The 55,089-nt window shown below is 72.1% G+C and carries 52 protein-coding genes, 1 tRNA gene and 2 pseudogenes (2 of these 55 running past the window's edge); 28 read left to right on the forward strand and 27 right to left on the reverse strand.

Annotation, left to right across the window (positions count from 1 at the left end):
- The 3 genes in view from ACWAUO_RS01085 to ACWAUO_RS01095 are tightly spaced (at most 4 nt apart) and all read left to right on the forward strand, a layout consistent with a single transcriptional unit that may run on beyond the window.
- Positions 1-844 carry the 3' portion of an AAA family ATPase gene (locus ACWAUO_RS01085; protein WP_460773273.1) on the forward strand. The gene continues 122 nt to the left of window position 1, outside the view, so only the last 844 of its 966 coding nucleotides appear in the window; its start codon lies beyond the left edge, outside the window; its stop codon occupies positions 842-844.
- 4 nt (positions 845-848) lie between these two features.
- A complete protein-coding gene (locus ACWAUO_RS01090) occupies positions 849-2,090 on the forward strand; it encodes a DUF58 domain-containing protein (protein WP_460772344.1) in 1,242 nt (413 codons plus the stop codon).
- The gene (locus ACWAUO_RS01095; RefSeq protein ID WP_460772346.1) at positions 2,077-4,302 is read left to right on the forward strand and encodes a transglutaminase family protein; all 2,226 of its coding nucleotides are present in this window, start codon (positions 2,077-2,079) and stop codon (positions 4,300-4,302) included. The genes ACWAUO_RS01090 and ACWAUO_RS01095 overlap by 14 nt, the downstream gene beginning before the upstream one ends.
- A gap of 31 nt (positions 4,303-4,333) precedes the next feature.
- Here ACWAUO_RS01095 and ACWAUO_RS01100 read toward each other — a convergent pair.
- From ACWAUO_RS01100 to ACWAUO_RS01120, 5 genes are all read right to left on the reverse strand, one after another.
- Positions 4,334-4,425: transfer RNA gene (locus ACWAUO_RS01100), tRNA-Ser, on the reverse strand.
- 47 nt (positions 4,426-4,472) lie between these two features.
- Positions 4,473-4,817, reverse strand: coding sequence for a DUF2200 domain-containing protein (locus ACWAUO_RS01105; RefSeq protein WP_460772347.1), 345 nt, complete (start codon positions 4,815-4,817; stop codon positions 4,473-4,475).
- Positions 4,818-4,857: 40 nt separating this feature from the next.
- Positions 4,858-5,502: a DUF6518 family protein gene (locus ACWAUO_RS01110; protein ID WP_460772349.1), complete on the reverse strand. Its 645-nt coding sequence runs from the start codon at positions 5,500-5,502 to the stop codon at positions 4,858-4,860.
- 79 nt (positions 5,503-5,581) lie between these two features.
- On the reverse strand, positions 5,582-7,285 hold the full coding sequence (locus ACWAUO_RS01115; protein ID WP_460772351.1) for an ABC1 kinase family protein: 1,704 nt from the start codon (positions 7,283-7,285) through the stop codon (positions 5,582-5,584).
- Positions 7,282-7,863, reverse strand: coding sequence for a PadR family transcriptional regulator (locus ACWAUO_RS01120; RefSeq protein WP_460772353.1), 582 nt, complete (start codon positions 7,861-7,863; stop codon positions 7,282-7,284). The genes ACWAUO_RS01115 and ACWAUO_RS01120 overlap by 4 nt, the downstream gene beginning before the upstream one ends.
- A gap of 173 nt (positions 7,864-8,036) precedes the next feature.
- Between ACWAUO_RS01120 and ACWAUO_RS01125 the strand changes: the two are divergent.
- A pseudogene (locus ACWAUO_RS01125) lies at positions 8,037-9,003 on the forward strand (SulP family inorganic anion transporter).
- Between the two features lie 25 nt (positions 9,004-9,028).
- Positions 9,029-10,225: a cation:proton antiporter gene (locus tag ACWAUO_RS01130; protein WP_460772355.1), complete on the forward strand. Its 1,197-nt coding sequence runs from the start codon at positions 9,029-9,031 to the stop codon at positions 10,223-10,225.
- A gap of 137 nt (positions 10,226-10,362) precedes the next feature.
- Here the strand turns inward: ACWAUO_RS01130 and gnd are convergent, their stop codons facing one another.
- The 3 genes from gnd to ACWAUO_RS01145 form a co-directional block, all read right to left on the reverse strand.
- Positions 10,363-11,418 (reverse strand): phosphogluconate dehydrogenase (NAD(+)-dependent, decarboxylating), encoded by a 1,056-nt coding sequence (gnd, locus tag ACWAUO_RS01135; protein ID WP_460772356.1) that lies wholly within the window; start codon positions 11,416-11,418, stop codon positions 10,363-10,365.
- Positions 11,419-11,490: 72 nt separating this feature from the next.
- Positions 11,491-11,751, reverse strand: coding sequence for a DUF6458 family protein (locus ACWAUO_RS01140; protein WP_460772358.1), 261 nt, complete (start codon positions 11,749-11,751; stop codon positions 11,491-11,493).
- A gap of 107 nt (positions 11,752-11,858) precedes the next feature.
- Entirely contained in the window at positions 11,859-12,776 is a 918-nt protein-coding gene (locus ACWAUO_RS01145; protein WP_460772360.1) for a diacylglycerol/lipid kinase family protein, read from the reverse strand.
- 81 nt (positions 12,777-12,857) lie between these two features.
- On the opposite strand from ACWAUO_RS01145, the gene ACWAUO_RS01150 reads away from it, so the two are divergent.
- On the forward strand, positions 12,858-13,466 hold the full coding sequence (locus tag ACWAUO_RS01150; protein WP_460772362.1) for a helix-turn-helix transcriptional regulator: 609 nt from the start codon (positions 12,858-12,860) through the stop codon (positions 13,464-13,466).
- A 6-nt stretch (positions 13,467-13,472) separates the two neighbouring features.
- On the opposite strand, the gene fdhD is transcribed toward ACWAUO_RS01150, so the two are convergent.
- Together fdhD and moaA are read right to left on the reverse strand one after the other, a co-directional pair.
- The gene (fdhD, locus tag ACWAUO_RS01155) at positions 13,473-14,324 is read right to left on the reverse strand and encodes a formate dehydrogenase accessory sulfurtransferase FdhD (protein ID WP_460772363.1); all 852 of its coding nucleotides are present in this window, start codon (positions 14,322-14,324) and stop codon (positions 13,473-13,475) included.
- Position 14,325: 1 nt separating this feature from the next.
- Positions 14,326-15,369, reverse strand: a complete 1,044-nt coding sequence (gene moaA, locus ACWAUO_RS01160) for a GTP 3',8-cyclase MoaA (protein WP_460773274.1) — start codon at positions 15,367-15,369, stop codon at positions 14,326-14,328.
- A gap of 212 nt (positions 15,370-15,581) precedes the next feature.
- Here moaA and ACWAUO_RS01165 point away from each other — a divergent pair, with 212 nt between their 5' ends.
- From ACWAUO_RS01165 to cydC, 4 genes are read left to right on the forward strand one after another with little or no spacing between them, the layout of a single operon-like run.
- Positions 15,582-17,027: a cytochrome ubiquinol oxidase subunit I gene (locus tag ACWAUO_RS01165; RefSeq protein WP_460772365.1), complete on the forward strand. Its 1,446-nt coding sequence runs from the start codon at positions 15,582-15,584 to the stop codon at positions 17,025-17,027.
- Between the two features lie 9 nt (positions 17,028-17,036).
- Positions 17,037-18,068, forward strand: coding sequence for a cytochrome d ubiquinol oxidase subunit II (cydB, locus tag ACWAUO_RS01170; RefSeq protein ID WP_460772367.1), 1,032 nt, complete (start codon positions 17,037-17,039; stop codon positions 18,066-18,068).
- Positions 18,069-18,125: 57 nt separating this feature from the next.
- Entirely contained in the window at positions 18,126-19,814 is a 1,689-nt protein-coding gene (gene cydD / locus ACWAUO_RS01175; RefSeq protein ID WP_460772368.1) for a thiol reductant ABC exporter subunit CydD, read from the forward strand.
- Positions 19,811-21,487 carry a thiol reductant ABC exporter subunit CydC gene (gene cydC / locus ACWAUO_RS01180; RefSeq protein ID WP_460772370.1) on the forward strand — a complete coding sequence of 559 codons (1,677 nt, stop codon included), beginning with the start codon at positions 19,811-19,813 and terminating at the stop codon, positions 21,485-21,487. Before cydD ends, cydC begins: the two co-directional genes overlap by 4 nt.
- A 401-nt stretch (positions 21,488-21,888) precedes the next feature.
- On the opposite strand, the gene ACWAUO_RS01185 is transcribed toward cydC, so the two are convergent.
- The 4 genes from ACWAUO_RS01185 to ACWAUO_RS01200 are packed head-to-tail and all read right to left on the reverse strand — an operon-like array spanning position 21,889 to position 24,980.
- Positions 21,889-23,013 (reverse strand): ABC transporter ATP-binding protein, encoded by a 1,125-nt coding sequence (locus tag ACWAUO_RS01185; RefSeq protein WP_460772371.1) that lies wholly within the window; start codon positions 23,011-23,013, stop codon positions 21,889-21,891.
- The gene (locus ACWAUO_RS01190) at positions 23,010-23,753 is read right to left on the reverse strand and encodes an ABC transporter permease (protein WP_460773276.1); all 744 of its coding nucleotides are present in this window, start codon (positions 23,751-23,753) and stop codon (positions 23,010-23,012) included. Before ACWAUO_RS01190 ends, ACWAUO_RS01185 begins: the two co-directional genes overlap by 4 nt.
- A 50-nt stretch (positions 23,754-23,803) precedes the next feature.
- Complete coding sequence (gene modA / locus ACWAUO_RS01195) at positions 23,804-24,565, reverse strand: molybdate ABC transporter substrate-binding protein (protein WP_460772372.1); 762 nt, start codon at positions 24,563-24,565, stop codon at positions 23,804-23,806.
- A 1-nt stretch (position 24,566) separates the two neighbouring features.
- Complete coding sequence (locus ACWAUO_RS01200; RefSeq protein ID WP_460772374.1) at positions 24,567-24,980, reverse strand: TOBE domain-containing protein; 414 nt, start codon at positions 24,978-24,980, stop codon at positions 24,567-24,569.
- A gap of 387 nt (positions 24,981-25,367) precedes the next feature.
- On the opposite strand from ACWAUO_RS01200, the gene ACWAUO_RS01205 reads away from it, so the two are divergent.
- The 8 genes from ACWAUO_RS01205 (at position 25,368) to ACWAUO_RS01240 (ending at position 31,807) form a co-directional block, all read left to right on the forward strand.
- Positions 25,368-26,522 carry a ThiF family adenylyltransferase gene (locus ACWAUO_RS01205; RefSeq protein ID WP_460772376.1) on the forward strand — a complete coding sequence of 385 codons (1,155 nt, stop codon included), beginning with the start codon at positions 25,368-25,370 and terminating at the stop codon, positions 26,520-26,522.
- The gene (locus ACWAUO_RS01210) at positions 26,519-27,757 is read left to right on the forward strand and encodes a molybdopterin molybdotransferase MoeA (RefSeq protein ID WP_460772379.1); all 1,239 of its coding nucleotides are present in this window, start codon (positions 26,519-26,521) and stop codon (positions 27,755-27,757) included. The genes ACWAUO_RS01205 and ACWAUO_RS01210 overlap by 4 nt, the downstream gene beginning before the upstream one ends.
- Entirely contained in the window at positions 27,754-28,230 is a 477-nt protein-coding gene (gene moaC, locus ACWAUO_RS01215; RefSeq protein WP_460772380.1) for a cyclic pyranopterin monophosphate synthase MoaC, read from the forward strand. Before ACWAUO_RS01210 ends, moaC begins: the two co-directional genes overlap by 4 nt.
- A gap of 114 nt (positions 28,231-28,344) precedes the next feature.
- A complete protein-coding gene (gene mobA, locus ACWAUO_RS01220; RefSeq protein ID WP_460772382.1) occupies positions 28,345-28,953 on the forward strand; it encodes a molybdenum cofactor guanylyltransferase in 609 nt (202 codons plus the stop codon).
- Positions 28,950-29,213, forward strand: a complete 264-nt coding sequence (locus tag ACWAUO_RS01225; protein ID WP_460772383.1) for a DUF6457 domain-containing protein — start codon at positions 28,950-28,952, stop codon at positions 29,211-29,213. Before mobA ends, ACWAUO_RS01225 begins: the two co-directional genes overlap by 4 nt.
- Positions 29,213-29,446: a MoaD/ThiS family protein gene (locus ACWAUO_RS01230; RefSeq protein WP_460772385.1), complete on the forward strand. Its 234-nt coding sequence runs from the start codon at positions 29,213-29,215 to the stop codon at positions 29,444-29,446. The genes ACWAUO_RS01225 and ACWAUO_RS01230 overlap by 1 nt, the downstream gene beginning before the upstream one ends.
- Positions 29,447-29,728: 282 nt before the next feature.
- Positions 29,729-30,811, forward strand: a complete 1,083-nt coding sequence (locus tag ACWAUO_RS01235) for an IS110 family RNA-guided transposase (RefSeq protein ID WP_460772386.1) — start codon at positions 29,729-29,731, stop codon at positions 30,809-30,811.
- Between the two features lie 489 nt (positions 30,812-31,300).
- Entirely contained in the window at positions 31,301-31,807 is a 507-nt protein-coding gene (locus ACWAUO_RS01240) for a Glu/Leu/Phe/Val dehydrogenase (RefSeq protein WP_460772388.1), read from the forward strand.
- A 60-nt stretch (positions 31,808-31,867) separates the two neighbouring features.
- On the opposite strand, the gene ACWAUO_RS01245 is transcribed toward ACWAUO_RS01240, so the two are convergent.
- The 4 genes from ACWAUO_RS01245 to ACWAUO_RS01260 are packed head-to-tail and all read right to left on the reverse strand — an operon-like array spanning position 31,868 to position 34,803.
- Entirely contained in the window at positions 31,868-32,083 is a 216-nt protein-coding gene (locus ACWAUO_RS01245) for a ferredoxin (RefSeq protein WP_121057339.1), read from the reverse strand.
- Positions 32,080-33,276 carry an NADH-ubiquinone oxidoreductase-F iron-sulfur binding region domain-containing protein gene (locus ACWAUO_RS01250; RefSeq protein WP_121057337.1) on the reverse strand — a complete coding sequence of 399 codons (1,197 nt, stop codon included), beginning with the start codon at positions 33,274-33,276 and terminating at the stop codon, positions 32,080-32,082. The genes ACWAUO_RS01245 and ACWAUO_RS01250 overlap by 4 nt, the downstream gene beginning before the upstream one ends.
- Positions 33,273-33,872 carry a ferric reductase-like transmembrane domain-containing protein gene (locus tag ACWAUO_RS01255; protein ID WP_121057336.1) on the reverse strand — a complete coding sequence of 200 codons (600 nt, stop codon included), beginning with the start codon at positions 33,870-33,872 and terminating at the stop codon, positions 33,273-33,275. Before ACWAUO_RS01255 ends, ACWAUO_RS01250 begins: the two co-directional genes overlap by 4 nt.
- On the reverse strand, positions 33,865-34,803 hold the full coding sequence (locus tag ACWAUO_RS01260; RefSeq protein WP_121057334.1) for an FAD:protein FMN transferase: 939 nt from the start codon (positions 34,801-34,803) through the stop codon (positions 33,865-33,867). The genes ACWAUO_RS01255 and ACWAUO_RS01260 overlap by 8 nt, the downstream gene beginning before the upstream one ends.
- Before the next feature lie 33 nt (positions 34,804-34,836).
- Here ACWAUO_RS01260 and ACWAUO_RS01265 point away from each other — a divergent pair, with 33 nt between their 5' ends.
- Positions 34,837-35,166: a hypothetical protein gene (locus ACWAUO_RS01265; protein ID WP_121057331.1), complete on the forward strand. Its 330-nt coding sequence runs from the start codon at positions 34,837-34,839 to the stop codon at positions 35,164-35,166.
- 98 nt (positions 35,167-35,264) lie between these two features.
- On the opposite strand, the gene ACWAUO_RS01270 is transcribed toward ACWAUO_RS01265, so the two are convergent.
- Positions 35,265-36,722 (reverse strand): sensor histidine kinase, encoded by a 1,458-nt coding sequence (locus tag ACWAUO_RS01270; protein WP_121057330.1) that lies wholly within the window; start codon positions 36,720-36,722, stop codon positions 35,265-35,267.
- Positions 36,719-37,453, reverse strand: a complete 735-nt coding sequence (locus ACWAUO_RS01275) for a response regulator transcription factor (protein WP_460772391.1) — start codon at positions 37,451-37,453, stop codon at positions 36,719-36,721. Before ACWAUO_RS01275 ends, ACWAUO_RS01270 begins: the two co-directional genes overlap by 4 nt.
- Positions 37,454-37,772: 319 nt before the next feature.
- Here ACWAUO_RS01275 and ACWAUO_RS01280 point away from each other — a divergent pair, with 319 nt between their 5' ends.
- The 7 genes and pseudogenes from ACWAUO_RS01280 to ACWAUO_RS01310 all read left to right on the forward strand — a co-directional run.
- Positions 37,773-38,741, forward strand: a complete 969-nt coding sequence (locus ACWAUO_RS01280) for a phosphodiester glycosidase family protein (protein WP_121057320.1) — start codon at positions 37,773-37,775, stop codon at positions 38,739-38,741.
- Positions 38,742-38,746: 5 nt separating this feature from the next.
- Positions 38,747-39,898 carry a glycosyltransferase gene (locus ACWAUO_RS01285; RefSeq protein WP_460772392.1) on the forward strand — a complete coding sequence of 384 codons (1,152 nt, stop codon included), beginning with the start codon at positions 38,747-38,749 and terminating at the stop codon, positions 39,896-39,898.
- Complete coding sequence (locus tag ACWAUO_RS01290; protein ID WP_460772394.1) at positions 39,895-40,584, forward strand: DUF4956 domain-containing protein; 690 nt, start codon at positions 39,895-39,897, stop codon at positions 40,582-40,584. The genes ACWAUO_RS01285 and ACWAUO_RS01290 overlap by 4 nt, the downstream gene beginning before the upstream one ends.
- Positions 40,581-41,462, forward strand: coding sequence for a polyphosphate polymerase domain-containing protein (locus ACWAUO_RS01295; protein WP_460772395.1), 882 nt, complete (start codon positions 40,581-40,583; stop codon positions 41,460-41,462). Before ACWAUO_RS01290 ends, ACWAUO_RS01295 begins: the two co-directional genes overlap by 4 nt.
- Complete coding sequence (locus ACWAUO_RS01300; protein ID WP_460772397.1) at positions 41,444-43,186, forward strand: carbohydrate-binding domain-containing protein; 1,743 nt, start codon at positions 41,444-41,446, stop codon at positions 43,184-43,186. The genes ACWAUO_RS01295 and ACWAUO_RS01300 overlap by 19 nt, the downstream gene beginning before the upstream one ends.
- A 302-nt stretch (positions 43,187-43,488) precedes the next feature.
- Positions 43,489-44,760, forward strand: a complete 1,272-nt coding sequence (locus ACWAUO_RS01305) for a DUF3500 domain-containing protein (RefSeq protein ID WP_121057311.1) — start codon at positions 43,489-43,491, stop codon at positions 44,758-44,760.
- A 155-nt stretch (positions 44,761-44,915) separates the two neighbouring features.
- A pseudogene (locus tag ACWAUO_RS01310) lies at positions 44,916-45,804 on the forward strand (IS5 family transposase); the annotation flags it as partial.
- Between the two features lie 2 nt (positions 45,805-45,806).
- On the opposite strand, the gene ACWAUO_RS01315 reads toward ACWAUO_RS01310, so the two are convergent.
- The 4 genes from ACWAUO_RS01315 to ACWAUO_RS01330 all read right to left on the reverse strand — a co-directional run bounded on the left by ACWAUO_RS01315 (position 45,807) and on the right by ACWAUO_RS01330 (position 50,685).
- On the reverse strand, positions 45,807-46,232 hold the full coding sequence (locus ACWAUO_RS01315; RefSeq protein ID WP_460772398.1) for a molybdenum cofactor biosynthesis protein MoaE: 426 nt from the start codon (positions 46,230-46,232) through the stop codon (positions 45,807-45,809).
- Positions 46,229-46,705 carry a MogA/MoaB family molybdenum cofactor biosynthesis protein gene (locus ACWAUO_RS01320; protein WP_460772400.1) on the reverse strand — a complete coding sequence of 159 codons (477 nt, stop codon included), beginning with the start codon at positions 46,703-46,705 and terminating at the stop codon, positions 46,229-46,231. The genes ACWAUO_RS01315 and ACWAUO_RS01320 overlap by 4 nt, the downstream gene beginning before the upstream one ends.
- A 9-nt stretch (positions 46,706-46,714) precedes the next feature.
- On the reverse strand, positions 46,715-48,271 hold the full coding sequence (locus ACWAUO_RS01325; protein ID WP_460772401.1) for an SDR family oxidoreductase: 1,557 nt from the start codon (positions 48,269-48,271) through the stop codon (positions 46,715-46,717).
- An 89-nt stretch (positions 48,272-48,360) separates the two neighbouring features.
- Positions 48,361-50,685: an FdhF/YdeP family oxidoreductase gene (locus ACWAUO_RS01330; RefSeq protein WP_460772403.1), complete on the reverse strand. Its 2,325-nt coding sequence runs from the start codon at positions 50,683-50,685 to the stop codon at positions 48,361-48,363.
- Positions 50,686-50,792: 107 nt separating this feature from the next.
- On the opposite strand from ACWAUO_RS01330, the gene ACWAUO_RS01335 reads away from it, so the two are divergent.
- Positions 50,793-52,322, forward strand: a complete 1,530-nt coding sequence (locus tag ACWAUO_RS01335; protein WP_460772404.1) for an MFS transporter — start codon at positions 50,793-50,795, stop codon at positions 52,320-52,322.
- Here ACWAUO_RS01335 and ACWAUO_RS01340 read toward each other — a convergent pair.
- Both ACWAUO_RS01340 and ACWAUO_RS01345 read right to left on the reverse strand, forming a co-directional pair.
- Complete coding sequence (locus ACWAUO_RS01340; RefSeq protein ID WP_460772405.1) at positions 52,246-52,896, reverse strand: phosphatase PAP2 family protein; 651 nt, start codon at positions 52,894-52,896, stop codon at positions 52,246-52,248. The two genes, ACWAUO_RS01335 and ACWAUO_RS01340, sit on opposite strands and share 77 nt — an antisense overlap.
- A gap of 35 nt (positions 52,897-52,931) precedes the next feature.
- On the reverse strand, positions 52,932-54,269 hold the full coding sequence (locus ACWAUO_RS01345; protein WP_460772407.1) for a multidrug effflux MFS transporter: 1,338 nt from the start codon (positions 54,267-54,269) through the stop codon (positions 52,932-52,934).
- Positions 54,270-54,366: 97 nt separating this feature from the next.
- Here ACWAUO_RS01345 and ACWAUO_RS01350 point away from each other — a divergent pair, with 97 nt between their 5' ends.
- On the forward strand, positions 54,367-54,795 hold the full coding sequence (locus tag ACWAUO_RS01350) for a hypothetical protein (protein ID WP_460772409.1): 429 nt from the start codon (positions 54,367-54,369) through the stop codon (positions 54,793-54,795).
- On the opposite strand, the gene ACWAUO_RS01355 is transcribed toward ACWAUO_RS01350, so the two are convergent.
- Positions 54,747-55,089, reverse strand: the 3' end of a protein-coding gene (locus ACWAUO_RS01355; RefSeq protein WP_460772411.1) for an HAD-IC family P-type ATPase. The gene runs 2,096 nt beyond the window's last position; only the last 343 of its 2,439 coding nucleotides appear in the window; the start codon falls outside the window, past its right edge — the gene reads right to left on this strand; it ends in the stop codon at positions 54,747-54,749. The genes ACWAUO_RS01350 and ACWAUO_RS01355 overlap by 49 nt on opposite strands.

Consider the following 55,089-nt stretch of genomic DNA (forward strand, 5'->3'; position numbering starts at 1 on the left):
GCTCATCGAGGACGTCCCCGGCGTCGGCAAGACGATGCTCGCCCGGGCCCTGGCCGCCTCGGTCGCGGCGACCGTGCGCCGCATCCAGTTCACCCCGGACCTGCTGCCCGGCGACGTCACGGGCGTCTCGGTGTTCGACCCGGTCGCGCGGGAGTTCGAGTTCAAGCCCGGCGCGGTGTTCGCGCAGATCGTCATCGCCGACGAGATCAACCGGTCCTCCCCGAAGACGCAGTCGGCGCTGCTGGAGGCGATGGAGGAGCACCAGGTCACGGTCGACGGGCAGTCCCACCGCCTGCCGGAGCCGTTCCTCGTGGTGGCGACGCAGAACCCGCTCGACATGGAGGGCACGTACGCGCTGCCGGAGGCGCAGCGCGACCGCTTCATGATGCGGATCTCGATGGGCTACCCGGATGCGTCGGCGGAGGTCGCGATGCTGCGGCAGCGGGAGCGCGAGAATCCGCTGGGCCGGCTCGAACCGGTGGTGGACTCCGCCGGGGTCCGGGAGCTCATCACCTGGGCGCGCGCCATCCACGTCTCCCCCGCCGTGGAGGAGTACGCGGTCTCGCTCGCGCAGGCGACCCGCGCCCACCCCGACCTGCGGCTGGGCGCGAGCCCCCGCGCCACGCTGCAGCTCGTGCGTGCCGCGAAGGTGCAGGCCGCCCTCGACGGCCGGGCGTTCGTCATCCCGGACGACATCGCCGCGCTCGTCGTGCCGGTGTTCGCGCACCGCCTGCTGCCCTCGCGCACCGGCTCCGTCCGCGGCGCGGACCCCGCCCGGCACATCGCGGGCCTCCTCGAGCACATCGTGGCGACGACCCGGGTGCCGCTCGCACCGCAGGGCTGAGCCGATGCGACGCTGGTGGCCGCTGACGGTGCGCGGCACCGGTGCGGTCGTCTTCGCCCTGGGCTGCTTCATCGCCGCCGGGCGGCTCGGGGTCGTCGAACTGCAGTGGTTCGGCGTGCTCCTGCTCGCCCTCGTCGCGGGATGCCTGGTGTGGGTGTCGGCGGCGCGGCGGCGCGGTGAGGTGGTCCGGGTGGTGGCCCCGGAGACGCCGCACGTCGGCGACGACGTCTCGGTCCGCCTGCGGGTGCGCGTCGTGTCGGCCGCCGGCTCCCCCGCCGGCACCTGGCGCGACGAGACGCCCGCGGCCTTCGAGGGCGCCGCATCCGGCCCGTTCCCCGCCATCGGCGGCGGCTGGGCGGGTGGCGAGCGGATCGTGGCCGTGGAGTACCGGTTGCGTGCCGGCGGGCGGGGCGTGCACCACCTCGGCCCGTTCCGGCTGCGCCTCACCGATCCGTTCGGCATCGCCCGACGTCTGGCCGAGTGGGGCGATGCGTCCCGCGTCGTGGTGGCGCCGTGTCCCGTGGAGCTCGAACCGATCGGTGCCGTTCCCGGCCGGTCGGGCGGCGCCCATCCGACGCCGAGCAACCGCTACGGCCAGGGCTTCGACGACCTCGTCGCACGGCCCTGGGTGCCCGGCGACTCGATGCGCCGCATCCATTGGCGGGCGAGTGCGCACCGCGATGAGCTCATGGTGCGGCAGGAGGAGCGGGAGGCATCCCCCGACGCGCGGGTGGTGCTGGACCGCGGTGTCGAACGCTACGCGCCCGCCGCCTCCGGGACGCCCGGGTCGGACCCCGCGTTCGAGGCCGCGGTCGTGGCCGCCGTCTCCGCGGTCACCCGGCTCTCCCGGGACGGCTTCTCGGTGGAACTCGTCGACGACGCCGGCACGCACCTGTGCCTGCCCGTGCCCGCCGGCGACGAATCGGCGCTCGCGGCGATGGGCGTCGCGGTCGCGGATCTCCGCGCGCGCCCCGCGGGTCCCCTCACCGCGCAGGCGTCCGGCCTGACGGGCGAGGTGCGCGGGCCGGTCGTGATCGTGACCGGGCGCCTGGATGCCGTGGGCGCCGCCGCACTGTCCGCCGGTGCGTCGCACTCGACCCTGCCGGTGCTGCTCGGGATCGATGCCGGGCAGTCGGCGCTGGACGCCGCCGAAGGCTGGTGCGCACGGGCGGTCGCGGGCGCGGACGCCGTCGCCGCCGGCTGGCGCGACGCGATCGCCGTGGGGGTGGACCGTGCCCCGCGCTGACCGGCGCCTCTCCCCCGCTGCGGCACGCCTGCCCGCCGCGGCGGCGGTCTGGGTCGCGGTCGCCGCGGCGGTGCTGCCGTCGCTCCGGGCGATCCAACCGGGCACGTGGCTGCCCGCCACCCTCGTGCTGACCGCCGGCGTCCTCGCCGCCGCGACCGCGGCACGGGCGCTCCGCTGCCCCGCGCCGATCGCCCCGCTCGCCGGCGTGCTCGTGTGGGCGGGCGCCCTGACCGCGGTGTTCCTGCGCGGCACCGCGATCCTCGGCGTGGTGCCCACGGCGGACACGGTCGGCGCGGCCGCCGTGCTCGTCGGGCAGGGGACGGAGGAGCTCGCGACCGGTGTGGCGCCGCTTCCCGCGACGGTCCCCGTCGCCTTCCTCTACGTCGCCGCGGCCGGCGCGCTCGCGGTCGTGCTGGACTACGTCGTCATCGCGACGCGTCTGCCGCTCCTCGCGTCGGTGGCGGTGGTCGCGGTGGGCCTCGCCCCGTCGGTCGCCGTGCCGGCGGCCTTCGACGGCGCCCAGATGGTGCTGCTGGCGGTCGCCGTCCTCCTGCTCCTGTGGACCGAGGAGCGCGCGCGTCGCGGCCGCGACCGACGACTGCGCGGCGGCTCCGCGGCCGGGGCGCTCGCGGTGGCGGCCGGCGCCATGGTCGTGGCGTTCGTCGCGACACCGCTCCTGCCGAGCCCGGTGCCGCAGGCGGGTGTGGGCGGGGGCGGGTCGGTCGGCATCGACGCGTCGCTGCGCCTCGGCGAAGACCTCCGCCGCCCCGAACCGACCGAGGTGCTCACGGTGCGCTCGACCGCCGGCGCCCCGCAGTACCTGCGCGCCGCGACCCTCTCCGGCTTCGACGGCCGGCGGTGGCGGGCCGACAGCACGGCCGTGACCCCGCTCGAGGACGGCTTCGGGCCGCTCGAGACCTCGGACGACGTCGGGGTCACCGAGGTGACGACCGACATCCGCGTCTCGCGGCTGCGGTCGGAGTACCTGCCGGTGCCGTTCGCGGCGACCTCGGTCGAGGGGGTCGATGGCACCTGGGGCATGCAGCAGCTGAACCGCACGGTCGTGGCCCTCGAGGGCACCACCGTCGGGCAGGAGTACCGGGTGCAGAGCCTTCGCGCGGAACCGTCGCTCGAGCGGATCCGCGCCGCATCCGCCCGCGACGCGGACGTGCCGTCGCGGTACTTCGGCGTCCCGGACGAGACGCCCCAGGTCGTCGTCGACACCGCGCTCGCCGTCACGGCGGGGACCGAGTCCGACTACGACGCGGCCGCCGCGCTGCAGCGGTGGTTCCGCTCGAGCGAGTTCTCCTACTCCCTCACGGCGCCGGTCGCGGACGACTTCGACGGCGCGGGTGTGGAGGCGGTCGCCGAGTTCCTGGAGGTGAAGGAGGGCTACTGCATCCACTACGCGTCGGCCTTCACGCTCATGGTGCGCGCGCTCGGGATGCCGGCGCGGATCGTCGTGGGCTACCTCCCCGGGATCGCGACGGGCGAGGTGGTCGACGGCCAGTCGGTCTACCTCGTCACGAGCGATCTGCTGCACGCGTGGCCGGAGGTGTACTTCGACGGGATCGGCTGGGTCGGATTCGAGCCGACGAACAGCCTGGGCAGCCCGCCGAGGTTCACGTCCGCCGGCACCGCGTCCGGCGACGGGTCGGCCGTGACGCCCGAGCAGCAGGCGCCGATGCCGACCGCGACGCCCGGGCAGGACCGCGACCGCGGCGACGTCCCGGATGCCGCGCCCACGGCCGCGGAGGCCGAGCGCACCGCTCGGGGATGGCTCACCGCGGGCGCGGTGGCGCTCGCGGTCCTGCTGGTGCTGGCGAGTCCGGCCGCGATCGCCGCCGTCCGGCGCCGGCGCCTGCTGCGGGCGGGCGGGGCGGCCGACGCGTGGCTGTTCGTGCAGGAGACGGCGATCGACCTCGCCATCCCGGTCCCGGGGAGCGACTCCCCTCGGCGCTTCGCCGAGCGGCTGCGCCGCGCCGGTGCCGACCCCGCCGCGGTCGACCTGCTGGTGCACGCGGTCGAGCATGCGGCGTACGCGCCGGACGACGCCTCCGACCGTGGGCTGTCGGCCGCGGCGGCGACGGTCCGCTCGAGCCTGCTCGCAGCCGCCGAGGGCCGACGGCGGGTGCGGTCGGTGTTCGTGCCGCGCTCGCTCGTGCTGCGCCCGCCCGCGGCGGCCGGTGTCGGCACCCCGGAACGGCGATGAGCGCCGCCCCGAGGGGGCGACGCTCATCGTGTGGCGGAAGTGACAGGATTTGAACCTGCGAGACGAGTTACCCCGCCTACATGGATTCCAGCCATGCTCCTTAGGCCGCTCGGACACACTTCCGCGGATGAGTCTATCACCGGGGCGGGACCGGTTCCGGCCACCCCGGTTCAGGCGCTGCGGAGCACCTTCCCCATCGCCTTGCCGCGGGCCAGCTCGTCCACGAGCTTGTCCAGATAGCGGAGCTTCTGCATGAGCGGGTCCTCGATGTCCTCGACCCGGATGCCGCAGACCACACCGGTGATGCGGTCGGCGGCCGGGTTCAGCCGGGCGGCGGCGAAGAACTCCTCGAACGTGGTGCCCTGCTCGATGTGGGCACGCAACTCCTCGTCGTCGAAGCCGGTGAGCCAGCGGATGACCTCGTCGAGCTCGTCCTTGGTGCGGCCCTTGCGCTCGACCTTGGTGACGTACATCGGGTAGACCGATGCGAACGGGGTCCGGAAGATGCGGTGCACCCGGCCAGCGTAGGCCGGGGGCGCCGCTTCCGACAGTCCGTCAGAGCGCGCCCAGGGCGAGGTACGCGGCGGGGAACGCGAACGTGATCGCGACGGTCCCGACGATCGCGACGGCCTGCGCCACGAGTCCCCGCAGGCGCAGCCCCACCATCACGACGAGGAGGGCGACGCCGGCCGCCGCGGCGAGCCACCAGTAGACGGGGCTCGTGGTGTCGGCGACGACGGTCAGCCCGTACAGCGCCTCCCCGCACAGCAGCCCGGCGAGCACCGCGGTCGCGAGGGCGGCCCGCAGCCGCCGGGTCCGCACCCACGCCACGGCCACCCCCACCACGGGGCCGGCGATGAGCCCCACGAGCACGAAGAACGTGGGGTCGTACCCGAAGCCGCGCGCCCCCGACGCGACCGCGTACCCGGCCGTGAGGAGCGCGAACCCCGCGGCGCCCGCGATCGCCGAGAGCCACGCCGGCAGGCGGGCGGCGGACAGGAGCGCCCCGAGCACGACCGTCCAGCCGCTCACCGAGTTCGCGATCGACACGAGCTGCGCCGGCAGCAGCCACTGACCGTACGAGGTGAGCGCCCCCAGCATGAACGAGAGCACGATCACCCCGGTGAGCCGCGCGACGACACCGGTCGCCTCGCGGGCACGGACGGATGCGGGGAGACCGGGGGCGCTGAGTGCCGTCATGTCCCCGACGCTACGGACCACGGCCCCGGCGGGGCATCCGCCGCGGGTCGCATCCGCATCCGCCGGAGGGATGATCCGGTCAGCGCCGGCGGCCGACGCCCGCGAACAGGGCGTGCAGGAGCGGCAGCGCGGACAGCGCCATGAGCACGGCACCGCCGACCGGGTCCTGCAGCCGCAGCAGGATGCCGCCGATGAGGAGCGCGGCGAACAGCAGCGCCGACAGGATGCGGCGGGCGAGCCCCTCGAGCCGCGACACCCGCCGCTCGAGGCCGCCGAGGTCGACCCGCACCCGGCCCTCCTCGATGCTGGTGATCACCGTGTCGATGCGCCGCGGCAGCCGCGCGGTGACCGCCATGGTCTCGGCCGCCTGTGCGGCGGCGTCGCGCAGCATCCCGCCCTGTTCGTCGCGGAGGAGGTCGGCGGCGAACGGCTCCACGGCGTCCCACACGTTGAACCCCGGGTCGAGGGAGCTGCACACGCCGGACACGAGCGACATGGACCGGATGATGAGCAGGAAATCCTCGGGCAGCTGGAACGGCAGCTCCCGCACGACGTCGCGGAACTGTGCGGCGAAGTCGCGGAACTCCCGCGGGTCGACATCGCGCAGCTCGGCGAACCCCATGCCGCCGAACCGGCCGAACAGTTCGGTCATCGCGACCTCGAGGCGGCGGGTGTCGGCGCCGGGGAGCAGCACCCCGAGATCCTCGATCGCGGCGACCACGCCCGCACCGTCGCGCGCGGCTGCGGCGATCACGACGCGCCGCAGTCCCCGTCGCAGTTCGGGACCCGCCTCGCCCATCATCCCGAAGTCGACGAACGTGAGGCGCCACGCGGGACCCGCACGCCCGTCCGCGACCGGTGTGACGAAGAGGTTGCCCGGGTGCGGGTCGGCGTGGAAGAAGCCGTGCCGGAAGAGCTGGCGGAACATCACGTCCGCGAACGTCGATGCGACCTCGGCCGGGTCGATCCCCGCGGCGCGGAGACCGGCGACGTCGGTGATCTTCAGGGCGGTGACGTCGGCGAGGGTCAGCACGCGGCGGGTCGTCCGCTCCCACACGACGGCGGGCACCCCGACCCGCGGGTCGTCGGCGGCATCGGCCGCGAACCGCTCCGCCGCGCCCGCCTCGTGCAGGTAGTCGATCTCCTCGAGGCTCGTCCTCGCGAACTCGGCCACCAGCGCCGGGGCGTCGACGCGGTCGGCGACGATGCGGATGCGGCGGAGCCACCCGGCGATCCGGCGCAGCGCCGCGAGGTCGACGGCGACGACCTCCTGGATGCCGGGTCGCTGCACCTTGACCACGACGCCGTCGAACCCGACGTCGGCGGCGATGTCGGGGTGCAGCCGGGCCCGGTGCGCCTGGCCGAGCGACGCGGCCGCGACCGGCACCGGGTCGAGCGCGGCGTAGGCGCGGTCGAGCGGCATCCCGAGGGCCTCCTCGAGGGCGTCGCGGACGGCGGGGAACGGCACCGGCGGCACCTCGTCCTGGAGGCCCTCCAGTTCGCGGGTGATCTCGGGCGGCAGCACGTCGAGCCGGGACGAGAGGAACTGCCCGACCTTGATCATGAGTCCGCCGAGCGACACGGCGAGCGCGTGGAAGCGGACCGCGAGGCGCCGCAGCCGTGCCTCGCGTCCGCGTTCGGCGATGCGGGCGAGCCCGAATCGGGGCAGCACGAGCTCGAACCACCACGTCCGGACGAGCACGGCCGCGGCGAACCGCAGGATGCGGCGGTAGCGCGCCCCGCCGACGGTGCCGGCCACGGGCGCCCCGTCCGTCGCGGTCACCGCTGCGCGAGGATGCCGTAGAGCTTCCGGCGCGCCTCGTCGAGCACCTCGACCGCCTCCTGCACCTGCGCGGCGTCACCCGTGCGGGCCACCTGCGCGGCGACCTGCGCGAGCTCCATGCCGGCCTTGGGCAGCGCCGTCATGCGGCCGCTGTCGCGCACCCCGCTGTGCTCCCACGGGGCGGGCTTGTCGGCGGCCTGCTCGGCCTCGACCCGGCCGGCCTCGGTAAGCGAGTAGGTCTTGCGGCCGTTCGCCTCCTCCGCGGTGACGAGCCCCTCGTCGGTGAGCAGCTGCAGGGTCGGGTAGACCGAGCCCGCGCTCGGCTTCCACACCCCCTCGGAGCGCTCCGCGATCTCGGTGATGATCTGGTAGCCGTGCATGGGCCGTTCGGCGAGCAGCGTCAGCACCGCCGCGCGCACGTCGCCGCGACCCATCCGGGGCCCGACGCGCTTGTCGACGGAGGCACGAAGCTGCTCCATCGCCTCGAAGACGCTGGACGCGGCGTTGCCGAGCCCTGCACCCAGATCACCGAACCCCTGACCTGCACCGAACATCCCACCGGGGAAGGAACCGTTCATGTCGACCTCCTGATCGTGAGCGATAGTGAACGATATGTCGTTCACGTGTCCGAGGGAAGGGGTGGACGGGGAACGCGGAGCGACCGGGCGGGAGAGTGCACGACGGCCGTCCGGCCGTTCCCGCGATGCCGGCGCCCGTGCCGCCGCGGAGTCCCGCCGCATCCAGGAGCCGCATGTCCCCCGCCTCTACCCGCGCCCGCATCGAGCCCACCGTGCTACAGGCGCTGCGGAGCCCCCGGATGCTGACGCGCGAGGTGCTCGCGGGGCTCGTCGTGGCGCTGGCGCTCATCCCCGAGGCGGTCGCCTTCTCGATCATCGCCGGGGTCGACCCGCGGCTGGGCCTGTTCTCGTCGTGCGTGATGGCGATCGCGATCGCGTTCCTCGGCGGGCGGCCCGCACCATGCGCCGCCCGACACCCGGTCGTCGAAGACGCGCGAGGCCGTCGGCCAGGGCGGTGCGAACATCCTCTCCGGCCTGTTCGGCGGCATGGGCGGGTGCGCCATGATCGGCCAGACCATGATCAACGTGAAGGCCTCGGGCGCCCGCACCCGCATCTCCACGTTCCTGGCCGGGGTGTTCCTGCTCATCCTCGTGCTCGTGCTCGGCGACGTCGTCGCGATCATCCCCATGGCGGCGCTCGTGGCGGTCATGATCGTCGTCTCCGTCGGCACCTTCGACTGGCACAGCATCCGCCCGTCGACCCTCCGGATCATGCCGAGGAGCGAGCTGCTCGTGATGGTCGTCACGGTCGCGATCACGGTGTGGACCCACAACCTCGCGATCGGGGTCGGGGTCGGCGTCGTCACCGCGATGGTGCTGTTCGCGCGTCGGGTCGCCCGGTTCACCGAGGTGACCCGCGTCCTGTCCGAGGACGGCGCCGTCGCCCGCTACGAGGTCGTCGGGGAGCTCTTCTTCGCCTCCAGCAACGACCTCACCACGCAGTTCTCGTACACGCACGATCCGGCGCGGGTCGTGATCGACCTGTCGCGCTCGCACGTGTGGGACGCCTCGTCGGTCGCCGCCCTCGACGCCATCACGACCCGCTACCACCGGCTCGGCACCGAGGTGGTGCTCGAAGGGATGAACGATGCGACGGCCCGCTTCCACGCGCGGCTGAGCGGCGGCGTCGCGGGCGGCTGACCTGCCGCGGGAGTACCGTGACAGGGTGTCCTTCGTCGCGGACTTCCTCCTCATCCCGCTCCTCGCCGTCCTCGCGCCGGTCCTGACCCGCTCGGTCGGGCGGTGGCTGCCGATCCCGGTCGTCGTGTTCGAGCTCGTGCTCGGCATCGTCGCCGGTCCCGCCGTCCTCGGCTGGGCGCAGCCGAGCGGGTTCGCCTCGACGCTCGCCGACGTGGGCCTTGCGATGCTGTTCTTCGTCGCGGGTTCCGAGATCGAGTTCCGCGCGCTCTCCGGCCGCACCGGCAAGCGTGCGATCCTCGGTTGGTTCCTCAGCCTGCTGCTCGGCCTCGCCGCGGGGTTCGTGATCGCCCCCGGGGAGCCGGCGGTGTTCATCGGCATCGCCCTGTGCTCCACCGCGCTCGGCACGCTGCTGCCGATCCTCCGCGACGCGGACGAGCTGCGCACCCCGTTCGGCCGCACGATCGCGGCCACCGGCGCGGTCGGCGAGTTCGGCCCGCTGGTGGCGATCTCGGTGTTCCTCGGCGGCCGCGACCCGGGCGTCGCGACCGTCGTGCTCGCGGTCTTCCTCGTGCTCACCGCGGCGGCCGTCTGGTACGCGCTGCGCGGCACGCACGGCCGGCTCCACCGTGTCATCACCGCGACGCTGCACACCTCCGGCCAGTTCGCGATCCGCGTGCTGCTGCTCATCCTCGTCGCGCTCGTGGCCCTGAGCGTCGCGCTGGAACTCGACATGCTGCTCGGCGCCTTCGCCGCCGGGGTCATCTGGCAGCTGCTCATGCGCAACGCCCGCGAGGAGGACCGCGAACAGGTCGAGAGCAAGATCGAGGCGGTCGCGTTCGGGTTCCTCGTGCCGGTGTTCTTCGTCTACACCGGCGTCACGTTCGACCTGCAGGCGCTGCTGGACGAGCCGGCCCTGCTGCTCCTGGTGCCGGTCGGCGCACTGCTGCTCCTCGTCGTCCGCGGCCTGCCCTCGATGCTCGCCGCCCCGCAGGGGTCGTCGCTGCGCGACCGGTCCGCGGTGGCGCTCATGGGTGCGACCGCGCTGCCGATCATCGTCGCGGTCACCGCGATCGGGGTCGACGCCGAGATCCTCCCGGCGGGCCCGGCGGCCGCCCTCGTCGCGGCCGGGATGCTGTCGGTGCTGCTGTTCCCGCTCATCGCGATGGCGCTGCGGCGCGAGCGGATCGACCTGCGGACGGTCGCCGCCGAAGAGCGCCTCTGACCCGCATCCCGCACTCCCCGCCGCCTGCCGCCGCATCCGCGCCCGGCACCCCTGACCGTGTCCCACTTTCTGCAGAAGGTGGGACATGCAGGACCGCGCGGGCGCGGAGAGCCGGCGGAGCGGGCGGAGCGGGCGGGTCAGGCGTTGTCGGACTTGCTCGAGCCGGCCTCGAGCTTGTCGCCCGCGGGCAGCTCCTGGTGCCCGCCGAACTGCAGCCGCATCGCCGAGAGCAGCTGGTTGGCGTAGTGGTCCTCGTCGCGCGAGGCGAAGCGTTCGAAGAGGGATGCGGCGAGCACCGGCACCGGGACGCCCACGTCGACGGCGGCCTTGACCGTCCAGCGGCCCTCGCCGGAGTCCGACACGCGCCCGGCGAGACCGTCGAGCTTCGGGTTCTCCCGCAGTGCGGCGGCGGTGAGGTCGAGCAGCCACGACGAGATCACCGACCCGCGGCGCCACACCTCGGCGACCTTGGGCACGTCGATGTCGAACTGGTAGTACTCGGGCTCCTCGAGCGGTGCGATCTCGGCGGAGTGCTCCGCGTCGCGCACGCCCGCGTCGGCGTTCTCGAGGATGTTCATGCCCTCGGCCAGCGCGGCCATCACGCCGTACTCGATGCCGTTGTGCACCATCTTCACGAAGTGCCCGGCACCGGAGGGACCGCAGTGCAGGTAGCCGAGCTCCTCGGGTGCGTAGTCCCCCTCGCGGCCCGGGGTGCGCGGGATGTCGCCGGCGCCGGGCGCGATGGTGCGCAGCACCGGGTCGAGGCGCTCGACGGCCTGGGTGGGTCCGCCGACCATGAGGCAGTAGCCGCGCTCGAGGCCGAACACGCCGCCGCTCGTGCCGATGTCGACGTAGTGGATGCCGCGCTCGCGCAGCGCCTTCGCCCGCCGCACGTCGTCGCGGTAGTTGGAGTTGCCGCCGTCGATGATCGTGTCGCCAGGCTCCAGCACGGCCGCGACCTGTTCCACGACCTGCCCGGTGAGCCCGGCGGGGATCATGAGCCAGACGGCCCGCGGCGCCTCGAGCTTCGCGGCGAGGTCGGCCAGCGACTCAGCACCGGTCATGCCCTCCGCGGCGAGCGAGGCCACCGCATCCTGGTTGACGTCGTACACGACGCAGTCGTGGCCGCCCCGCTGCAGGCGCCGCACGATGTTCGCGCCCATCCGGCCGAGGCCGATCATTCCGAGTTGCATGTCGCTCCCTCCGGGCGCGGGCGCGCCTCCCGCCGCAGTCTAGGACGCGACGGGAGGCGCACGGGGGTTCCGTCAGACGCGCGGGTCGTCGTCGGCGCTCACCGAGCGCTCGGTGACCCGCTCCTGCCCGGCGGGATCCGCGGTGGTGCGGGTGACCGAGGTCGCGGTGCGGCGACGCGCGAGCAGCGCGATGCCGATGATCACGACCACCACTCCGGCACCCATGAGGATGTAGCCGATGAGGTCGAGGTCGATCCACTCCAGTTGGATGTTGAGGGCGAATGTCAGGATCGCACCGATCACGATCAGGACGATGCCAGCTCCGATGCTCATCACGGACTCCCTTCGGGCGCACGGTCGTGCGCCGGCATCCGTGATGCTGTCATCCCGGCGCCGGGTGTCGGCGAGGGGTTGACAAGCCCGCCGGCGGTCCGGGCGGGTCAGCGGACGAGCAGCGCCCCGGCATCCAGCATCACGGTGAAGCTGCGCACCTCGCCGGCCTCCTCGCCGTCGATCTCGAACGCCTGCGGCGACGGCAGCTCCACCCGCACCTCGCGGGCCTGGGCGTGGTCGACGAAGTTCGTGCTCGCCGCGCGGCGGGACCGGTCGAACAGGCGCAGGATGCCGTTCTCCCACACCATCGAGCGGAGCGCGTCGAGCCACTGCCCGGCGTTCTCGGAGCTGAGGGCGAGCAGGTCGAGCAGCCCGTCGTCGGGCGCCGCGTCCGGCAGCAGGGTCACCCCGCCCTGCAGCGTGCCGCAGTTGCCCACCAGCAGCGTGTGGGCCGAGACCTCGCGCGGCTCCTCGCCGTCGGTGGCCATGGTGAACCGGACCACGTCGGATGCGATGAGCGCACGCCCCATCGCCTCGACGTACGCGAGCCAGCCGGCCTTCGACTTCAGGTCGTCGTCGGTCTCGGCGAGCATCTGCGCGTCCAGGCCGAATCCGACCATGACGACGAACGCGGTGCGCGGGGCGCTGTCGGTCTCGACCCAGCCGATGTCGATCGGATGCGGGTCGTCCTCGAGGATGCGCTCGATCGCCGCCCGCGGGGCGAGGGGGATGCCGAGGTTGCGCGCCAGCAGGTTGCCCGTGCCCTGCGGCACGATGCCGAGGTGCACCTCGGTGCCGGCGAGGGTCTCGGCGACCGCACGGACCGTGCCGTCGCCGCCCGCGGCGACCACGAGTCGGCACCCGGCGTCGAGGGCGGCTCGCGCCGGGCCCTGCCCGGGATCCTCCGGCGTGGTCTCGAACCAGGCGGCGTCGTCGGGGCCGCCGGCGTCGAGCCACAGCTCCGCCAGCTCCTCACGCGCGATCTTGCTCGGGTTGAACACGATTCCGACGCCGGAGGTCACCATGGCCCCAGCCTGGCACACGTCGTGGGCACGGCCCTGCCCGCGACACGAGCGGGATCCACGGATCGGACGGATAATGGAGGCATGACCCGCCCGGCGTACAGCGCCATCTCGAGCTACTCGCGTGTGCGCGTGCTGCACCTGCTGCAGGAGCGACCGCGGCGCACCGTGGCGGAACTGTGCGAGCGCACGGGGCTGCACGCGAACACGGTGCGCGAGCACCTGCAGCGGCTCATCGACGGCGGGTACGTCGTGGCCGAGCCGGAGAAGCGCACCACCCGCGGCCGTCCGCGCGTGCTGTACTCCGCCGCCGCGGCCGACGAGAACGTGAGCCCCATCGCCCTGCGGAAGGCACGGGAGGCGGCCGCCCGCGGCGACCTCATGCGCAAGGTCATGCCCTGGACCGCCGGCGCCGCCGGCGACCTGCCCACCGAGGCGGTGCACCAGCTCGACGCGCTGGTCGACGACCTCGGGGCGGCCGGGTTCGACCCGGTGGTGGACGAGGCGTCGCTGACCGTCGACCTCTCCCCCTGCCCGCACGCCGCGTCGGACGACGGCGCGCGTTCGACCCTGTGCGCCGTGCACCTCGGACTCATGGACGGCGTGCTGGCACAGGCCGGCGGGCCGCTCCGGATCGCGGGGATGGCGCCGTCGTGCAACCCCGCCGACTGCGTGGTGCACCTTGGCCGCTGACCGGGCTCAGGGCACGGCGGGCTCGGCGACGAGCACCCGCTCGGCGCCGCTGTAGACGTTCATCGACGCCCCGCGGACGAAGCCGACGAGCGTGAGTCCGGATGCGGCGGCGAGCTCGACCGCGAGCGACGACGGCGCCGAGACGGCGGTGAGCACCGGGATCCCCGCCATGACCGCCTTCTGCACGAGTTCGAAGCTCGCCCGCCCCGACACCTGCAGGACGGTGCGCCGCAGCGGCAGCCGGTCCTGGAGCACGGCCCACCCGATCACCTTGTCGACCGCGTTGTGCCGGCCCACGTCCTCCCGCAGCACGAGCAGTTCGCCGGTGTCGGCGTCGAAGAGGGCGGCGGCGTGGAGTCCGCCGGTCTTGTCGAACACGGCCTGCTGCTCCCGGAGCCGGTCGGGCAGCGTCGCGATCGTCTCGGCGGCGACCGTGACGTCGTCGACCGCGACGTCGTACCGCGACACGGTCTCGACCGCGTCGATGGAGGCCTTGCCGCACAGTCCGCACGAGCTCGTGGTGTAGAAGTTCCGCGCCGCTTCGGGCGGCGGCGGGGCGACGCCGGGCGCGAGGGTGACGTCGAGCACGTTGTACGTGTTCTCGATCCCCCCGGTGCCCGGACCGCCGCAGTGGATGGCGCCGCGGAACTCGTCGCCTGCGCCGATGACCGCCTCGGAGACGAGGAACCCGGCCGCGAGCTCGACGTCGTGCCCGGGGGTGCGCATCGTGATCGCGAGGGGCTCCCCCGCCACCCGGATCTCCAGCGGCTCCTCGACGGCGAGCACGTCCGCCCGCCGCACCGGTTCGTTCCCGAGCCGGATCTTCACCACCGGCCGCCGTGCCGTGATCCGTCCCATCTCAGCCTCCGATCGCGTTCATGCCGCGCGTGGGCTGCAGGAACCCGGGGTCGTCGATCGCGTGCCCCGGGAGCTTCCGTGCGACGCAGTGGCGCAGCATCCGGTCGATGTCCTCGTCGGTGCCGCCGTCGCGCAGCACCGGCACCAGGTCGAACTCCGTCGTGGAGAACAGGCAGTTGCGCAGTTGCCCGTCCGCGGTGAGCCGCAGCCGGTCGCAGTCGCCGCAGAACGGCGCGGTCACCGAGGCGATGACGCCCACGGTGTGCGGTCCGCCGTCGAGCGTCCACCGTTCCGCGGGGGCGCCCCCACGGCCGGGCACCGGCGACAGGGTCCACCGTGCCGACAGCTTCTCCAGGATCTCCTCGCGGGTCACCATCCGGCTGCGGTCCCAGGTGTGCCCGGCATCGAGCGGCATCTGCTCGATGAACCGCAGCTGCGCACCCTGCGAGACGGCGAACTCGACCAGGTCGACGAGCTCGTCGTCGTTCACGTCGCGCATCGCGACCGCGTTGAGCTTCAGCGGTGCGAGCCCGGATGCGGCGGCCGCCGCGATGCCCGCGAGCACGTCGTCGAGCCGGTCGCGGCGGGTGAGCTCGGCGAACCGGTCGCGCCGGATCGTGTCGATGGAGATGTTCAGGCGGGTGAGGCCGGCGTCGACGAGGTCGGGCAGCACCTCGGGCAGGCGGATGCCGTTCGTGGTCATCGCGAGCTCGACCGGCCCCGCCGGCCCCTCGATCGCCGCGAGGCGGCGGACGACGTCGACGATGTCGCGGCGCAGCAGCGGCTCCCCTCCCGTCAGACGGAAGGTGCTCACCCCGTCGGCGGCGGCGACCCGCGCCACCCGCTCGATCTCGTCGAGGGTGAGGATGCTCTCGCGCGCGAGCCACTCGTTGCCCTGCTCGGGCATGCAGTACGTGCACCGGAGCGAGCACCGGTCGGTCAGCGAGACCCGCAGATCCCGGTGGATCCGCCCGAATCGGTCCACGAGCGGGTCGCCGACGGCCGCCGCCGGGCGGTCGGCGAGCGCCGTCCGCAGCCGCGGCATGCCGATCGTCAGCGCCGTCACGGCGCGGACCCGGGGGCTTCGTGCATGCTCCGAGCGTACGACGCCGGCAGGGGTGCGGGGGCCGCGATTATTCACGGTCGAGCACGCAGCATCCGCTCACTTTCCCGGGCGAGAATCGGTGCGAACCGTGTCGGGTTTGCCCGGCTCAGGGTCGGTGCATCGGGGCCGGCGCGGAGAAGGGCACTCGTTCAATGGACCTCCTCGACCCCCTGCTGCTGGCACGGTGGCAGTTCGGGCTCACCACGCTCTACCACTACCTGTTCGTGCCGCTCACGCTCGGCATGGGCATGATCGTCGCGGTCTTCCAGACCGTGTGGCTGCGCACCGGCAACGTGAAGTGGCTGGCGCTGACCCGGCTGTTCGGGAAGATCTTCCTCATCAACTTCGCGATGGGCGTGGTCACCGGCATCGTGCAGGAGTTCCAGTTCGGCATGAACTGGTCCGCGTACTCCCGCTTCGTCGGCGACGTCTTCGGCGCACCGCTCGCGTTCGAGGGGCTGCTCGCGTTCTTCTTCGAGGCGACCTTCATCGGCCTGTGGATCTTCGGGTGGGACCGCCTGAAGCCCGGGCTGCACCTGGCCACCATCTGGCTGGCGTGGGCGGGTGCCGTCATGTCGGCGTACTTCATCCTCGCGGCGAACTCGTTCATGCAGAACCCGGTCGGCTACGAGATGGCCGAGGACGGCGGGCGCGCCGAGCTCACCGACATCGTCGCGGTGCTCACCAACCCGGTCGCCCTGAACACCTTCCCGCACACGATGTTCGCGGCCTTCATGTTCGCCGCCGCCGTCGTGATCGCGGTCGCCGCCTGGCACCTGGCCCGGGGCCGGAACACCGAGACCATGCGTCCGGCCCTCCGGTTCGGCATGTGGATGATGCTCATCACGTTCGCCGGCACCGCCCTCGCCGGCGACCAGCTGGGGCTCGTCATGGTCGACACGCAGCCGATGAAGATGGCCGCGGCCGAGGCGCTGTACGACAACGCCTGCGGCGCCGACGCTTCGTTCTCGATCTTCTCCCTCGGCACCCCCGACGGCAGCTCCGAGATCTGGTCCCTCCGGGTGCCGTACCTGCTCTCGTTCCTGTCCACCCACACGCTCGACGGCTGCGTGGAGGGCATCAACGACCTGAACGCGCAGTACGCCGCGCAGTGGCCGGAGTTCGCCGCGCAGCTCGGCGGCGAGGGCCTCGACTTCGCCCCCACCATCTGGGTGACCTACTGGTCATTCCGCTGGATGATGGGCTTCGGCGGTCTGGCCGCGCTCATCTCCGTCGTCGGCCTCTGGCTGACCCGCAAGAAGGCCACCCGCACCGTGCCGCAGTGGGCGTGGCGGGTCGCGATCTGGAGCGCGCCGCTGCCGCTGCTCGGCAGCCTCGTGGGCTGGGTGTTCACCGAGATGGGCCGCCAGCCGTGGATCGTCTTCGGGCTCATGCTCACCGAGGACGGCGTCTCCCCCAACGTGCCCGGGTGGAACGTGCTGGTCTCGCTCATCGCGTTCACCGCGATCTACGCGGCCCTCGCGGTCGTGGAGTTCGGCCTCATCCTCAAGGCGGCCAAGAAGGGGCCCGAGCCGCTGCCCGAGCGGGGCGCCGCATCCGACGACACCGACCTCGACGTCCCGACGACGGTCTACTAGGAGCTCATCATGGATCTCGCCTACCTGTGGTTCTTCATCGTCGGCGTGCTGTTCGTCGGGTACTTCGTCCTCGACGGCTTCGACTTCGGCGTGGGCATGTCGCTGCCCTTCCTCGGCCGGGACGACGTCTCGCGCCGGCAGATCATCAACACGATCGGCCCGGTCTGGGACCTCAACGAGACCTGGGTCATCGTGGCCGGCGCCTGCCTGTTCGCGGCCTTCCCCGAGTGGTACGCGACGCTGTTCAGCGGGTTCTACCTGGCGCTGCTGCTCATCCTGCTGGCGCTCATCGCCCGCGGCGTCTCGTTCGAGTACCGGCACCAGCGCGACTCCCTCCGCTGGAAGCGCGGCTTCGACCGCATGATCGTGATCGGCTCGGCACTGCCCGCGTTCCTCTGGGGCGTCGCGGTGGCCAACATCGTGCAGGGCGTGCCGATCGACGCCGACCACGAGTTCACCGGGTCGCTGCTCACCCTCCTGAACCCGTATGGCCTGCTCGGCGGTGTCACGACGCTCCTGCTGTTCTTCACCCACGGCGTGTACTTCGTCGCGCTGAAGACCGACGGCGCCGTCCGTGCCGACGCCCGGCGTCTCGCCGCCCGCTCGGGCCTGCTGACGCTGCTCGTCGCGGCCGTGTTCCTGGTGTGGACCGTGCTGAACGCCTCCGCCGTGGGCGCGCCCACGCTGCTGCTCGTGATCGCCTGCGCCGCCGTCGCCGCGGTGCTGCTCGTCGCCTCGCTGCTCGCGAACGCCCGGGGCCGCGAGGGCTGGGCGTTCGGGTTCGGCGCCGGCACGGTCGCATCCGCGGTGCTGACGCTGTGGCTCGCGCTCTTCCCGAACGTGATGCCCTCCACCACCGACCCGGCGTTCAGCCTCACGATCGAGAACGCGTCGAGCACGGACTACACGCTGACGATCATGTCGTGGGCGGCGCTCGTCTTCCTCCCGCTGGTGCTCGCGTACCAGGGCTGGACGTACTGGGTGTTCCGCAAGCGCGTCAGCCGCTCGCGCATCGAGCGCGCCGCGGCGCAGGCCCACTGACCGACCGGGCGGCCCCTTTCGCAGGGGTCGCCCGGTTCCGGATGAAAGGATGGAACGGTGAGTCCGGATGCGGTCGAGGCGCCCCCGCGCGCGAGTCGCGGCCCCGTCGACCCGAGGCTCCTGCGGTACTCCTCCGCATCCCGCGGTTTCCTCGTCGTCACCGCCGCGATCACCCTCGCCCAGACCGGCGTCACGATCGGCTTCGCCTACGCGCTGACCCGCGCGCTGGTGGGCGCGATCGACGGCGCCCCGGTCGGGTCGCTCCTGCCCTGGATCGGCGTGGGGGCCGCGCTCGCCCTGGTGCGGGGCCTGCTCCTCGCAGCCGGTGAGCGCACGGCGGCGCGCGGTGCCGCGAAGGCGTCGCTGCAGCTGCGGGACGCGCTCGTGCGCGCCGTCGAGAAGCTCGGCCCGGGCTGGCTCGCCGGACGCAACAGCGCCGCCCTGGCCGTCACCGCGGGGCACGGCCTGGAGGCGCTCGACAGCTACTTCGGCCGGTACCTGCCGCAGCTGGTGGCCACCGCGATCACGATGCCGATCCTGGTGCTCGCGATCCTCGTCGCCGACCCGGTCTCGGGCGTCACGGTCATCGTCACGATGCCGCTCATCCCGATCTTCATGGTGCTCATCGGGCTCGCCACCCGCGCCGTGCAGCAGCGGCAGTACGGCACGCTCCACCGGCTCGCCACCCGGTTCGCCGACACCGTCGCGGGGCTGGCGACCCTGAAGATCTTCGGCCGTCAGCACCGCGCGGCCCGCAGCATGGAGACCGTCACCGGCCGGTACAAGCGGGAGACCATGGCGGTGCTCCGGGTCTCGTTCCTGTCCGGGTTCGCGCTGGAGTTCCTCGCGTCCCTGTCGGTCGCCATCATCGCCGTCACGATCGGGTTCCGGCTGCTCGGCGGCGAGATGCCGCTGCTGGTCGGCCTGTTCGTCCTCCTCCTCGCCCCCGAGGCGTACCTGCCGGTGCGCCAGGTCGGGGTGCAGTTCCACGCGTCCGCCGAGGGGGTCGCCGCGACCGAGGACATCTTCGCCACGCTCGACGCGGCCGCATCCGCCCCGGCGCCGACGGTCGCGGAGGTCGCCGCGCAGGGTGCCGCCGCGGGCCCGCTCCTGGCCGCCCGCGGACTCGTCGTGACCCGCGGGACCACCCGCATCGGCCCGGTCGACCTGGAGGTCGGCGCCGGCGAGGTCGTGCTGCTGCGGGGACCCAGCGGCGCCGGCAAGTCGAGCGTGCTCGCCGCGCTCCTCGGGTTCGCCCCGGCCGACGGCGTCATCGAGGCGGCGGGCGCGCCGGTGCCGCATGCCCGCGGCCTCGTCGCCTGGGCCGGGCAGCGACCCGGACTCATGGCCGGCAGCGTGGCGGAGAACGTCGCGCTCGGCGACGACGCCCCCGACCCGGCCCTCGTGAACCGGTGCCTCCGCGACGCGCTCGTCGACGTGCCGGCGGGGCTCGTCCTCGGCGCGACCGGGTCGGGGCTCTCCGGCGGGCAGGCGCAGCGGGTCGCCGTCGCGCGGGCGCTGTACCGGCTCCGCAGCGGCAGGGCCCGCGTGCTCGTGCTCGACGAACCCTCCAGCGCGCTCGACGCCGCCACCGAGGCCGGCCTGTGGCGGATGCTGCGCGCCGAGGCCGGCGCCGGCGCGGGCGTGCTGCTCGTGTCCCACCGCACCTCGGCCGCCGCGATCGCCGACCGGGTCGTGACGCTCGCGCCCACCGCATCCGACGTCGCCCGGGAGGCCGCCCGATGAACGCCGCGACCGCCCGCGTGCTGCGCGACGCGCAGCCGCCGCTCCGCCGGTTCCACTGGGCGATCCTGTCGGGGCTCGGCACCGCCGTCTCCGCGATCGCCCTGCTCGCCGCGAGCGCCTGGCTCATCACCCGCGCCGCCGAGCAGCCCGCCGTCATGTACATCTCCGCCGTCGTGGTCGCGGTGCGCGCGTTCGCGCTCGGCCGCGGGCTGTTCCGCTACCTCGAGCGGCTGACGAGCCACGACGCCGCACTCGGGCAGCTCGCGACCGTGCGGGCGGGGCTCGTGCGCCGCATCGTGCCGCTCGCCCCCGACGGCCTGGGCGCGGCCCGCCGCGGCGCGCTGCTCTCGCGCATGGTCGACGACGTCGACGAACTGCAGAACCTCCCGCTGCGGGTCGTGCTGCCCCTGACGGTCGCGGGGCTCGCGGCCACCGCATCCGTGGTGTTCACCGCGTTCCTCTCCCCCGTCGCCGCGGTCGTGCTCGCGGTGTGCCTGCTCGCCGCGACCGCCCTCGCGGTCTGGGTGGGCTGGGCGGCGGGCGCCCGCGCCGAGCGCGCCCTCGCGCCGCTGCGCAGCCGCCTCGCCGACGCGCTGCTCGACGAGCTGACCTCGCTCGACGTGCTCACCGCGTTCGACGCGACGGATGCCGCCCGCCGCCGTGTGCGGGAGGCCGACGAGGCGCTGCGACGGGCGACCGTCCGCCGCGCCGGCGCACAGGGCCTCACCTCGGGCGCGGTGTCGCTCATCGCCGGGATCGCCTCGTTCGCGGTGCTGCTCGTCGCGCTGCCGCACCTCGGCGCCGGCGGGTTCACCGGTCCTGCCCTCGCGGTGGTCGTGCTGCTGCCGATGGCGGTGTTCGAGGTGTTCGGGCCGGTCCCGCTCGCGCTCGCCTCATGGCGACAGGTGCGCTCGGCGGCCGAGCGGGTCGCCGAGACCGTACCGGAGGAGCTCCCCGACGGGCTGCCCCGCGACGAGCCCGCGCCGACCGGCGAGGCGCCTGCGCTCGGCGACGGCCTGCGGCTCACCGGGGTGCGGGCGCACTGGCCGGCGCGCCGGGGCGCGACCGGCGGCGGGGCGCTGCACCGCGTCGACCTGGACGTCGCGGCGGGCGAGCGCGTGCTCGTGACCGGGCCGAGCGGGGCGGGCAAGACCACGCTCGCGCACGTGCTCGTGCGGTTCCTCGACTACGAGGGCTCGTACACGGTCGGCGGTCGAGAGGCGCGTGAGCTGCACGGCGACGACCTGCGCCGCACGGTCGGGCTGTGCGAGCAGACGCCGTACCTGTTCGACGAGTCGCTGCGGGAGAACCTGATCTTCGCGCGGGACACCGCCGGCGACGACGAACTGTGGGAGGTGCTCGAGCGGGTCGGCCTCGGCGACTGGGCCCGCGGCCGCGGCGGCCTGGACGCGCCCCTCGGTGAGCGCGGCGCCCTGACCTCGGGCGGGCAGGCGCAGCGGATCGCCCTCGCCCGGGCCCTGCTCGCCGGGTTCCCGGTGCTCGTGCTCGACGAGCCCACCGCGGGGGTCGACCCCGCCGCATCCGACGCGCTGCTCGCCGACCTGCTCGGCGCCGTGGGTCCGGACCACGCCGTCGTGCTCGTCTCGCACGTGCCGGTGCCCGCCGGGCTCGTCGACCGCGAGGTCCGGATCGAGGACGGCCGCACCGTCTGAGCGCCGGCGGTCGGGGTCAGCGCCGTGCCGCGAGCCGGACCGCGCCGCACCGCGAGCACAACTGCGGAGTTCACGGCCGACACGCCGTGCCCACCGCATCCGCCACCGGCGTGTCGGGCACCATCTCCGCAGTTGTGCACGGGGCTGGGCACCCGCAGCAGGTCCCGCACCGGGGCCACACGCCCGAGTACGGCCCCCGAGTGCGCACCCGTTTCGCGAACGAGCACCCGATCGGATGCGCACTCACGGAACGGATGCGCACTCGGCCACCGGCCCGCACCGCGAGCACAACTGCGGAGTCCACCGTCGACACGCCGTGCCCACCGCATCCGCCACCGGCGTGTCGCGTACCATCTCCGCAGTTGTGCACGGTGGGGGCGACCCTGGAGACGCCGCGCGGGTCAGGCGGGGAGGAAGCGCGCGGCGGCGGGATCGACCGTGACGCGCACGGCGTCGGCGGGGCCGAGCGGATGCCGCGCCCACACGTCGAACGGCAGCTCGCACACGAGTCCCGGCACGTCGAGGTGCAGCAGCACCCCGCCGACGGTCTGCTCGACGCGGACGACGGATGCGGCCGCGCCGCCGTCCGCGAGCACGACCCGCCCCGGCGGGCATACCAGCACGGCCGCACCGTCCGCGACACCGGGCGCGGGCACGGCCACGGCGCCGGCCGTCCACACGCCGCCCCGGACCGCGCCGGGCACCCGGCAGAGGCCTGCGACCCCGGCGGTGAACGCGGTCGCGGGCCGGGCGAACACCTCGCGCACCGGGCCGTCCTGGGTCACCCGCCCGTCCTCCACGACGACGAGCCGGTCGCCGAGCGCGACGGCGTCCACCGCGTCGTGGGTCACGACGACGCAGGTGAGCGGGCGCACGAGTTCGGCGAGCAGCATCCGGATCTCCGCGGCCGTGCCGGGATCGAGCGAGGTGAGCGGTTCGTCGAGGAGCAGCAGGCGCGGGGATGCGGCGAGCGCCCGGGCGATCGCGACGCGCTGCTGCTGTCCGCCCGACAACGCGCCGGGCTTCCGCCCTGCGACGTCGGGCAGCCCCACCCGCTCGAGGAGGTGCTGCGCGCGGGCGCGGGCGGCGTCCTTCGCCCTCCGGCGGGCGCGGAGCGGGAAGGCGACGTTCTCGAGCGCGGACAGGTGCGGGAACAGGCGCGGGTCCTGCCCGAGGAGCACGGTGTCGCGCGCGGCGGGCGCCACGGCTCGTCCCGGTGCGGACAGCTCCCGGCCGCCGAGCCGGACGTGCCCGTGATCGAGCGGCACCACGCCCGCCAGCGCGCCGAGGAGCGACGACTTGCCGGCGCCGCTCGGCCCCATGACGGCGACCGTCTCGCCCGCGGCCGCGACGACGTCGGCGGCGAGGACGAAGCCGGACGGATGCCGCACCTCGATGCGCGCGTCGAGCGACGCCGCGCCCCCCGCCGCACCCCACGAGCCCGCCGCGCCCCCGGCCGCGTCCCCGGCCGCACCCCACGAGCCGGCCGCGCCCCCGGCCGCACCCCACGAGCCCCCCGCGGTCATCGCGCCGCCCCCGGCCGCCAGCCGCGCACGAGCAGCAGCACCGCGACGGCCGCGACGAGGAGGAGCAGCGACAGCGCGACGGCCGTGCCCTGCCCGACGCCGCCGCCGTTGAACGCGGTGTAGATCGCGAGCGGCATCGTCTGCGTGACGCCCGGCGCGTTGCCGGCGAACAGCGCGGTGGCGCCGAACTCGCCGAGGGCGCGGGCGAAGCTCAGCACCGTGCCCGCGATGAGCCCGGGCGCGGCGAGCGGCAGCGTGATGCGCCGGAGGATCGTCCACCGCCCCGCCCCGAGGGATGCGGCCGCCTGCTCGTACCCGGTGCCGGTCGCCCGCAGGGCGCCCTCGACCGAGAGCACGAGGAACGGCAGCGCCACGAACACCTGCGCCATGGCGACCGCGGCCGTCGTGAACGGCAGGCGCAGGCCGACCGCGGCGAGCAGGTCGCCGAGCCACCCGTTCCGGCCGAAGAGGAACAGCAGCGCGACGCCGCCGACCATCGGCGGCAGCACGAGCGGCACGGTGACGAGGGCGCGCAGCATCCCCGCCGCCCGAGGACCGCTCCGCGCCATGAGGAGCGCGAGCGGCACCCCGAGGAGCAGGCACAGCAGGGTCGCGGCGGCGGCGGTGCCGAGCGACAGCCACAGCGCCGACAGCGCGGCGGGCGCCGTGACGTCGGCCCACAGGGTGGTCCACTCGACGCGGGCGACGAGCGCGGCCAGCGGCACGAGGAGGAACGCCATCCCCACCACCGCGGGGACGACGAGGATGCGGGGGGCGATGCCGAGCCGGTTCACGGTCGCCCGAATCCCCGCTCGGCGAGGATCGCCTGGCCGCGGTCGCCGGCCACGAACGCCACGAGCGCGGCTGCGGCGGCCGGGTTCCGCGCGCCGGTCAGGGCGACGATCGGATACCGGTTCACGACGTCGGCGGCGCCCGCCGGGACGATCGCCTCCACGGCCGGTTCCCCGACCGCATCCGTGGCGTAGACGAGCCCTGCGTCGGCCTCCCCCGCGGCGACCTTCGTGAGCACCGCCGTGACGTTCTGCTCGAGGCTCGCCGGGGTGAGGGCGACCCCGGCGCGCTCGAGCAGCCGGTCGGATGCGGCGCCGCACGGCACCTCGGCCGCGCACCGCACGACGGTGGTCGCCGGGTCGGCGAGGTCGGCGAGCGTCGTGACCGCGGCGGGGTTGCCGGCCGGGACCGCGATGACGAGCGTGTTCGACGCGAAGGTTTCGGGGTCCTCGGCGAGGCCCGCGTCGACGACCCGTGCCATGTTCGCCTCGTCCGCGGCGGCGAAGACGTCGAACGACGCGCCGCCGAGCAGCTGCGTGGCGAGGGTCGACGACCCGTCGTAGGAGATCGGCTGCACGTCGACGTCGGGATGCTCGGCCTCGAACGCGGCGGCGATCTCGTCGAACGCGCCCTGCAGCGACGCCGCTGCGGCGATCGTGAGCGTGTCCCCCGCATCGGATGGGGCCTCACCGCCCGCACAGCCGACGGTGACGGCCGCGGCGACGGCGAGCGCGGCGACGGCCGCGAGCAGTCGGCGCATGTCAGGCCTTCGGGGTCTCGACGATGACGGTGGTGGCCTTCACGACCGCGACGGCGAGCGAGCCGGGCTCGAGCCCCAGCTCGCGGACGGCCTCGGCCGACATGAGTGAGACGACCCGGTGCGGACCGGCCTGGATGTCGACCTGCGCCATCACCCCGTCCAGCTGCACCCGGGTGACGATGCCGGTGAAGCGGTTGCGGGCGCTGGAGAGCGCGTCGGTCGGATCGGCGGCCGCCGCGGCGAGCTCGACCGCGCGGCGGGCGAGCGCGTCGCCCGGGATCTCCACCGGGCTCGCGGCGGTGACCGGCAGCATCCCCTGGTCGATCCAGCGGCGCACCGTGTCGTCACTCACGCCCAGCAGTCGCGCCGCCTGCGACACCTTGAACAGCTCCACACCCACAGCATATCGCCGCATCTGCGGGGGTGGCGGGCACATATTCCCGCGGATGCGGCACGCGTCCGCATCCGGGCATGCCGGACGCCGCACGGCGCACCCCTGCATTGCCCCGCCCCCGCTCACCGAAACAGGTGATTCGGCGTACGCAGGACGTTCGCCGCCCGAAACCACCTGTTCTCGCCGAATCACCTGATCCGGCACTCGCCCCGCATCCGCAATCCGACGCCGCACGGCGCACCCCTGCATTGCCCCGCCCCACTCACCCGAAACAGGTGATTCGGCATACGCAGGACGTTCGCCGCCGGAAACCTCCTGTTCTCGCCGAATCACCTGATCCGGCACTCGCCCGTACGACCGCATCCGCCACCCGCGCCCCGGCCCCGCGCGCCGGTCTAGCCTGATCCCATGCCGTTCCCACCCCTCGTCGCGCCGGTCGACGCCCTCTCCGAGGACGAACGCCGCCGCACCGCACGTCACGCCGTGCTCGCCGGATTCGGCGAGACCGCGCAGCGCCGCCTCGCCGCGGCCCGGATCGCCGTGATCGGCGCCGGCGGCCTCGGCTCCCCCGCGATCCTCGCCCTGGCGGCGGCCGGGGTCGGCGAGCTCGTCGTGATCGACGACGACGTGGTGGAGGTGTCGAACCTGCAGCGGCAGGTGCTGCACCGGGTGACGGATGCGGGTGCGCCCAAGGTCGACTCGGCGGTGCGCGCCGCATCCGGGCTCTCCCCCGAAACCGTGGTGCGTCCGGTGACCGAGCGGCTCACGCCGGAGAACGCGGAGCGGCTGCTCGCGGGGGCGCACGTGGTGCTCGACGGCAGCGACACGTTCGAGACCCGCGCCGCCGTGGCGGCCGCGACCGAGCGGCTCGGGATCCCGCTCGTGTGGGGGACGGTGCAGGAGTTCGACGCGCAGGTGACCGTGTTCTGGTCGGCGCCGCCGGCGGGGACGGATGCGGTCGTGCTCGCCGACCTGCATCCGCCGTCCGGGGTGGGCGAGGTGCCGACGTGCGCACAGGTCGGCGTGCTGGGCGCCCTGTGCGTGCAGGTCGGCGGCCTCATGGTGCTCGAGGCGATCAAGCTCGTGACGGGCGTGGGCGAACCGCTCCTCGGCCGCATCCTGCTCATCGACGCGCTCCGCGCCCGGCAGCAGGAGATCCCCCTGCGCCCGTCCCGGGCCACGCGCGCGTCGGCGCCGGTGGCGACGTCCACCCCTCGGACACCCGCCACGACCGCCCACCCGCGCGACACGACGCCCGGCGCGAACCGCGACACCATGCCCGACGCCAACCGCGACTGGACCGTGCTCGACGTGCGCGAGCCGCACGAGACCGCGCGCGGCGCGATCGAGGGGGCGCTGCGGGTGCCGCTCGCGCAGGTGCTCGCCGACCCGGCGGCGCTCGGTCCCGGTCCGTTCCTCGTGGTGTGCCAGGCCGGGGTGCGGGCCCGCCGCGCGGCCGACGCGCTCGCAGCCGCGGGCGCCGCCGCATCCGTGCTCCCGGGCGGCATGGACGCGCTGACGGCACCGGGCGGTATGGACGCGCTGACCGGGGCCGGCGCATGAGCGCGCTGCGCACGGTCGAGGAGCACCTCGCCGAGGTGCTGGCCGCCGTCACCCCGACCCCCGCCGAAACCGTCCGCGTCGCCGAGGCCGCGGGCCGCACGCTCCGCGAGCCGGTCACCGCGTCGGTCGACATCCCGGTCTTCGACAACTCCGCGATGGACGGGTTCGCCGTCCGTCATGCCGACACGGCGGATGCTGCGCCCGACCGTCCCGCCCGGCTCACGGTCGTCGCCGACCTCCCCGCCGGCACCGGCCTCGACCCCGAGCTCGGCCCGGGACAGGCCGCCCGCATCATGACCGGGTCGCCCGTCCCCACCGCCGCCGACGCCGTCGTGCCCTTCGAGGACACGGCGGGCGGCCTCGCCGACTCGCTCGGCGGGATCGAGGTGCTCCGCGCACCGAAGCCGGCCGCCCACATCCGCCGCCGCGGCTCCGACCTCCGGGCCGGCGACGTCGTGGTCCCCGCCGGCATGCTCCTCACCCCGCTGCAGCTGAGTGCCGCCGCGGCCGCCGGCGTCGCGGAGGTCGTCGTCGCCCGCCCGCCGCGGGTCGCCGTCGTCGCCACCGGCTCCGAGCTCGTGCCGCCCGGGGCGCCGCTCCGTCGCGGGCAGATCCCGGAGTCCAACAGCGAGCTGCTCGCCGGGCTCGTCCGCGACGCGGGCGCCGACGTCGTGCTGCGTCGCACGGTCGACGACACCGACGAGGCCTTCCTCGCGGTGCTGGCCGACGCCGCCGAGGCGGGCGCCGAGGTCGTCATCACCTCGGGCGGCGTGAGCGCCGGCGCGTTCGAGGTCGTGAAGAACGTGCTGACCGGCAGCGACGTGGCGTTCGTGAAGGTCGCGATGCAGCCCGGCAAGCCCCAGGGGTTCGGCCGGCTCGCGAGCGGCGCGCTGCTCTTCGGCCTGCCGGGCAACCCGGTGAGCTCGGCGGTGTCGTTCGAGACGTTCGTGCGGCCGGCGCTCCTGCGGATGCAGGGACGCGACCGCATCCATCGTCCGGTGCTGCGCCTGCCCGCCGGGGCCGCCTGGCGCACTCCGCCCGGGCGCCGCCAGTACCTCCCCGCGGCGATCGACCGGAGCGACCCCGCACGCTGGACCGTCGCCCCCGCGACGGCCGGCGGCTCCGGCTCGCACCTCGCCGGCGGGCTCGCCCGCGCCGAGGCGTACGCGGTCGTGCCGGCCGAGGTCGACGCCGTCGCCGAGGGCGATCCGGTCGATGTCATGCTGGTGACATGAGCTTCACGCACCTGGATGCGGCGGGCCACGCCCGCATGGTCGACGTCACCGCGAAGCAGCCCACGGTCCGCGCCGCGACCGCGCGCGGGTTCGTCCGCTGCGCGCCGGAGGTGGTCGCGGCGCTCCGCGACGGCAGCGTGCCGAAGGGCGACGTGCTGGCGGTCGCGCGCATCGCCGGCATCCAGGGCGCCAAGCAGACCCCGGCGCTGCTCCCGCTGGCCCACGTCATCGGCGTGCACGGCGCGACGGTCGACCTTGCGGTGACGGATGCGGGTGTCGAGATCGAGGCGACCGTCCGCACCGCCGACCGCACCGGCGTCGAGATGGAGGCGATGACGGCGGTCACGGTCGCCGCGCTCACCGTCGTCGACATGGTGAAGGGCATGGACAAGGGCACCGCGATCGAGTCGGTGCGGATCGTCCGCAAGGAGGGCGGCAAGTCCGGCACCTGGACCCGCCCCGGCGAGGACTGACATGACCGGCGCCCCCGCCGCATCCGCTGCGCCGTGCGTGTCCCAGTTTCTGCCGCTTTCAGCCTCTCGAAGCGACAGAAACCGGGACACGTTCCGCAGAAACCGGGACATGCGATGAGGGTGGCGGCGATCCTGCTCGCGGGCGGGCGCGCGTCGCGGGTCGACGGCGCCGCGAAGCCGCTGTTCGAGGTGGGCGGACGGACGCTCCTCGACCGCGCCGTGGCGGCGGTGACGGATGCGGGCGCCGGCCCGGTGACGGTCGTGGGCCCGGTCCTCGACGAGACCCTGCCGGTTCGGTGGGTGCGCGAGGACCCGCCCTTCGGCGGCCCCGCCGCGGCCGTCGTCGCTGCACTGGCCGCGACGCAGGCGACGGATGCGGCGGCCGACCCGGACTGGACCCTGCTGCTGGCGTGCGACCTCGCGCGCCCCGACCTCGCCGTGACGCGGCTGCTCGCCGACCTCCCGCTCCTGCCCGACGACACGGAGGGCGTGTGCCTGGCCGACGAGGGCTCGCGGCCGCAATGGCTCACCGGCGCGTACCGCACCCGGGCGCTGCGGCGGGCCGCCGCATCCCTCCCCGACGGTGGACGGGACGCCCCCGTCCGGGCGCTGCTCGACGACCTCGCGATCGCGGCCCTGCGGGCACCCGACGACGTGACCGCAGACGTGGACACGTGGGAGGATCTGGAACGGGCGCGCCGCGCCCTGGAGGAGGACGCATGAGCACGCATCTGCCGCCCGAGGCGCTCGACGAATGGGCCGCCGCGCTCCGTGACCGACTGGGCCTCGGGCCCGACGACCTGCCGATCGCGGCGATCCTCGACCTCGCCGCCGAGGTCGCCCACGGCGTCGCCCGGCCGGCGGCGCCGTTCAGCGCGTTCGCCGCGGGGCTCGCCGCGGGCCGCGCCGGCGGCTCGCCCGAGCAGGTGGCCGAGGCGCTCGCCGCGGTGAGCGGACTGGCCGGCGAATGGCAGGCCGACTGATGGCGCACGTCCGGTACTTCGCGGCCGCGGAGGAGTTCGCCGGCCGCGCCGAGGAGCGCCGCCCCGAGCGCACCCTGGGCGAGCTGCGCGTCGCGCTCGGCGCGGAGCATCCAGCGCTGGGCGGCATCCTGCCCCGCTGCGCCGTGCTCGTCGCGGGCGCCCGCGTCGACGACGACACCGAGCTCGCCGACGACACCCTCGTCGACGTACTCCCCCCGTTCGCCGGCGGCTGACCCGCCCCCGCTAGCCCCTCCCGTCGGGTCCCGATCCGTTCCCCGAGACCACATCCATCCCGCGAGACCACATCCAATTGGGCGTGGTCTCGGCGACAAGATGTGGTCTCGCGCGGACGATGGCGGCGGGAGCGCGCAGACGGATGCGGGCGCGGACCGACTAGACGGTATGTAGTGGCCGCCTTCTGGTGAGGGGGTCGCGGGACGGGGCCTCACTCACAAAGCTCGTGGGTTACCGGGTGGGTGGTCCGCCCGGCCTATCCGACAGTTGTGGGAGGCCCCGTGTTCTCTGAGCGTACGAGTGTTGGGCTGGATGTGCACGCCCGTTCCGTCGCGGCAGCGGCGATCGACGGCGCGACCGGTGAGCTGTTCCAGGCGAAGCTGCCGCCCGGGCAGGACCGGATCATCTCGTGGGTGAGGTCGTTGCCCGGGCCGGTCGCGGTCGCCTATGAGGCGGGGCCGACCGGGTTCGGGCTGCACCGCGCGCTGGAATCGGCGGGGATCCGCTCGGTGGTCGCGGCGCCGTCGAAGCTGCAGCGGCCCAGCGGCGACAGGGTGAAGACCGACGCGCGGGATGCCGTGCATCTGGCGCGGCTGCTGCGTCTGGACGAGATCACCCCAGTCACGGTGCCGACAGTCAGTCAGGAGGCCGCCCGGGATCTGGTGCGCGCCCGTGAGGACTGCCGCGGCGATCTGATGCGCGCCCGGCACCGGTTGAGCAAGCTGCTGCTGCGGCACGGGATCGTCTACGACGAAGGCAGAGCATGGACCGGCAAGCACGACCGGTGGCTCGCGCATCAGCGGCTGAGCCTTCCCTCGTCGCAAGCCGCGCTCGAGGCCGAGTACGAGACGGTGCTGCAGATCAAAGCGCGCCGCGACCGACTCGACGCCGCGATCGAACAGCTCGCCGCGGACAGCGAGTTCGACGGGATCGTCCGCCGGCTCGGATGTCTGCGCGGGATCAGTACCCTGACCGGGTTAGCGCTGGCGGTCGAGATCGGCGACTGGACCCGATTCACCGGCAACAGCATCGGCTCGTTCGTCGGTCTCGTGCCCAGCGAGTTCTCCTCGGGGCAGTCCCGCATGCAGGGGCCGATCACCAAGACCGGCAACGGACACGCTCGCCGCCTGCTCGTCGAAGCGGCCTGGCACCACCGACCCAGCTACCGGGTCGGCGCGGTGATCCAGCATCGCTGGAACCAGGCGTCCCCGGCCGCGAGAGCACGCGGCGATCTCGGCAACCGGCGACTGCACGGGCGCTGGGTGCGCTTCATCGAACGCCGCAAACGTCCCAACATCGCCACGATCGCCGTGGCCCGCGAGCTCGCCGGATGGTGCTGGTCACTGGCCGTGATGGACGACTGAGACCCCCTGAGCGCTTCCAGATCCCAACGGCCGGTGGCAGCGCGAGGAACGACCCGCGACACAACTATGAGCAGCCCAACCTCGGTGGGGCGACGCTCGTTCCTAGACACGCGGACACGCTCCTGCCGAAGAACCGTCCTGCGGTAACCAACCCGCGATATCAGACTGACCGCGCGTCGCAACGACACGCTCACCGACCAGCCGATCACGAAGCAGGAGGCGCCGCCCGGGACCAAACCCGGACGGCGCCTCGCCATGCCTCTTGACAGAGAACCCCTACATATCAGTAGTACGCCGGGAACTTTCCGTTGAAGACGTAGTCCCACCAGCCGAAGGCGGCTGAGGGATTTGAGTCGCGCGCCGCCACCGCCTTCTGTGCACGGGTGACTGCGGTCTGCAGCTCGAGAGTGCGTCTCGGTGGTTCGCGTCCGATGAGCAGGGCTTGATCCGCCCCGTGCTTCCAGTCGGGTCGTTCATATCCGCAAGTCCGTGGGAGGACAGGGACTCAAAGAAGCGGGAACGCGGATCGTGGCAGTGAGCGACCAGTACGGTGCGATCCATCGAACTGGGGGCCTGGATATCCCAGCGCTGGAAAGATACATCGCGACGACGGGCACCGTCCGAGGCTTCCGGGATGCCGACGAAATAAAGCCGGGCGACCTTCTCGAACTTGACGTCGACGTGCTCCTGCCCTGCGCTGTGGAAGGTGTGATCACGGCGGACAATGCGCACCGCATCAAGGCGCAAGTCATTGTGGAGGGCGCAAACGGTCCGACAACTCCGGACGCGGACGCCATCCTTGGCCGGAACGGAGTCTTGGTCGTTCCCGACATTCTTGCGAACGCAGGTGGTGTGGTCGTCAGCTACTTCGAGTGGGTGCAAGCGAACCAGGCATATTGGTGGTCCACCCAACAAGTCGAAGAACGCGCCGCGGCAACTGCTATCGCGGTGTCTCGCGTCGCCGACGCCCATCGCATTCGAGGTCTCTACCCGTGACGTCAGCGGAACCCTCCGCTGGTCGGCAGGAGCGGATCCCCCTCCGAGACAGCCGACCCCTCATGGTCGTGACGATGGCCTAACGGAAAGCGCGAGCCGTGGGCAGAGTGACACGGCGTCGCGGGCGTCGCGGACTCGGTCTGCGGGGATAGGTACGTCGGAGCCGCCGGTTCCTGTCGGGTAGCCCCAGTCATCCGGCCGGAGCACCCCGTCCAGCAGTTCGATGCAGGCTCCGCGGCCGTGGCAGGCGGTCCAGTCGATATGCAGGATGGTCATGCTCTCACCTCCGATCGGGTCAGGCAACGTCCGTGTGCGTGAGCGGCAATGTCGTCGGCGAAGACGACAAGGGCGCTCCGCAGCATCCGTACCGTTCCGTCGGGGTGATGACAGGCGCCCCGCCCGTCGATGAGGCCGGCGATCCGTCTGAGCTCTGCGGTCGTGTCCGTCCCGGCCAGCAGCTCGCGCATCAGTTCCGCGATACGGGGCAGGCCATTCGCGCAGGGCCCGCACTGCCCCGCGGATGCCGCGGCGAGGGTGGCGAGCGTGCGTGCAGTCACCTGGATGCCGCATTCGCCTTCGGTGAGCGGATGCAGGATGCCGGCGCCGGGGCTGGCTCCATGCGGTGCGAGACCTGAGGCCGAGAGAGGCGAATCGAGGGCGGACGCCGGTACCCAAGCGCCGTGGAAACCGCCGACCAAAGCCGGAAATGTGTCGGGTGCGCCGGCCGCGTCGAGTAGCGAGCGGAGGGGGGAACCGCCAGATACCTCAAAGACACGCGGTGAGGTGTCTCCCCAGCTCACGCTGACGAGCCGCGTTCCAGGTGCGTCCGTGGTGCCGACCGAGCGATGCCATGCGGCGCCGTAACGGGCGATGAGGGCGATGTGCGCGAGTGTCTCGACGTTCTGCACAAGGGTCGGCCGACGATGCAGTCCGCTGACCGCGAGACGCACCGGCCGGTCGGCGGGAACCGGACGTCGACCGGCTAAGCCCGCGACCACGGCCGATGCCTCGCCGCCGACGAATCCGCCGCTTTCGGCGTGGAGGCGGATGGCGTGAGCGTCGGAGCGTTCCGCGAGTGCAGCGCGAACGACGCCTGCGGTCGAGGGCCCCACCACAAGCCGGCCTTCAGCTGCGCCGAGGGCGTCAGCGCAGATCAGGAGCCCGTCGATCACGAGGTGGGGCGCGGAGGCGAGGAGGACGGCGTCCTTCGCGCTCAGAGGCTCCCCTTCGCTGCCGTTGCCGATGACGATCGGGGCTCCGCGCTTCCGCGGCTGTGCGGCGACGGCGTGGAGTTTGCGGTGAGCAGGAAAACCCGCTCCGCCGCGTCCGTCGAGTGCGGCCCGCTCCAATTCGCCGATCAGCTCCGCGGCCGAAGGGGACGGACGCGGCCCGAACGTGCGGGAGTGGTCGTGCAGCGACGGAGAGGGCGCGGCGAGTAGGCGCGGCACCGATGGCTGGGTGTTGATCATGACGAAACCTCCGAAGATGCGAGGCGGCGGGTCGCCGCCGTCTTGATGCGGGCAGGGGTCACGGGCTGGGGACGACGGAATCTGGCGGTCACCCGCCAGGCCACCGCGCCGAGGACAGCGGCGCAGCAGACGCCCACGACAATCAGAAACCACGGCTCGGCGGCGTCCGTGCCCGCGCCGATCCCGTGCGCCACGGACAGTGGCCAGAGCAGGTAAGTCGCCCAGTGCACGGCGCGGAATGCGCGCGCACCGATGCGGTGGCGCAGCAGGGCCGTGACGACCACCGCCAAGGTGAGGTCAGCCGCGAGCGTGCCGAGCCCCAGCCAGAACGGCTGATATGCCGCGAGGAACGGCACGGCCAGGTCGACCAGCTGCAGCTGGGCGTAGCTGTCAAAGAAGAGGCTGAGGATATGGATGCCGATGAAGACCATGGCAAGGAGTGCGACGTCGCGGTGCAGACGTGCAACGCCGAATTTCGGCAGGCCGGCCGCGGATCGGCCCGACCGCACGGTGATGCCAAGCACGAGAGCAAGGCTGAACAGCGCGAGACCGATGACGCCGGTACCGCGACCGAGCGCCCAGAGGGCTTCATCCATGGCGCACCCCCATCGGCATGTCGTGGTCTGCCGCTGCCTCGGCCGGCCAGCCTCCGACGGTCATGACGCGTCCGTGCTGGTCTACGAGCCGTGCCGATGCACGCCGGGCCAGCCATTCGGGTGCGGTGGCGCCGTGGACGATGGCGGCGGTGGCGAACGAGTTGGCGAGGAAGCAACTCGAAGCCGCTACCGATACGGTGCGCCACACCGGTGCGGCGGGGCGGCCCGTTCGTGGGTCGAGGATGTGGTGCATCTGCTCTCCCCCGCGCAACCACCGGCGGCGGAGGGTGCTCGAGGTGGCGACCGCCGCTCCGGCCCGGACATGCACCCGACCTGCGGGCTCACCCGGGACGTCCTGCACGGTGACATGCCACCCGTCGGCCGGTTCGGCGCCGGCGGTGGCGATGTCGCCGCCGAGCGACAGCAGCACCCCGCAGCCCAAACGGCGGGCGATCTCGTTAGCCACCAGGTCGGCGGCGACGGCCTTCGCGGTGGCGCCGAGGTCGAGTGTCAGGTGACCGGGCACGGTGAGATGCCTTCCCCGCAGTTGGACGTTCTGCCAGCCCGGCCGAGAGGAAACCACCGCGCGTACCGGGCGGTCGTCGTCGAGTATGAGGCGGATGTCGCGGTCGTAGCCGATCCCGTTCATGCTGCGCCCGAGCGTCGGATCGACCAAACCGCCCGTCAGCTGCGCCGCTTCCAGACCCCGACGGATGAGCACCGCGAGCAGCCCGCTCACAGTGACTCCCGACGGCTGCCGCGCCGCGATCCGGTTCACCTCCGAGTCGGTGCGGAAACGGCTAGCGACGTAATCGATGCGAGCAAGTTCGCGGTGCGCGATCTCCAGCGCATCCTCCAGCGCGTCCTCGCGATCGACGACGAGGCGTGCGGTCGTGGACCACAGCTGCCATTCACTTGTCGCACGCATCATGACCCGCTCGATGTCGCGTCGGACTCGGAGGAGGTGGACTCGGAGACGGCGCCCGATTCCGCCGATTCGCTCGACGCGTCAGTGTCCGATTCGGTCGTCGTCGCGGACGAGTCCTCCGCTGTGGAGTCGTCAGAGGAGGTGGACTCAGTCGTCTCAGCCTCGGTGGTCGACTGGGTGGTGCTCGTGTCGGTGGTTGTGGATTCCGTGCTCGTGGTCGATGCGGTCGTGTCCTGCATGCCTGAGGCGATGCTGGACACCACCACACCGGTCGCACCGACACTCATCGCGACCACCATTGCTGTCGCCAGTCGTGTGCGGAGCCATGCCTTGCGGATGCCGTTCATCCCGATCTCCTTCCGATAAGACCAGGGTGCTGATCACGTCAAAGAGGAGGCCAAGATGAAAGCAAGCTAGGGGTTCACAGAACCTATGCGATCGCTGTGGGTCGTGCGTCGCAGCTGTTACGACCGTGCCTGTTGAAGCGGCACCCGCACCGTGAAGGTCGTGTTGCCCGGTTCGCTGTCGACCTTGATGGTGCCGCCGTGAGCAGCGACGATGGCGTGTGCAATGGACAGGCCCAGCCCGGTGCTCCCGGAGTCGCGGTTTCGAGAGTGATCCCCTCGGGCGAAGCGCTCGAACAGCCGGTCGCGCACGCCGGGATCGATGCCCGTCCCGTTGTCGTTCACACGGATGATCGCCTGGGTGTCATCGACCGAGAGCGAGGTGGTAACCACGGTTCCCGGCGGCGTGTGAGTGCGAGCATTGCGGAGGAGATTGGACAGCACCTGCCGGAGGCGGTTCTCGTCCCCTAAGCCGATGGCCTCTTCAGCGACCTCGCCCAGCCGCCATTCCCGCGAGGGATCGGCGGCGTGCGCGTCGCTGACAGCGTCGATGACGAGCAGTGGGAGATCGACGCTGTCCTCCCGCAGCGACTGGCCGGCATCAAGCCTTGCGAGGAGGAGTAGGTCATCGACGAGGTCCGCCATGCGGGCGGATTCCGCTGAGATCCGGTCGAACGAGCGCTCCTGGGTGGGCGTCATCGGTGCCGCCTCGGCTTGCGAGAGCTGCGCGTAGCCGCGGATGGATGCGAGGGGGGTGCGTAGTTCGTGGCTGGCGTCGGCGATGAAGCGACGAAGTTGCTCTTCGCTGTGCTGTCGCGACGTGAGGGCCGCTTCGACGTGACCGAGGAGGGTGTTCAGTGATCGGCCGACACGTCCCACTTCGGTGTCGGAATCCGTGTCCCTCACATCTACTCGGTCCGGAATGTCGACCTCGCCGTCCGCCAATTCGCGGGTGGCCACGCGGTCGGCGACGGCCGCCACCCGGCTCAGCGGGCGAAGACTCCGGGTTACCACCACGGCCAGGCCGACGAGAATGACGAGCAGCGTCACACCAGACACCCCGAGGAGGATGACGGCCAAGGCGGTGGTAGTCGCAGTGACGTCCTCGACCGAGCGCCCGGCGATGACGGTGGTGCCCGCCTGAGTCCCCGACACGACGCGGAACACGCCGATCTCCGACCCGAGGTCGACGGTCGCGGGCACACCGTCGGTAAAAGTCGTCGACTGCAGAATCTCCTTCTGCTCGTCGGTGAGAGTCACCTCGTCGCCGTTGTCAGCAACGTATGCCGACTCGCGAACGGAACCGTCTTCGTCCAGAAATACCTGTAGCGACCCGACCCGCTCGGCAGGGCCGTCATCGCTGAAAGACCCGGGCTGATCTGGCGCATCCTCGCCCCCGGGGCCCTCGGGCCCCAGAGCCCTCTGGAGTTCCTCCTGCACCTGCGTGTCCAGTCGCTCGTAAACGAACGACCGCAGCGCCACCGTGGTCAGGATGCCCGCGACGAGCAAACCGATCGCGACGAGCGTACCGGTGCCCACCACCAGCTTGCGCCGTAGCGTCCACCGCCGTCTGCTCATGAGCTGGGCTTGATGGTGTAGCCGACGCCTCGCACGGTATGGATCAGAGGCTCGCCGAGCGTGTCGATCTTCTTCCGCAGGTAGGAGATATAGATCTCGACGACGCTTGCGTTTCCGCCGAAATCGTAGCTCCAGACCTGATCCAGGATCTGCGCCTTGCTGAGCACTCGGCGGGGGTTCTGCATGAGGTACCTCAGGAGCTCGAACTCCTTCGCGGTCAGCTTGATCGGAGTCCCGCCTCGTTCCACCTCGTACGTGTCCTCGTCGAGCGTGAGGTCGGCGACGTGAAGTCGGGGATCCTCGTCGGCGACTGCAGCAACGTGCCGGCGCGCCATACCGCGAAGTCTGAGGATGACCTCCTCGAGGTTGAACGGCTTGGTCACGTAGTCGTCGCCGCCGGCGGAGATTCCCGCGATGCGGTCCTCGACAGCGTCCTTCGCGGTCAGGAAGAGAACGGGGATGTCGTTGCCGGTCGCGCGGACGCGTCGTAGCAGCTCCAACCCGTCGAGCCCGGGCATCATCACATCGAGCACGAGCAAATCTGGGGAGAACTCGCGGATGACGTTGAGCGCCTCCTGCCCGTTCGCGGCAGTTCGCGCATCCCAGCCCTCGTTGCGCAGCGCCATGCGCAGCAGTTCGCTGAGGTTCGCCTCGTCGTCTACGACGAGCGCGCGAATCGGCGACCCGTCGGGCCTCGTAAGCGGCGCTGGCCTGGGGGCTGGGAATGTCATAGTTCTAGCTTCCCGGTTTCGAATCGGATGGTCCAATGTCCGCTCGGGTCACTTGGCCCGTCCGTCGAAGACGGTGTGGGACGGTGGCGATCGGATCCTGCTCCCGCTACCGTGCGGCCGAAACCTTCACGGTTCCTATGAAGCAGCTAAAGCCAGCGTTCGAGGTCAGGAGGCTTCAGGTGCGCGTGCGCTCCTTGTAGACGTGCCTAACCTGACCATTCGCCTTTGTGCTTCATGTAACTGCCCGTCGCCTCGGGCTCAATGCCGGTTCACAGGACTGGGCAATGGCCGATTTAGGTCCGCCCCGTATTCATGACGCATGGACATGAAGAGACGAACCCGGAACACCTTGATTGCGTCCGGTCTCGTCGTCGCCCTGACGGGCGGTGGCGCGGCCGCGTGGGCTGCCGACCGCTTCCTCGTCGAGCACGTCGAGATTGCCGATGTGTCGGAGTACGAGGCGCAAAACTCCACGTCGGATGACACGTCGAGCGCCACCACCGAGGCGACGGAGACAACGGAGGAGACAGCGGAGGCCACCGTCACCGACACCTCCTATACCGACGGCGAGACGTCGGTCACGGTCAGCACGGTTACCGAGGGGTCGGGCGACGATACCGTTACGTACTACGTCGCCGACGTGGTGCTGTCGGATGCCACGGCCCTGCGGAGCGCCTTCGCGAAGGACCAGTTCGGTGAGAACATCACCGAACTCACCAGTCAGATCGCTGCGGACAACGGGGCGATCTTCGCCGTCAACGGCGACTACTACGGCTTCCGCGACACCGGCATCGTGATCCGCAACGGCGTCGTGTACCGCGACGAACCGGCGCGCGCGGGGCTCGTGTTCTACACGGACGGCACGGTCGAGGTGTACGACGAGACCGCGACGAGCGCCGACGAGCTACTCGCTGCCGGTGCGTGGAACACTCTGAGCTTCGGACCGGCCATCGTCGAGGACGGCGCCGTCGTGGACGGCATCGAGACGCAGGAGGTCGACACCAACTTCGGGAACCACTCGATCCAGGGGGACCAGCCGCGGACCGCGGTCGGCGTGATTGACGAAAACCACCTCGTGTTCGTTGTCGTCGATGGCCGCCAAGAAGGGTACAGCGCCGGGGTCACCCTGACTGAGCTCGCGGACATCATGACCGGCCTCGGGGCGACCACGGCGTACAACCTCGACGGCGGCGGCTCCTCGACCATGTACTTCAACGGCGAGGTCGTGAACCAGCCCTCCAACGGTGGCGAACGCGGCACCAGCGACATCCTCTACGTCGCGGGGTGATGACCATGATTGTGCTGATCCCCGCCTACGAGCCCGGCGCGCGACTCGAGCCGGTCGTCGCGGGACTTCTCGACGCGGATTCAGATCTCGAGGTCGTCGTGGTCGATGACGGCAGCGGACCCGGTTTCGCAGAGACGTTCACCCGAGTCGAGGCACTCGGAGCGAGGGTGCTGCGCCACGACGCAAACCGGGGCAAGGGGGCCGCGTTGAAGACCGGCCTCGACTACGTGATGGCGACGCATCCCGGGAATGATGTCGTGACGGCGGACGCCGATGGTCAGCACACCGTGCACGACATCCTGCGCGTCGCCGACGCGCTGCGCGAGGACGCCGCCGTCGGCACTCCGACGCTGGTGCTGGGTTGTCGCTCGTTCACTGGCCGCGTCCCGGTGCGCAGTCGAGCGGGGAACGCGCTCGCGCGCGCCGTGTTCCGGCTTGCGGCCGGGTGGAGCCTGACTGACTCGCAGACCGGGTTGCGCGGCATCCCGTCCGATCTTCTGGGGTGGGTGCGTGGTCAGCCGGGCGAACGGTTCGAGTTCGAGCAGAACGTGCTGCTGCGCTGCCGCCGCGACGGCGTGACGACCCGGGAGATCCCGATCGAGACGGTGTATCTCGAAGGCAACGCGTCCAGTCACTTCCGCCCCCTCGTCGATTCCGCGCGCGTCGCACTGCCGCTCGTGCTGTTCGCCGGCTCGTCGCTGCTAGCGTTCGCGGTCGACACGGTGGCTCTGCTCATCCTCAACGCGCTCACCGGCCTCCTCGTCCCGTCGATCGTCGCTGCCCGCGTGTTGAGCGCGTCGGTCAATTTCGCCGTCAACCGGCACATGGTCTTCCGCGGCTCGATGACTTCACCAGCCGGGCGGGGTCGGATGCCAGGTCAGGCGCTGCGGTACGCGTTATTGGCGGTCGCGCTGCTGGCGTCCAACGTCGTCTGGCTGGAGGCGTTGACCGGATTCGGCATCCCCCTGATCGTCGCAAAGATCGCGACGGAAGCGGTGCTGTTCGTCACCAGCTACGGCGTACAACGCAGCTTCGTGTTCCGCGAGCATGCAGGCGGCCGTCAATTCAGACCCGCCCCAGATACCCGTCCAAGCAACCACCAAGGTGCCGCAACTGGGATGGAATCCGAACGCTTCACCATCAGGAGGAACCCATGACCACCAGCGCACTGATCCTGTTCGCTGTCGACCTGGCCGCCGCAATCATCCTCAGCCTCGGGCTCTACTACCGCCGGCACCACCGCCGCGATCTCGTTGTCGCGTTCATGGGCGTGAACGTGGGCGTCATGGCCGTCGCCGCCGTGCTCGGCACCGCGGAGGTGGCGATGGGACTCGGACTGGGACTTTTCGGGGTGCTATCGATCATCCGACTGCGCTCATCCGAGATCTCGCAGCGCGAAGTCGCGTACTACTTCGCAGCGCTCGCGATCGGACTCCTGTCCGGCCTACCGCAGACCGATCCCTGGCCCGTGGTCGGACTCATCGCGCTCATGCTCGCCGTGCTGTGGGCCGCGGACCACCCCGCGCTGCTGGCCCGCAGCCGACACCAGATCGTGCGACTGGACCGTGCGGTCAGCGATGAGCAGGTGCTTCGCACCGAACTCGGGCAGCGTCTCGGCGGCACCGTCACCTCCGTCACCGTGCAAGAACTCGATCTGGTCAACGACACCACCCTCGTAGACGTCCGCTACCGAATCGACCTGGCCCGGACGCGCCGGATGTCGCGCACCGTGACCACGACGACGGACGCGGCCGCCACGCGCGCACGTGCCGTCCAACCTGCCACCGCCGCGTCCGGCGCGGCCGTGGTCTCAGACTCGAACCTCGCGGAGGCACGGCGATGATCGCGCTCGACCGTTTCGACGCGGTGTCCCTCGAGGAGATCGTGGCGGAGGCATCCCTCCTTACGCGCGTGGACCGCAAGTACGTTGTCCCCCGTGCGGATCTCGCGGCCGTGCTCGCCGGACTCGACGAAGGCACCCGCGTGCTCGAGATCGACGGTGCACGCGACTTCGCTTACGAATCGGTGTACTTCGACACCCCCGACCTGCTGAGCTTCCGGATGGCCGCGCAGCAGCGGCGACGCCGATTCAAGCTCCGCACCCGCAGCTACCTCGACACCGGCTCTTCGTACCTTGAGATCAAGACGCGCGGGGCCCGGGGCACGACCGTCAAGGAGCGCGACGAGTACGATCCGCGGCGACGCGGCGAACTCACACCCGACGCCCGCGACGACGTCGCCGATGCACTAGCCACGATCGGAGTGGCATCCGAGCGGGCAGACGAGCTCGACGCGACGCTCATGACCCGGTACCGCCGCGCGACGCTCCTGGCCCCCGACGGTGCCGGACGTGCGACCGTCGACACCGAGCTCGAGTGGATCGAGGCCGACGGCCACGGCTTCACGCTCCCGCGCCTGGCGATCGTCGAGACCAAATCCGGGTCGAGCGCGTCCGCCGTTGACCGGCTACTGTGGCGCTCCGGGCACCGCCCCGCCACGGTCAGCAAGTACGCGACCGGCCTCGCCGCACTGCACCCCGAACTGCCCCGCAACCGCTGGGCGCGCCTGCTGCGCGGGCCCTTCTCCGACTTCCAAGACGCACATCGCCCCGTCCACGCCCGCCGGACCACGGTCACTGCACCGACCAGCCCGATGGCCGCGGCACGAACTCTTCCCATCCCGACCCGAATCGAGAACGCAGCATGCTCCGACGCCGCCTGACACTGACCGCCATTCCCCTCTCCGTCGCCGCGCTGGTGCTCGCCGGTTGCGCCACGCAGACCGTCGCGTCGTCGTCCACCTCGACCACGAGCGAGGACACCACCACCGTCGAAACGACGGCCGTCGTGGACTCGGATCTGACCGCCGACGCCGTGCTCGCCGCAAACGCCGACGTCACCGTGGTGGGCGATGACGAGTGGTCCGAATCCGACGCCGTCGAAATCACCCTCAGCGGGTCGTCCGCCTCGTCCGACTCCGACGCCGTGACCGTGGACGGAACCACCGTCACGATCACCCAGGCCGGCGTGTTCCGCCTCTCCGGATCGCTCGACGGCCAAATCGTTGTCGCGGCGCCCGATGACGCACAGGTCGTGCTGATCCTGGACGAGGCCGAGATCTCCGCATCCGACTCCCCCGCCATCACCGTGACGACTGCCGACGACGTCGTGATCGCCCTCGCCGACGGGACAACCAACACCGTCTCGGACACGTCGTCCTACGCCGACGACGCGGAAGCGAACGCAGCCATCTACAGCGACGCCGACCTCACCATCACCGGCTCGGGCACGCTCGAGGTATCGGGCAACGGCAACGACGGCATCGCCAGCACCGACGACCTCGTCATCCTGTCGGGCGAGATCACCGTCGACGCCGTGGATGACGCGCTGCGCGGCAAGGACTCGCTCACCATCGCCGGCGGAACGCTCGCACTCGACGCCGGCGGCGACGCTCTCAAGAGTGATCAGGATGAGGACGCGACGCAGGGCTTCATCGTCGTCTCGGGCGGCGACGTGACCGCGACGAGCGGCGACGACGGCTTCGCCGCGACGACCGATGTCGTCATTACGGGCGGCACCGTCGACCTGGTAGCGGGGTCGGACGCCTCCGCCGCCGATGCCTCTCCCAAGGGCGTGTCCGCGGGCGTGGTCGCGGTAATCGAGAGCGGAGACGTCACGATCGACGCGGCCGACGACGGCGTGCACTCCGACGGCTCGATCGGAATCGGCGGTGGGACCGTGACGGTGACCTCCGGCGACGACGGCATCCACGCCGAGCAGACGCTCGAGATCCGTGACGGCGACGTCACCGTCACCGAGTCCGTCGAGGGACTCGAAGCCGCGGCCATCGCCGTCTCGGGTGGCACCGTGGACGTCACCGCGAGCGACGATGGCGTGAACGCCGCGAGCGGCACCACGACGACCAGTCAGGGCGGTATGGGCGGTGGCGGCGAGGCGGCCACCGGCGAGACCCTCACCGTCTCGGGCGGGACACTGCGAGTGGTCGCCGGTGGCGACGGCCTTGACTCCAACGGTTCCATCTCGTTCACCGGCGGCACCACCACCGTGGCCGGACCGAGCTCGGCCGGCGGCGAGGGCGCAGTCGACGCCAACGGCGACATCGCCATGGACGGCGGCGAGGTCTTCATCGCCGGCAGCGTCCTGGTCGCACCGACCGGCGCGCAGCAATGGGTCGCCGCGACCGTCAGCGGCTCGGCGGGCGACACCGTCGAGGTGACGGATGCCTCGGGCGCGCCCATTGCCTCGTTCGAGGCTGAGGAGTCCTTCGCCGCCGTCTTCTACAGCGGTCCCGGCATCACGGACGGCGGCAGCTACACCGTCACCGTGAACGGCGCCGCGGCCACCACTGTCACCGAAGGCACGAACGTGACTTCCGGGATGGGCGGCCCAGGCGGTGGCGGCAATGGCGGCGGCCGGCGACCCTGAGCGTCCTCGTCCCCGCATCCACGTTCCAGGATGCCCGTGACGGAAACCTCCCATCACGGGACCTGGTGGCGTAAATACCGCCTGGGGCGAGTAGCGCCCGAAAGCTCTCACCCCACGCGCGTCCCATGCGGACGCACGGCGAGACGTCGGCGATCCCCACGCCGGCGTCTCGTGGCATCGTCGTACTCAGCAATCAGCTCTGACTTCCTCGTTCCGCCGAAGTGGGCCCAACAGTCGGCTTCATAGAAGCGTCCAAGGTTTGATGAAGCAGCTGTTTGGTGAAGGCGGCGAAGGTTGTGGGCATGCACACGACGAACCCCTTCTCTCGCTTCCGCCGCACATCCTCCGACGCCGCGGCGCCTCGCCGTGCGAAGCCGGCGCTGACGATCGGTGCCGGGATCGTACTCATGTCGATCGCTCTCACCGGCTGCGCTACTGGCGCGACGACCGTCACTCCCACCACAACCAGCACGTCATCGACGTCGGAGGAAACGACGACGACCTCAACCGCGGCGGCCAGCACGTCGGCGACGACCTCGGCCGAGACCATCGCGGACACCACCGCTGCTGCCGAGGCCTTCCTGGCGACGCTGTCCGATGAGCAGCGCGAAGCCGTGCTCTACGCGTACGACGACGAGACGAAGACCACGTCATGGTCGAACTTCCCCGTCACCTTCGTCGAGCGCGCCGGCCTCAATCTCGCAGATCTGACGGACGAGCAGAAGACCGCCGCGCTGGCCGTCCTCGAAGCGCTCCTCAGCGACGAGGCGTATGCCACGGTTGTCGGCATCATGAACGGCGACCAGTACCTCCTCGAGAACAGCAACAGCACCGAGACCTCTCTCGGCCAGTACTACATCGCGTTCTTCGGCGACCCCTCCGACACCACCGCCTGGGAAGTGCAGGTCGGCGGCCACCACCTCGGTATCAACGCGTCTCTGGACGGATCCACCGATGCGATCACCTTCGCTCCCACCCACCTGGGCGTGCAGCCGGCCGTTTACACCGACGAGAGCGGCAACGAGGTGCAGCCCTTCGACGGCATCTACACCGACGCGTTCGCGTTCTTCGACAGCCTCACTGCCGAGCAGCAGGCAACCCTTACGTCCGGCGACGTCAGCATGTGCGCCCCTGGCGACACCTGCGACTTCTCCACCGGCTCAGGGCTTACGGGCGCGGACCTCACCGACGAGCAGAAGCAGCTTCTCCTCGAGCTGATGGCCAACTGGGTCGGCATGGCCGACGGCGAGACCACCGCCGCCGCCCTCGCCGAGATCGAAGCGACGCTCGACACCACCGTGATCGCGTGGTCCGGTGAGACGACGTACGACATGAGCACGGGCGACGGCATCAACTTCTCCATCTCCGGCCCGAACGTCTACATCGCCTTCCAGGCCCAGCAGGGCTCCGCGGGGGCCGACGTCGACGGCGTCTCAACATCCGGCTGGGGGCACGTGCACACCATCTACCGCGACCCGACCAACGACTACGCGGGCAGTGTCACCCAGCAAGCAGCCACCGGCGGTATGGGCGGCGCCCTGGGTGACGGCGGAACCCCGCCGTCGAACGGATAGCGCACCCGATCCGCCGAAGCCTCCGGCCTGCCGTCCCAAACGCGACGGTCGGCCGGAGGCTTCTGGCCCGCTTGGCTCATTCTCCGTCGCTGACAGTACTGTCCGCTAGGGCGTGTCTGACAAATAGTTCGGTGGCGCGCTGAGAGAGTGGGGGTATGTCGCGGTTCCAGATGCTCTCGGATGCTCAGTGGTCGCTGATCGAGGGCTTGCTGCCGCGGCCTACGGGCCGGAAGGGTAGGCCGTTCTCGGACGCGCGGTCGATGGTCGAGGGGATCATCTACCGGTATCGGTGCGGGATCGCGTGGCGGGATCTGCCGGACGTGTTCGGGCCGTGGCAGACGGTGTGGACCTGGCATCACCGGCTCGCGGTGGACGGGACCTGGGACCGGGTGCTCGCGCAGCTCACGGCCGCCGCGGACGCGGCCGGGCTGGTGGACTGGTCGCTCTCGGTGGACCCGACGATAGCTCGCGCGCATCAGCACGCGACGAACGCGACCCGCCACACGGGGGGCTGGATCGAACTACACGAATCCGGCCGTCGAGCCGCCTGATCACGCGGTCGGCCGCTCCCGCGGCGGGCTGTCAACGAAGATCCACCAGCTCGTCGACGGCAACGGGCTCCCGCTGGTTGCCCTGCTGACCGCCGGTCAGGCGGGCGACTCGCCGATGTTCCTGCCGTTGATGACACACCTGCGGGTGGGCCGCGCGGTCGGCCGCCCGCGCACCCGCCCGGACGCCGTCCGCGGCGACAAAGCGTACTCGTCGCGCGCGATCCGCGGACACCTCCGTGCGCGCGGGATTAAGGCCGTGATCCCCGAGCCCGCCGACCAGCGAGGCCACCGAAAGCGTCGCGGATCACGCGGCGGCAGGCCCGTCGGCCTCGACACCGCCGACTACAAGAACCGGAACGTCATCGAGCGTCGCTACAGCCATCTCAAGCAGTGGCGCGGCCTCGCCACCCGCTACGACAAGCACGCCGTCGTCTACCGAGCCGCCGTCATCCTCAACGCCGTCATCGCCTGGACCAGACAATTGTCAGACACGCCCTACCCGCCGAGGCCCTTCCAGGCGGTGGTGCCGTCGGCCTCGACCTGCCGCTTCCACACCGGCAGCTCGCGCTTGATCGCCTCGATCACCTCGCGGCAGACCGTGAACGCCTCGTCGCGGTGCCCGCTCGCGACCGCGATGATCACGGCCGCGTCCCCCACCTCGAGCCGGCCGACGCGGTGGCTCACCGCGACGATCGCACCGGTGTCGCCGATCGCCCGTTCGGCGAGCGCGCGCAGCCCCTCCTCCGCGTCGGGGTGGGCGGAGTACTCCAGCGCCACGACCGCCGTCGCAGCATCCGGGTCGTTGTCGCGCACGCGGCCGACGAACGTCGTGAGGGCGCCGGATGCGGCGTCGTCGACGGCGCGCAGGTGCGCGTCGAGGTCGAGCGGCTCCGCGGTGACGCGGGCGAGGGCGACGGTCATCGGTGGTCTCCTCCGTCGAGCTGGTCGAGCACGTGCGCGGCGACCGACAGCACCACCGGCACCCCGGAGGCGACGGCCGCGGGCTTGCCGGGCAGGTTCACCACGAGCGCGTCGCCCGCGATCCCGGCCAGGCCCCGGGTCAGCATCCCTGCGGGCTTCTCCGCCGCGCCGAGCCGCCGCAGCTCCTCGGCGATGCCGGGCAGCTCGCGGTCGAGCACGCGCGCGGTGCCCTCGGGCGTGCGGTCGCGCGGGGCGATCCCGGTGCCGCCGGTGGTGAGCACGAGCCGGGCGCCGTCGGCGAGGCGGGCGCGGATGGCGGCCTCGACGCTGTCGGCGCCGTCGGGCACGATCACGGCGTCCGGGCAGTCCCAGCCGGCCTCACGCAGCATCGCCACGCCGACCGGTCCGGAGGCGTCCTCGCGCAGGCCCGCAGCCGACCGGTCGGACACCGTGATGATCGCCGCCCGCCGCATGCCCCCAGCCTATTGCCGGGATGCGGCCGGTTCCGCCGCCCGACGCCCTTCGGCGGTCTCGGTGATGCGGGCGGCCATGCCGGGGAAGATCAGCGCGTGGAACGGCAGCACGAGCAACCAGTACGCCCGCCCGGCGAGCCCCCGCGGGAAGAACACCGCGCGCTGTTCGTACCGGGCGCCGTCCCCGTCGGCGACCGCCCCGAGTTCGAGCCACGCGAGCCCGGGCACCTTCATCTCGGCGCGCAGCCGCAGCATCCGCCCAGGTTCGAGCGCCTCGACCCGCCAGAAGTCGATCGCGTCGCCCACGACCGCGGTGGTGCGGCTCCGGCGGCCACGACGCAGCCCGACGCCACCGACGAGCCGGTCCATCCAGCCGCGCAGCGCCCACAGCCACGGCGTCGAGTACCAGCCGTTCTGACCGCCGATGCCGATGATCACGCGCCACACGTCCTCGACGGATGCGGTCGTGCGCACCGTCCGCACATCGGTGAAGACCGTCTTCCCGGCCCAGTCAGGGTCGCTCGGCAGCGGGTCGCTCGGCAGCCCCGAGACCTCGGCGTCCTGCCAGCTCGTCTCCACCGCGTCCGCGTCGACCCGGCCGAGCGCGAGCTGCACGGCGCGGCGGTACGGGGTGAGTCCGCCCTCCGGCGGCGGGATGAGGTCGCCCACCGCGTCGTCCTTCACGACGCACTCGTTCTCGAGCGATGCGATGAGCGGCCGTGCGATCGACGGCGGCACGGGGGTCACGAGCCCCACCCACAGCGACGCCAGGCGCGGGGTGAGCACCGGAAGCGCCGCGATCGCGCGTTGGCGCAGCCCCGCCTCCAGCGCGTACCCGTTCATCATCTGGCCGTACCGGAGCACGTCCGGGCCGCCGATGTCGACCGCGCGGTTCACGCCGGCGTCCACCCGGACGGCGCCGAGCAGGTAGTGCAGCACGTCGCGGACCGCGATCGGCTGGATGCGGTTGCGCACCCAGCGCGGGGCGGGCATGTACGGCAGCACCTCGGTGAGGTGCCGCACCATCTCGAACGACGCCGACCCCGACCCGATGACGACCCCGGCCTGCAGCACGATCGCCGGCACGTCGGTGTCGAGGAACACCTCCCCCACCTCGACCCGGGATCGCAGGTGCGGCGAGAGCGGCACACCGTCGGGGTGCAGGCCGCCGAGGTAGACGATGCGGCGGACGGATGCGGTCGCCGCAGCCTCCGCTACGGCGCGGGCGGCGCGGAGGTCTGCCGCTTCGAAGTCCTTCCCCGCGCCCATGGAGTGGACGAGGTAGTAGAGCACGTCGACGTCGGCGGTCGCCGCGCGGATCGCGTCCGTGTCGTCGGCGGCCCCCGCGACCACTTCGACGTCGCCGCTCCAGGCGAAGCCGCCGACCCGGGCCGGGGTGCGCGCCAGCACGCGCACGCGGTAACCGGCGGCCACGAGCCGCGGCGTGAGCCGCCCGCCGATGTACCCGGTGGCGCCGATGACGAGCGCGCGCGGGGCGGTGCCGTCGGCGCGGGGCTCGGCCCGCAGTGCGGGCTCGGTGCCGGAGGGGGCGCTCAGCGTCTGCATCCGGCAACGATAGGTGCGACCGGATGCGGCCGCGCTCCCTTGCGGCGGCGGGGCCGCAGGGGTATCGGCCGCCGCGCCGGGCCGGGGCGTCAGCCGCAGCGCTCGAGCCGCACGACGACCGCCTTCGACGTCGGCGTGCCCGACACGTCGGCGACCGACTCCAACGGCACCAGCACGTTCGTCTCCGGGTAGTACGCGGCGACGTTCCGGCGCGGGGTGTCGTACGCCACGAGCCGGAACCGCTCGGCGCGACGCTCCTCGAGGTGCCCGTCGGGACCCGTCCACTCCGAGACGAGGTCGACGACGTCGTCCTCGCGGAACCCGGCCGCCGCGATGTCCTCCGCGTTGATGAGCACCACCCGGCGCCCGTCGTGGATACCGCGGTAGCGGTCGTCCTTGCCGTAGATCGTGGTGTTGTACTGGTCGTGCGAGCGGAGGGTCTGCAGGAGCAGTCGCCCCTCCGGGATGTGCGGGTACTCCAACGCGTTCACGGTGAAGTGCGCGAGGCCGTCGCTCGTGGCGAACCGCCGCTCGTCGCGCGGCCCGTTCGGGAGGAAGAACGTGCGCCCCTTGTCGATGCGGCGCTCGTAGTCCTCGAAGCCGGGCACCACGTGCTCGATGTGCGCGCGGATGCGGGCGTAGTCCATCTCGAGCCCGGTCCAGTCGGCGCGCGGTGCGTTCTCCGGCCGCGCCTCGGCCCGCTCGCCGAAGAGGAGGTCGCACAGGCGCGCGACGATCGCGACCTCGCTGAGGAGGTCCTCGACGGGCGGCGCGAGCCGGCCGCGCGAGGAGTGCACGGCCCCCATCGAGTCCTCGACCGAGACGCGCTGCTCGACGCCGCCGCGGCGGTCGCGGTCGGTGCGGCCGAGGACGGGGAGGATGATCGCGCGCTTCGCGGTGTCGACGTGCGAACGGTTGAGCTTCGTCGACACCTGCACGCTGAGGTCGAGCTTGGCCATGCCGCGCTGCACGACCTCGGTGTCGGGGGTGGCGGAGATGAAGTTGCCGCCAAGGCCCATGAAGAAGCGCACCCGGCCCTCGTCCATCGCGCGGATCGCGGCGACGGTGTCGAAGCCGTGCTCGCGCGGCGGGGCGAACGAGAACTCGGCGGCGAGTGCGTCGAGGAAGGCGTCGGAGGGCTTCTCGTAGATGCCGACGGTGCGGTCTCCCTGCACGTTGGAGTGGCCGCGCACCGGGCACACGCCGGCACCGGGCCGGCCGATGTTCCCCTGCAGCAGCAGCACGTTCACGACCTCGCGGAGCGTGGGCACCGAGTGCTTGTGCTGGGTCAGTCCCATCGCCCAGCACACGATCGTCGCGGACGACGCCCGGACGGCTTCGGCGATCTCGCGCAGCTCCGCCTCCGACAGGCCGGTCGCGGTCTCGAGCTCGGGCCAGGATGCGGCGGCCATCGCGTCGCGGTAGGCCTCGAAGCCGCTGGTGTACGCGCGGACGAAGTCCTGGTCGACGACACCGCCCTCGCGCGCCTCGACCTCGAGCAGGTGCTTCCCGATCGCCTGGAACAGGGCCTGGTCGCCGCCGAGGCGGATCTGCACGAACCGGTCGGCGATGGGGGTGCCGCCCAGCAGCACGCCCTTCACCGTCTGGGGGTTCTCGAACCGCTGGAGCCCGGCCTCCGGCAGCGGGTTCACCGCGATGACCTTCGCGCCGTTCTGCTTCGCCTTCTCGAGGGCGCTCAGCATCCGCGGGTGGTTGGTGCCCGGGTTCTGCCCGGCGACGATGATGAGGTCGGCCTTGTAGACGTCCTCGATCGAGACGGTGCCCTTGCCGATGCCGATCGTCTCGGTGAGCGCCGATCCCGACGACTCGTGGCACATGTTGGAGCAGTCGGGGAGATTGTTCGTGCCGATGCCGCGCACGAGCAGCTGGTAGAGGAACGCCGACTCGTTCGAGGCGCGGCCGGACGTGTAGAAGACGGCCTCGTCGGGGTCGTCGAGCCCGCGGATCGCGTCGGCGACCTCGCGCAGCGCGTCGTCCCACGAGATGGGCGTGTAGTGGGTCGCGCCCTCCTCCAGGACCATCGGGTGGGTGAGGCGTCCTTGCTGGCCGAGCCACCAGTCGTCGTGGGCGCGGAGCTCGTCGATGGAGTGCGCGGCGAAGAACTCCGGACCCACCCGGCGCAGCGTCGCCTCCTCGGCGACCGCCTTCGCGCCGTTCTCGCAGAACTCCGCGATGTGCCGGCGCTCGTTCTCGGGCCAGGCGCAGCCGGGACAGTCGAAGCCGTCCTTCTGGTTGACGCGCAGGAGGGTCCGGATGCTGCGCGTCACGCCCATCTGCTCGTTCGCCATCTGCAGCGCGTGCAGCACGGCGGGCACGCCGACGGCCTTCTTCTTCGGCGCGGAGACGTGCAGCTTGGTCTCGTCGATGTCGGAGGTCGGGGGCTTCGTCGCCATACCTCTGATAGTAGGGGTTGCGCCGCGGCACCCGGGCCGGTTAGCACAACCGCACCGTCGCGCGCGACCCACCCTGTTCCGCCGCGGGGCCTGGGCAACGTGGAAGGATGACGAATTCTCACGATGCTCCGCGCCTCGAGGTCGACGACGTCATCGTCGTCGACAAACCCCGGGTGCGCACGGCGATCAGCGGCACCGTCGTCGGCAATTTCATGGAATGGTTCGACTTTGGGATCTACGGCTACCTCGCCGTGACGCTCGCCGCCGTGTTCACGGCAGACCTGCCCGAACCCTGGGGCCTGCTGGTCACCCTGCTCGGTTTCGCCGTCTCGTTCCTCGTCCGCCCGATCGGCGGGCTGGTCCTCGGACCGCTCGGCGACCGCATCGGCCGCCAGCGCGTCCTCTTCCTCACGATGGCCATGATGGCCGCCGCCACCGCCCTCATCGGTGTGCTGCCCACCTCCGCCCAGATCGGGCTGTGGGCGATCGTGCCGCTGTACGTCCTGAAGATGATCCAGGGCTTCTCCACCGGCGGCGAGTACGCCGGGGCGACGACCTACGTGTCCGAGTTCTCCCCCGACCGCACCCGCGGATTCTGGTCGTCCTGGTTGGACGTCGGCTCGTACGTCGGCTTCGCGGCCGGCGCCTCGGTCGTCGCCCTGACCTCGCTCGTCACGACGAACCTCTGGGGCGAGGACGCCATGGTCGACTTCGGCTGGCGCATCCCGTTCCTCGTCGCGATCCCCCTCGGCATCGTCGCCATCTGGTTCCGGCTCCGCATCCCGGAGACCCCCACGTTCGAGCACGAGCAGGAGGTCACCGACACCGCCCACGTCGACACCGCCCACGACCCGATGGCACGCCACGGCGTCCTCGGCATCCTCCGCCACCACTGGCGCGAGGTGCTCATCGGCATCGCCATCGTGGCGGCCACGAACACCGCGGGCTACGCGCTCACGAGCTACATGCCGACGTACCTCGAGTCCGTGGTCGGGGTGTCGAACCTCGGCGCCGCGGTCGCGACGGTGCCGGTGCTGCTCGTCATGTCGGCGTGCCTGCCGCTCATCGGCCGCCTCAGCGACCGCATCGGGCGCAAGCCCGTCTACCTCATCGCCGCGGGGTCGACGATCGTGCTCATGGTGCCGGCGTTCGCGGTCATGCAGATCGGCGAGGAGTGGGCCGTGTTCGTCGCGCTCGCGATGGTCGCGATCCCGGTGGCGTTCTACGTCGCGGTGGCCGCATCCGCCCTTCCGGCGCTGTTCCCGACCGCGAGCCGGTTCGGTGCGATGGCGATCGCCTACAACGTGTCGGTGTCGCTCTTCGGCGGCACGACCCCGCTGTTCAGCCAGGGGCTCATCGAGCTCACCGGCAACACGTACATGCCGGCGTTCTACATCATGTTCTTCGCCGCGATCGGTGCGCTGGCGCTGCTCGCCATGCGGGAGACGGCGAAGCGGCCGCTGCTCGGCTCGGTGCCGGCGGTCGAGACCGAGGCGGAGGCGGAGGACCTCGTCGAGCACCAGGACGAGAACCCGTACATCGACACCTCCACGATGCCGCTCACGCCGGTGGGTGCGGACGCCCCGGATGCGCCGGCGACTCGCGACGCAGCAGCGGAGCGAACGCCGCAGCCGTGACCAGCACGGCGCCCGCACCCACGAGCGCACCACCGATGGTGTCGCTCACCCAGTGGGCGTGGAGATAGGTGCGACTGAACGCCATCAGCACGACCCAGAGCGCACCCGCCACCGCCACCCAGACGCGTGGGAACAGGACGAACGCGACGACCGCCAGCGTCGCCGCGTTGGCCGCGTGGCCGGAGGGGAACGATCCGTAGTCGCTGACGACGATGATCTCCTCCGGCCGCGCCCGCCCGAACAGGTGCTTGAGCGCCTGCACCAGCCCGGCGCTCACGAGTTGCGCCGCGACGAGGAACGCCGCGCTCCGCGGCCGCCGGAAGAGCAGGAGGAGCACGGCGCCGGCGACCGTGACGATCACGCTCGCCCAGACGCCGCCGACCACTCCCAGCGTCAGGGAGAAGACCTCGAGCCACGTCACGCGCCACTTGACGAGCGCCGAGTTCCATGCCGTGTCCATGGCGAACGGCGCCGGCCCCTGCAGCGAGATCCACGCGCCCAGCGCCGACGCCAGCACGAGCAGCACCAGTCCCGGCAGGAGGAGACGAGAGACGGGCCGCAGCAGTGCTTCCATCGGGCCATTCTGCCCGCTGCGCACCGGCCCCCGGGTCAGGGTGTGAGCAGTTCGACCGTCCGCGGCCGCACGATGGCCCAGAGCGCGGCGACGGCGATGATCGAGCAGCCGACCATGACCGAGGCCATCGTGGTCGCGGTGATGCCCGCATCCCGTGCCAGCCAGCCGACGAGGGGCGAGATGATCCCGGCGACGCCGAAGTTCGTCGCGCCGATGATCGACTGCGCGGTGCCGGCGGCCGACCCGTGCCGGTCGAGCGCGAGCACCTGCACGCAGGGGAAGGTGAAGCCCGCGGCGGTCATGAAGACGAACAGCGGCACCACGGTGCCCCACAGGCCCAGGCCGAGCTGGTCGGTGACGACGATCGCGACGGCGGCGAGCGCGAGCGCCGCGGTCGAGAACGCCAGCACCCACTGCGGGCCGAAGCGGGCGGCGAGCCGTGCGGCGAGCTGGGTGCCGGCGGCGACGCCGATCGAGTTCGCGGCGAAGAGGATGCCGTACTGCTGCGCATCGAAGCCGTAGCTCTCCTGGAACAGGAACGACGACGCGGACAAATACGAGAACAGGCCGGAGAAGCTCATGCCGCCGATGATGAGCACGCCCACGAACACCCGATCGCCGAACACCTCCCGGTAGCGCTGCCGGGCGGTGGTGCCGCCGCGCTCCTGCCGACGGGCTTTGGGCAGCGTCTCGGGGAGGAGGAAGAGCGAGCAGACGAGCATGACCGCGCCGTAGACCGCGAGCACCACGAAGATGCCGCGCCACGGCATGACGCCGAGGAGCCACGAGCCCACGAGCGGCGCGAGCACGGGCGCGACGCCGGAGACGAGCGCGAGCCGTGACAGCATGACCACGAGCCGCTTGCCGCCGAACAGGTCGCGCACGATGGCGGCGGCCACGACACCGCCCGCCGCGGCACCGGCGCCCATGAGCACGCGGGCGGCGCCGAGCAGCAGCAGGTCGGGGGCGATCGCCGCGGCGGTGCTGGCCACCACGTGCACCCCGGTCACGACGAGCAGCGGCACCCGGCGCCCGAGCTTGTCGCTGAGGGGCCCCACGATGAGCTGGCCGAGTGCGAACCCGATCATGGTGCCGGTGAGCGTCAGCTGGATCGCCGCCGCCGTCGTGTCGAAGTCGCGCTCGAGCGTCGGGAACGCCGGCAGGTACAGGTCGATCGTGAACGGGCCGAGCGCGGTCAGCGCCCCGAGCAGCAGCACGTACAGCAGGCGGCGGCGGCCCGACATCGCGTCGCCCGGGTGCAGCATGATCGGCGCGGTGCGCGGGTTCGCGCCGAGGGTGCGGATGGCGCCGGTGGGGCTGTGCGGGATGCGGAGGCTCCCGGTGGTGGTGGGTGCGGGGGTGTGCTCGGGCACGGACGACGTCGCTTCCGGATTCGGGGGATGGTCCCGAACGAAACGATTCGGGACGGACCGTCCGATGCTAGTCGAACCGGCCCGGTATGGTGACGACGTGACCGAGCCCACGCATCCGAAGCGTCCCGCCGTCGTGATCGCCGCCGTCGTCTTCGTGGCGGTCGGCGCCGCCGTCAGCATCGTCGGCGGTCTCCTGATCCTGCTGAGCCGCTATCAGGTGCCCGCCGACGACGTGCTGGCGGTGTCGCTCCTCGGGGCCGCGACCGTGCTCTTCGGGCTGCTGAACCTGGCGCTGGCCGCCGGGATCGGACGCGGCAGCCGGCTCGCGCGCCTGCTCGTCACCGTCTTCGCGGTGCTCGAGATCGCGACGCAGGTGGTCACGGTGGTGCGAACCGACGGCTGGGACGCGTCGGCGCTCGTCGACCTGTCGCTGAACGTGCTCGTGCTCGCGGCGCTGTGGCTGCCGCCGGGCGCCCGCTACTTCCGCCGCGCAGTCGAGGCGGCACCCACCACCGCCGCTGCCTGAGCGAGCGACCTGCGCACGAAGCGCAGCTGCACGAGCCGGATCGCCTCGATCACGAGGACCGCGGCGATCGTGAACCCGGTGAGGGCCCATGCGGCCTTCTCCCCCGGGTCGACGAGCTGGAAGAACTGCGTGCTCAGCGGCACGGTGAACAGCGCGATGAGCGCGACGAACATGGCCCCGACGACGAGCACCTTGAACCGGTTCAGCGGACGGGCGAGGATCGCGAGGATCCAGATGCCCACGACCGCGAGGATGATGGTCGACCCGGTGCGCAGCTGGTCCATCTCCACGCCG

Source organism: Microbacterium sp. GXF7504 (assembly GCF_054798235.1).

What these genes read in the sequence shown, in the direction of transcription:
- ACWAUO_RS01230 (WP_460772385.1), top strand. Translation starts at nt 29,213, where the DNA reads ATGGCGCACGTCCGGTACTTCGCGGCCGCGGAGGAGTTCGCCGGCCGC.
- gnd (WP_460772356.1), bottom strand. Translation starts at nt 11,418, where the DNA reads ATGCAACTCGGAATGATCGGCCTCGGCCGGATGGGCGCGAACATCGTG.
- ACWAUO_RS01200 (WP_460772374.1), bottom strand. Translation starts at nt 24,980, where the DNA reads ATGCGGCGATATGCTGTGGGTGTGGAGCTGTTCAAGGTGTCGCAGGCG.
- ACWAUO_RS01315 (WP_460772398.1), bottom strand. Translation starts at nt 46,232, where the DNA reads ATGACCGTCGCCCTCGCCCGCGTCACCGCGGAGCCGCTCGACCTCGAC.
- modA (WP_460772372.1), bottom strand. Translation starts at nt 24,565, where the DNA reads ATGCGCCGACTGCTCGCGGCCGTCGCCGCGCTCGCCGTCGCCGCGGCC.
- ACWAUO_RS01140 (WP_460772358.1), bottom strand. Translation starts at nt 11,751, where the DNA reads ATGAGCATCGGAGCTGGCATCGTCCTGATCGTGATCGGTGCGATCCTG.
- ACWAUO_RS01285 (WP_460772392.1), top strand. Translation starts at nt 38,747, where the DNA reads ATGATTGTGCTGATCCCCGCCTACGAGCCCGGCGCGCGACTCGAGCCG.
- ACWAUO_RS01255 (WP_121057336.1), bottom strand. Translation starts at nt 33,872, where the DNA reads ATGGATGAAGCCCTCTGGGCGCTCGGTCGCGGTACCGGCGTCATCGGT.
- fdhD (WP_460772363.1), bottom strand. Translation starts at nt 14,324, where the DNA reads ATGGGACGGATCACGGCACGGCGGCCGGTGGTGAAGATCCGGCTCGGG.
- moaC (WP_460772380.1), top strand. Translation starts at nt 27,754, where the DNA reads ATGAGCTTCACGCACCTGGATGCGGCGGGCCACGCCCGCATGGTCGAC.
- ACWAUO_RS01295 (WP_460772395.1), top strand. Translation starts at nt 40,581, where the DNA reads ATGATCGCGCTCGACCGTTTCGACGCGGTGTCCCTCGAGGAGATCGTG.
- ACWAUO_RS01185 (WP_460772371.1), bottom strand. Translation starts at nt 23,013, where the DNA reads ATGACCGCGGGGGGCTCGTGGGGTGCGGCCGGGGGCGCGGCCGGCTCG.
- ACWAUO_RS01210 (WP_460772379.1), top strand. Translation starts at nt 26,519, where the DNA reads ATGAGCGCGCTGCGCACGGTCGAGGAGCACCTCGCCGAGGTGCTGGCC.
- ACWAUO_RS01120 (WP_460772353.1), bottom strand. Translation starts at nt 7,863, where the DNA reads ATGAACGGTTCCTTCCCCGGTGGGATGTTCGGTGCAGGTCAGGGGTTC.
- ACWAUO_RS01290 (WP_460772394.1), top strand. Translation starts at nt 39,895, where the DNA reads ATGACCACCAGCGCACTGATCCTGTTCGCTGTCGACCTGGCCGCCGCA.
- ACWAUO_RS01165 (WP_460772365.1), top strand. Translation starts at nt 15,582, where the DNA reads ATGGACCTCCTCGACCCCCTGCTGCTGGCACGGTGGCAGTTCGGGCTC.
- ACWAUO_RS01325 (WP_460772401.1), bottom strand. Translation starts at nt 48,271, where the DNA reads ATGCAGACGCTGAGCGCCCCCTCCGGCACCGAGCCCGCACTGCGGGCC.
- ACWAUO_RS01260 (WP_121057334.1), bottom strand. Translation starts at nt 34,803, where the DNA reads ATGATGCGTGCGACAAGTGAATGGCAGCTGTGGTCCACGACCGCACGC.
- ACWAUO_RS01305 (WP_121057311.1), top strand. Translation starts at nt 43,489, where the DNA reads ATGCACACGACGAACCCCTTCTCTCGCTTCCGCCGCACATCCTCCGAC.
- ACWAUO_RS01280 (WP_121057320.1), top strand. Translation starts at nt 37,773, where the DNA reads ATGGACATGAAGAGACGAACCCGGAACACCTTGATTGCGTCCGGTCTC.
- ACWAUO_RS01250 (WP_121057337.1), bottom strand. Translation starts at nt 33,276, where the DNA reads ATGATCAACACCCAGCCATCGGTGCCGCGCCTACTCGCCGCGCCCTCT.
- ACWAUO_RS01110 (WP_460772349.1), bottom strand. Translation starts at nt 5,502, where the DNA reads ATGACGGCACTCAGCGCCCCCGGTCTCCCCGCATCCGTCCGTGCCCGC.
- ACWAUO_RS01275 (WP_460772391.1), bottom strand. Translation starts at nt 37,453, where the DNA reads ATGACATTCCCAGCCCCCAGGCCAGCGCCGCTTACGAGGCCCGACGGG.
- moaA (WP_460773274.1), bottom strand. Translation starts at nt 15,369, where the DNA reads ATGCCGCGGCTGCGGACGGCGCTCGCCGACCGCCCGGCGGCGGCCGTC.
- ACWAUO_RS01090 (WP_460772344.1), top strand. Translation starts at nt 849, where the DNA reads ATGCGACGCTGGTGGCCGCTGACGGTGCGCGGCACCGGTGCGGTCGTC.
- mobA (WP_460772382.1), top strand. Translation starts at nt 28,345, where the DNA reads ATGAGGGTGGCGGCGATCCTGCTCGCGGGCGGGCGCGCGTCGCGGGTC.
- ACWAUO_RS01150 (WP_460772362.1), top strand. Translation starts at nt 12,858, where the DNA reads ATGACCCGCCCGGCGTACAGCGCCATCTCGAGCTACTCGCGTGTGCGC.
- ACWAUO_RS01205 (WP_460772376.1), top strand. Translation starts at nt 25,368, where the DNA reads ATGCCGTTCCCACCCCTCGTCGCGCCGGTCGACGCCCTCTCCGAGGAC.
- cydC (WP_460772370.1), top strand. Translation starts at nt 19,811, where the DNA reads ATGAACGCCGCGACCGCCCGCGTGCTGCGCGACGCGCAGCCGCCGCTC.
- ACWAUO_RS01145 (WP_460772360.1), bottom strand. Translation starts at nt 12,776, where the DNA reads ATGGTGACCTCCGGCGTCGGAATCGTGTTCAACCCGAGCAAGATCGCG.
- ACWAUO_RS01320 (WP_460772400.1), bottom strand. Translation starts at nt 46,705, where the DNA reads ATGCGGCGGGCGGCGATCATCACGGTGTCCGACCGGTCGGCTGCGGGC.
- ACWAUO_RS01270 (WP_121057330.1), bottom strand. Translation starts at nt 36,722, where the DNA reads ATGAGCAGACGGCGGTGGACGCTACGGCGCAAGCTGGTGGTGGGCACC.
- ACWAUO_RS01245 (WP_121057339.1), bottom strand. Translation starts at nt 32,083, where the DNA reads ATGACCATCCTGCATATCGACTGGACCGCCTGCCACGGCCGCGGAGCC.
- ACWAUO_RS01335 (WP_460772404.1), top strand. Translation starts at nt 50,793, where the DNA reads ATGACGAATTCTCACGATGCTCCGCGCCTCGAGGTCGACGACGTCATC.
- ACWAUO_RS01300 (WP_460772397.1), top strand. Translation starts at nt 41,444, where the DNA reads ATGCTCCGACGCCGCCTGACACTGACCGCCATTCCCCTCTCCGTCGCC.
- ACWAUO_RS01340 (WP_460772405.1), bottom strand. Translation starts at nt 52,896, where the DNA reads ATGGAAGCACTGCTGCGGCCCGTCTCTCGTCTCCTCCTGCCGGGACTG.
- ACWAUO_RS01225 (WP_460772383.1), top strand. Translation starts at nt 28,950, where the DNA reads ATGAGCACGCATCTGCCGCCCGAGGCGCTCGACGAATGGGCCGCCGCG.
- ACWAUO_RS01190 (WP_460773276.1), bottom strand. Translation starts at nt 23,753, where the DNA reads ATGGCGTTCCTCCTCGTGCCGCTGGCCGCGCTCGTCGCCCGCGTCGAG.
- ACWAUO_RS01330 (WP_460772403.1), bottom strand. Translation starts at nt 50,685, where the DNA reads ATGGCGACGAAGCCCCCGACCTCCGACATCGACGAGACCAAGCTGCAC.
- cydB (WP_460772367.1), top strand. Translation starts at nt 17,037, where the DNA reads ATGGATCTCGCCTACCTGTGGTTCTTCATCGTCGGCGTGCTGTTCGTC.